Here is a 57,671-nt window from a genome sequence, read left to right on the forward strand (position 1 = left end):
TGATGTAGCTGAGGATCGCGCCCGAGGAGCCGACCAGTGCGCCTGTGATGATGAGCGCGACGTTCTCCAGCGTGAAGCCGAGAGCGGCCGCGGCCCAACCCGAATACGAATTGAGCATCGACACGACGACGGGCATGTCGGCGCCGCCGATCGGGATGATGAGCAAAACGCCAATCAGCAGGGAGAGGGCCACCAGCGCCCAATAGTGCCATTCCACCGTGCCGCCAGATTGCACCATCATGACAATGAGCGCGACGATGGCGAGCGCCAGGGCGATGTTGATGAGGTGGCGCGCGGGCAGCATGATCGGCGCACCGCTCATATTGCCGTTGAGCTTCGCGAACGCGATCACAGAGCCCGTGAAGGTGATGGCGCCGATCGCCGTGCCGAGCGAAAGCTCGATCAGCGACTGCATATGAATGTGCTCGCCTTCGGCGATGCCGAAGCTTTCCGGCGCATAGAACGCGGCCGCCGCAACCGCCACGGCCGCCAAGCCCACAAGCGAGTGGAACGCGGCCACGAGCTGCGGCATCTCCGTCATCTTGATCGAGCGGGCGATCACAGCGCCGATGCCGCCGCCAATGAGGATGGCGCCGCCGATGATCAGCATGGTCGTGGTGTCGAGATCGACCAGGAGCAGCGTCGTGACGATGGCGATGCCCATGCCGAGCATGCCGAAATTATTGCCCTGACGGCTCGTCTCCGGGCTCGAGAGCCCGCGCAGCGCGAGAATGAAGAGCACCCCGGAAACGAGATACAGAAGTGCGGCGAGATCAGCGTTCATGTCAGCCCCATGTCATCCCGGACGCCGCCAGCGCGACCAGCCGGAAAGTAGTGTCGCCGCAGGCGCGGCGAAGAAAACGACAGCGGCCAGCCACGTGGGCCAGTCGCGCAATTCCGTTGCGGCGAGGAACGCCAGCAGATTGCCGACGATCGGCACGAAGGCGAGGAAGAAGCCGACCACAGCCGACGGCCAGGCGCTCCAGCCAAAGGCGTTCTGAATCCAATCGCTCACGAAGGTGATCTGCAGGATGCAGAGCGCCACCCAGACGAGCGCGATCAAGCAGCCGATGCCGGCGCAGCCGCGCACTTGGATTTGCATGCGGCGCATTTCTTCGCGCGCACGTGTGCGGTCGAAGGTCTGCGGCGTGATGGTGGGTTCGTCGACGAGATTGTAGAGCGCACGTTGCGCGGCTTGGCGGAGTTCGTCGTCGTTGACGATTCCCTCTTCACGTACGTCGGCGACCTCAGCCTCGAAAGCTTCGACCGCTGCTTGCATGCCGGCGATGGCGCCGGGGACGCGGCCATTGGCGGCGCGCCACGCGTCGATGAAGCGACGCATGAAGGCCTCGGCGGACAGGCGTCCGTCGAGATAAGCTTCAAGGAGGGCGCGCCAATCCCCCGTGGTCACGTCACTTCTTTTCCTTCTTCTTGTACATCGCCAGCATGCGCTGGGTGACAAGGAAGCCGCCGAAGATGTTCACGGCGGCCAAGGCAGCAGCCAAGCCGCCCGCGCCCTTGGCGATCCAGCCGCCGTCGGCTTGCGCGCTTGCGGCCGCTGCGATCAGCGCGCCGACGATGATCACCGACGAAATCGCGTTGGTGACGGCCATCAGCGGCGTGTGCAGCGCCGGCGTCACCGACCACACGACGTAATAGCCGACGAAAATCGCCAGCACGAAAATGGCCAGATAGAAAACGAATGGATCGACCATGCTTACCCTCTCCCCAGAGGCGCGGCCAGCGTGCGCGAGCCTCTGCTTATGCTGTCTCGTAGGTGGCGTCGGCGCGGATGACCAAGCCAGCCAAATCCATTTCATGGGTTTCGGCCGCGCGTTCTCCGCGGTGATTGCGATAAATGAGCGTGTGCCCGCGCGCGCCGATCATAAGCCCTTCAGGCGTGAACGTCAGCGCCGGCGCGCGATCGAGCGCGCGTTCGAAATAGGCGCGCAGCATCGGCTTGCCGTGCACCACGCCGTCCGGCGAGAAGCCAAGGGCGGCGATGTACGGCGAGGAAAACTCGATGTCCTCGGCGTAGAGCGCGAGGATGGCTTCGAGATCGCGCGCGTTCCAGGCGGCGTAATAGCGCTGCGCGAACTCGGCGTCGTTCATGCCGCACTCGCGGGGGCAAAGTGCGGATGGATCAAGGCGCCGCCCTTCGACAGCATGGCGCCCTTGATGATCTCGTCGTCCCAAGCCGGGGCGAACGCCTTGCTCTCCTTGTCTGCGAGCAGCGGCAGCAGCGCGAGGAAGTTCTTGGCGTAAAGCGCCGAGGAATCCGCGGGCAAACGAGCGGGCAGATTGGTGAAGCCCATGATCTTCACGCCGTTCACTTCGACGAGTTCATCCGGCCTCGAGAGCGGGCAATTGCCGCCCTGCGCCACCGCGAGATCGATGATGACCGAGCCCGGACGCATCGATTTCGCCATCGCTTCGGTGACCAGCACCGGCGCGGGGCGGCCAGGGATCAACGCCGTGGTGATGACGATGTCCTGCTTGGCGATGTGTTCGGCAACGAGCGCTGCTTGCTTGGCCTGGTATTCCGCGCTCATCGGCTTCGCGTATCCGGCGGCGGTTTCGGCCTGCTTGAATTCTTCGTCCTCAACCGCGACGAATTTCGCGCCAAGCGACGCGACTTGTTCTTTCGTGGCCGGACGCACGTCCGTGGCGCTGACGACGCCGCCGAGGCGACGCGCGGTCGCGATCGCCTGGAGGCCGGCGACGCCGACGCCCATGATGAACGTCTTCGCGGCAGCCACCGTGCCGGCGGCCGTCATCATCATCGGCATGGCGCGGCCGTAGAGCGCAGCGCCCTCGATCACGGCGCGATAGCCGGCGAGGTTTGCTTGCGAGCTTAGCGCATCCATCGATTGCGCCCGGCTGATGCGTGGGATGAATTCCATCGCCAGCGCATCGATCTTGGCTTTCGCCAAAGCTTCAACCACACCGCGATCGCCGTAGGGCTCAAGCAGCGAGACGAAGCCCGCGCCCGCCTTCATGGCGCCGATTTCGGAATCGGTGGGGCGTCGCACTTTCACGACAAGGTCGGCGGCGCCGATGCCGCCATCGGCGACGATCTCCGCGCCGGCGGCTTTGAACTGATCGTCCGGCACGCTGGCGGCGACACCGGCGCCGGTCTGCACCGTCACACTGTGGCCAAGGCCGATGATCTTCTTCACCGTTTCCGGCGTGGCGGCGACGCGCGTTTCTCCGGCCGCGCTTTCCTTGAGAAAGGCGATCTTCAACGGATCAGCCCATCAAGCCGGCAAGCGCCGGAACCACAATGCCGCCAATGCCGAGGATCACCCAGAGCGCGATCTGGACGGCCCAATAGACGCCCGACATACGGAAGAACAGGCCGACCGCCGCGCCGATCGCGACGAAGGCGAACAGCCCCGGCCACCAGCCGAAACCAATTGCGAACGCCAGCGTCAGCAACGCCACCGCCTGCGCAATGAGCCCCCCGCCCCAGATCGAGGCGATCAAAAAGCCATGAAACGTGTCGCGCTGGTCCTGAATGTCCATCTCACCGCGCGCGTGGCCGCCTGCCGCCATTTCCAATGTCTCCTCGCAGAACTCTCTCGACCGGCGGGTGTAAACCGCGCCGCTGGCGGTCACAATAGGTCCAGGACCTGCGCAAATCAGCGCGACCGATCGGTCACGGAAACGAATGTCACCTCGGGTCCCTCGAACCGCGCGGCGGTAAGAACGCCGGTGGCGTAGGCGCCGGTGTCGACGCCCACGCGGCGTTTGTCGGCGAAGGGCTGGTCGGCGGGGGTATGACCATGGACAACCCGGTGGGAGAAGCGCCGGCGGCTCTTCAAAAACCGCTCGCGGATCCAGTACAGGTCGCTCTCGTGCTGCCTCTCCAACCGCCGTCCCGGGGCCACGCCGGCGTGGACGAAGGCATAGCCGCCATATTCCGCGTAACGTTCAAGCCCTTGAAGGAAAGTCAGATGCTCCCCGGGCAGTGCGGCGCGCAAGCTGGCGGCCGCGGCAACGCACTCGGCCTCGGTCGCGTGCATCGGCGATGGGGGCGCGACGCCGTAGGATTTTAGGGTCTCAACCCCGCCATGCAGCAGCCATGCCCTGTGTCTTTGCGGCTCGTCCATGAAGGCCAGCATGGCCTGCTCATGATTGCCGCGCAGATAGCGGCGCTCGAACGGATGCGGCCGACCGCTGATCAGCAGATCGAGCACCCGGGCGCTGTCCGGCCCACGATCGACATAATCTCCTAGAAAAACAATGATCGGCGCGCCGCCTTCGCGCATCTCCGCTGCAGCGCGCTCCTCCATAAGGTGAAGCATTTGCGCCAGCAGATCGGCGCGGCCGTGGATGTCGCCGACAGCGAAACCGACACGCGAGGCAGTGAAGAGCGGCGGCTCTATGCGCTGGAACAGCCCGAAGAAACTCATGAACCTTGATTATGCCCGCGCCAACGGGCCGATAAAGCCCAAGGTCAGATCGCGCCAGGGTCCTTGCGCACGACCAGCAGCGCCGTGCGCCACAGAATTTCGATGTCACCCCAGAACGACCAAGCCTTGGCGTAGTCGACATCATGGCCGGTTCGCGCGATCACCTTGTCGGCCGTTTCGGTTGGACCACGGCAACCGGACACTTGCGCCAGACCTGTAATCCCGGGGCGCGCGGCGAAGCGCTGCGGATAGCGCGGATCAATTTCGGCGAACTCGCGATCGTGCGCGAGCGCGTGCGGGCGCGGGCCGATCAGCGACATATCGCCCTTCAGCACATTGAACAGCTGCGGCAGCTCATCCCAGCTCATGCGACGTAGGAAGCGACCAAGCGGCGTAATGCGCTCGTCACCCGCCTGCACCTGTTTCACCGACTTGCCGCTCTCGGCGCAGACCATCGTACGGAACTTGTAAATCTCAAACGGCTTGCCGTCGAAGCCGCCCCGCTCCTGCTTGAAGATCGCGTCGCCGCCATTGCGTTCGATGCGCACCAGCAGCCACAGCAGACTCAACAATGGGGCGAGTAGAATGATCCCTACACTTGCGGCGGAAAGGTCGAACGCCCGCTTCAACGCACCGCCAACGGGAGCAGCGCGCACTTCGCGCGACTTGCGACGCCACAATTGCGGATCCGTCTCGATGATCGTGGCCGACGGCTGGACGCCGACAACGGCTTCAGCAGCGACCGCACGCATGCGGTCTGCGCTGCGTTGGCGGCTTTGCGCCTCCGCATCAGTCGTGCTCAGGTGATCGAGCATTTCAAATCCCCACCGCAACCGGCCGTCAGCGCTTCTGTCGACATGCCTTACGGATTGCTTACCAAAACGAAATCTCGCGCGAGAATGCAAGCGGACAATTGTGTTTGGACGCCGATTTTCCGTGATTTTCGTGCGGTTCGCTAAATTCGCCACAGCGTAAGCGCGCGCCGCCCGTCAACCTCCATTTGATAGCAGAGGCTAACGCGCGGCGCGCGATCTTAAGCTTCGAAAACTGTGGATCGAGCGCGAATTTCTCGCGTCACGCCTCGTAGTACGAACCCATATGATAAGAATATCCGGGCACGCGCGTATCGACGTTGTTCAAAATCAATCCGAGCACATTGTCGCGTGTCGACGTCAATTGCTGCAACGTCGCGCGCACCGCGTGCACTGGGGTTTTCTCCCAGCGCGCCACGATCACCGTGGAATCCGCGAGCGAAGCGATCACGCGCGTTTCCGCGACAGCCAACACGGGCGCGCAATCTAGCAAGATCAGATCGTAATGGTTGCGCAGTTCCGCGATCAGGTTCGCCATCTCGCCGGAACCGAACACGTCGTCCGGGATGAAGCGCGACTCCCGCAGGGGCAGAACGTGCATGCCGCTCGGCTCGTCCAGCACAACCACATTGCGCCAATCGGCCTCACCGCTCAGAACCTGTAGCAGCCCGTCTTGCGGCTCGATGTTGAGCACCTCTTTCAGCGAGCGGCGGCGGAGGTCGCAATCGATGATCAGCACTTTCTGCTGCGACAAGGCCGAGGCGCGCGCCAAGCACAACGACACCGTCGTCTTACCCTCGTTCGGCAGCGCCGATGTCACCGCGACGACCTGGTTCTTCGTATTGGTGTTGCCGTACACGATCGAGGTTCGCGCCACGCGCAGGGATTCCGTGAACGCCGACATTTGACGTTCGACCAAATAGCCAGCTGGATGCTGCGCGTGCTCCGGCAAGGTCTGCATTTCCTTGCGCCGGAGCCTCGGCACCGAAGACAACACCGCGACGCCGAGCTTCTCTTCGACTTCATCGGCGCTGCGGAACCCTTCGTCCAGCGCCTCCGCTAGCACGCCAACGCCAAGCCCCAGGGCGAGACCGACGGCGATCGAGAGCAACAGCGCCATGCGCAATTGCGGCGAACTCTTGCGCGTGGGCAACGTCGCCGAGGACACCAATTGCGTCGTGGTCGTGCGCAAATTGCCTTGGTCGCTGATCTCGTGGAACCGCTCCAAGAAAGATTCATAGACGCTGCGTGCAGCTGCGGCTTCGCGCTCCAGCTCCCGCAAACGCACCAGCGCGTCCGAATTGCCGGCGAGCTGACCGCGCACGTCGCCCAGATTGCCCTGCAACGTGGCCAAACGCGCGCGGGCGATTTCGACTTCATTGCGCAGGCTCGCGGCCACGCGGGTCACTTCGGCGTTGATCTGATTTTGGATGTCTTGGCGTTCGGCCCGCACGTTCTGGACGGTGGGGTGCAACTCGCCATAGCGCGATTCAGCATCGGCTTGTCGGCGCGCGATATCGGATTCACGCGCGCGCAATTGCGCGATCACCGGCGAGCTCAGCACGCCTGCGATCGTGTCGGCGCTGCCGCCGCTCTGGATCACTTGCTGCAGCTGGCGGTATTGCGCTTCCTTCTCGGCAAGGTCGGCGCGCGCTTGCAGCACGCTGCCTTGGATTTCCGTGGTCTGCTGCTCGGTGAACAGCACGCCTTGCGTGGACAGCAAACCGGACTCGGCGCGGAAGCGTTCGGCCGCCTCTTCCTTGCGTTGCACGTCATCGCGCAATTCCGCGAGCCGCTGCGAAAGCCATGAATTGGCCCGCTCCGCCGTCTCGAAACGCGACTCCAATTGATAGGCCAGGTAGAGTTCCGCCAAGCTGTTCGCCATGTCGGTGGAGAGCTGCGGGCTTTCGGTCTCCGCGCGCACCTCGACCGCGAAGCTGGACGCCCGACGGCGCACGCTGATCGCGCCCGACACCGCGTTAATCACGGACTGGCGGCGCTGCGCGATTTCCAACGGGTCGGTGCTGGTCTCACCCGCGGGCGGGTTCGCAAGCCCAAGTGAATCCACCAAGCGCCCCATGAGCATGGGCGACGTCAAAACTTCAATATGGGACTCAACGATTGCCGACGCCGGGATCAGATCGTTCCCGGTAACCATCTGTTCTTGGGACAGAACACGCTCTTGTCCCGGATTGATCAGCAGAATGGCGGAGGCCGCGTATTTGGGCGGCTGCATCATCTGCGCGACAAACAGGATCGAAGCGATCACGCCGGCGACCGCGCCAATCAGCATCCAGCGGCGCACCAAGAACGCGAGCACCCATTTGATAATGGACATGCTGCGACCGCCGCCTTTCGGCTCGGGCGCCGAAACGGTGTCCAGTTCATCGACCGGCTGACGGATGGTTATCAAATTCATCTACTGCACCCAGAAGCCGCGAGATCGTCCCTCACAGCGATTGCTTTGGCTGACGGCTCATCCTCCAAAGCAATTTCCTAGCCACGAATTCTCGCGCCAGGGGATCGAGCCCGAGTCCCTTGTTCGACTCTGAGACGCCCATCACCGTCTCCGTCGATTTCGCCTCGGACGCGAAAACCAGCCTCTCGCGTCTGCGCCTGGGCTGGCTTTGGGGCAATTTCCTCCAACGGCGCACCCGCCTGCCACGCCCCCGCGGCAGGCCCGCGCGCGAACCACTCAGGTTTGCGGATAACCAGGCCCGCCGCCGCCCCCGACGGGCTGGCCGTCGCCAAAGAAAGGCGGCGTATCCGCGACGGTCGGCTCCTCAGGCGCCAAGCTCGTTTGTTCGAACGCGCCGCGCGAACGCCCGAGCGCCACATCGATGGCGCCGCAGGGATGCTCTTGCGCAGAGACTTCGCGGACGGCGGCGAAAGCTGTGTAGTGGTCGGCGCCGGCCGTTACATCCATAATGCGCGTCATGGCTTCGGACTCGCTCAGACAACCGCCTGAAAGGAGCGACGCCTGAAGAGTTGAGGACAATTCGCTGATGCGCTCCGGCAGTGGCGCGATAACTGGCGCGGCGGTCGGCTCGGCTGCGGCCGACGCGGCGACGGGCAGGAGCGATTGCGCGCTGCTGGCGCGCTGCGCGCCAGCGTACGGATCAGCCAGCGGCTGCACTGAAAACCAGGCCGAGGCCAGCACACCTGCGGCCAGCACTCCTACGAATGCACTTCTGCGCATGACGCCCACCTCAATTGGCTGGTTACCAATTTCTTAAGACCCGCCTATGACGGAAGTCCAGCCAATTCGCCCAAAAATCAGAACAATCGCTCGCCGATACGAACAGTGTCACCCGGCTGCACCGGTGTCGTCGTCGTTAACGGATAGACGCGTTCCTGGTCCTCCCAGGCATGCTTGATGAACACACGGCGCCGATCAGCGCGATAGGTGAAGCCTTGCGCAGTCGCCACCGCGTTCAGCACGGTCAGATTCGCCGAATAGGGGTAAGTGCCAGGGGTCCGTACCTCTCCCAGGATAAAAAATGGTCGGTACGTGAGAACTTCCACAGCGACGTTAGGCTGTCGAACAAATCCCTGTTCCAGAGCGGCGCGTAGAGCCGCCGTGAGTTCGCTGATCGTCTTCCCCCCGGCAGCGACATTGCCCACCAGCGGGAAAGCGATGTCCCCCTGAGGGTTAATCAGATATGGCCCGGTGAGTTCGGCCTCGCCGAAGACGGTGATGCGCAATTGGTCCCCTGGGCCGAGACGATACTCGGTGACCTCGACCCCGGAATCACCGGTGGGGATTGTGGATGCGCACGCGCTGGCGGCGCCGGCCAACAGGCCGCCCAGGAAGACGCGCCGCGTACCTTTGAAAGCCATTCACCAACTCCTCAGCGGCCCCAGCCGCGACGTGTGGCTAATACACAAGCAAGACCAGCGCCACACGGTAGAGATGCGCCGCCCCATAAAGACGTGGCCAGCGGCTTGCATGTGACCGCTCCAAATGGGCTAGGAGCAAGTGATGAACGCGCGGGCGTCCGCCGTGGGTCTTGGACAACCGGGGGCTGTGGCCGCCCTCGGCCTGACCCTGGTCGCGCTCTGTCTGGGCGGCGCGCAATCCGCCGCGGCGGCGGCCTCGCTGGCGATGCTCCTGTCTCTGGTGTTGGTTTTTGTCGCCGCCCGCTCCTCGGGCGAGGCGCTCGTGCGGTTCGTGAATCAATACTGGCTTTCGATCATCGCCGCCGTCCTCTTCATCACCTACGCCACCGCCACCGCCTGGATCGCCCCCTCCGGAGTCTCGCCATTCCAAGGTCTGTGGCATCCGTTATGGCGTGAGATGGGACTTGACCACGGCGCGATTTCGATCGCGCCTTATCGCACGATCGAGGGTGTCGTCTCCCTATTCGCTCCACTCGCCGCGTTCGCACTTGGAGCACTCAGCGTTCGGACGCGCGAAGACAGACGCGCACTGTCGATGCTGCTTGTGGCCGCCGCCGCCATTCTGGGGGCGCTTTCGATGTATTGGCTGCTGACCGGGGCCGACACACGTTTGATGGCGCAATTCGGCAGCGCCAATGCAGCCGCGACGACCTTTGGCGTACTCGCGTTGCTTCTAACCGCGCGCTTATTGCGCGCCTCTCGTCGTCCCAGCGCGCGCGTTGTCGCCCAAGTGCCGCCGCAATGGCGCGCGATCGCGGCGCCCCTCTCGGCGCCGCTGACGTTCTGCGTGCTGGCGCTCACGCTTGCGTGCCTGTTGCTGACCGGCTCGCGCGCTGGAATCCTCGCCACGATCGTCGCCTTCGCCATTTTCGCTGTGTTGATTTGGGCCCCTTGGCGACGCGCGCCCGATAGCGCGCCTTTTTCGCGCGGCACACTCCTGATCATCGCCGCCCTCGCCCTCGTATTGCTCGTCTCAGGCGGCCAGATCCTATTTTCACGCATGTTGCACGTCGACGCTGACGCCAGCGTCCGCACGACGTTGCTCGACATGCATTGGCGCATCTTCCTCGATCGCCCGTGGATCGGTCATGGGCTCAACACATTTCACGAACTGAACGCACACTATTTGACGCCCGACACGTGGCGCGACGCGGGTTACGTGGGCTCTACCCACAACATTTATGTTCAAGCGCTGGAGGAAGTCGGCATCGTTGGCTTCATTCTGCTGACGCTCATGATGGCGCCGGTGCTGCTCAAGACAGGCGCCAACGCCGTGTTCAGGCGTTCTGGTTCGGAATGGGCGGCGGCGGCGTTCGCCGGGGCGGCTTTGGCGCTCATCCACGGCGTGGTCGATTTTGGATTTCAGACGCCTGCGATCGCGGCGCTTGTCATGTTCTCTGTTGGCGCGTTTTCGAACGGTGCGGCCGTCAAAAGATCAATAGAGCCAAACCAATGATCCCCGCCCAAAGCAGCAAGCTGACGGCAATCGCCGCCAATACCGAGAGATACACCGGCAGCCCGCGACCCGCGGCCTTCGTTACGACCGGCGCGTCAGCCCGCTCCGCGCGACGGGGCGGCTCAGCGGGAAGCGGATGAACTCGCGTCATCAACATGATTGGAGCCCCACAATTCGGGCAAAAGCTTAACACTATGGATCGAAATGCAGTTCCTAACTCGTAAACAGGCCAGTCGGTTCCGAGACACTTAATGAACGGGCAACGAAACCCCGGCGCCAGATCGTCGCCTGACGGCGATGGCATCTTGCATGCTCGTCCGGCGGGTAGGCGTCGGCGCGACTCGCGTAAGCATGATAAGCGCGAAGCGGCCAATCCGTCTGTAGCGCCTCCGGCCTATGTCATGGCGCTGCGCTGGGTGTTCTGTGTCAGCGCGCTGGCGATGGCGCTCGGATCGGCGATGGTGTTCGAATCATCGCGTGCGGCGACGAGCGCTCTAGCCTCGGCCCAGGCCGCCCTGCTGGAAGGCGATCAGAATGCGCGCGTCGGCGACCTGCTCTCGGCGGCGCACATGGTTGAAAACAGCTGGGCCCGGCCCGGCGCATGGCACGCAGGCGCCCAGGAAGCGCTGTCATGGACCTACGCCGCGCTCGACGCGCAGGCGCCAGACAGCGACTTCCGCGCGCGCTCCATCCTCAACGCCGAACGCACCATTTTTCGCGCACCGATACAGCCCGCGCCCTGGGCGCGTTTGGCGGCGTTCGACGTCGAGGGCGACGCCAACGCCATATGCGCCGCCGACGCGTGCCTCGCGCGCAGCTGGCTCGCCGTCGAGATGGCGCCGCTCGCAACCTATTGCACGCGCCTGCGTCTCGGGCATGAACTTGGACTGGTCGGCGGCGCCGACGATCCGCGCATCCAGGCGCTGGCCCGCGTGAACGTCCGCCCGGAAGCGCTCGCGCAATGCCTCAATTATCTGCGGCGCGAGGAATTGCTGGACGCGCTGTTGCAGCAGCAGCTCCAATCGGCGGAGCGCATGCGCATCGCGCGCGAAACCGGCGTCTCGCCTCACACCCGACCATACGAGTGAGCGCATGCTTGGGCTGATCAAAAAGATATCGCCAATCCAACAATTGGCCCGCCGCGCGCCGCCCTTCTACCCGGCCGCGCGCGACTTCTTGCGCCGCCATGACGGCATGAGCGCAAGCGCCCGCGCCGACGAACACCGCAGACTCGAAAGCGCGCTCGTGACCGCAGCCCGCAACGCGCGCGCATACGCGGACCTTTCAGACCTCGCCTCCGCGCCGCTGCTGACGAAGGGCGAAGTCCGCGCAAATCCTTCGCACTATCGCGCCAAGACTTTGCTTCCCGTCTCCGCCGGCCGTACGTCGGGCACATCGGGCGCTTCGCTCGAGGTCGCGCGCTCTTTTGCGCAAGTCATGTTCGAGCAGGCGGTGATCGATTGGCTTGTGGCCAAAGCCGGCCTCAACTTCGCGACCGCCAAGGTCGCCGTGCTGCGCGCTGATACAATCAAACCGCCCGAAGATCGCGCCCCACCGTACTGGAAAATCAGCGCCGATCGCCGCATCGCCACGCTCTCCGCACACCATTTGGACGACGAGACGTTTCCGGCCTACGCCGACATGCTCGACGCGTTCGCGCCGGACGTGCTCTACGCTTATCCTTCGATGGCGATCGCGCTCGCGACGCTTTCGACGCGCGCCAAGCGGCCGCTACGCTTCAAGCTGGCGCTGACCTCCTCCGAGGAATTGCCGCCGCCCTCACGTGCGAAGCTGGCGGATGTGTTTGGCGCCAAGGTGATCGATTATTACGGTCAGGCGGAGCGCGTCGCCTTCGCCTATTCCACCGAACCCGGCCAATATGTCTTCCATGCCGGCTATGGCAAAGTTGAGCTGTTGCGCGACGCTGGCGGGGCCGTCGAGATCGTCGGCTCGAACTATCACAATCGCGCGCAATTCCTGCTGCGCTATCGCACCGGCGACCAGATCGTGCTCGGCGCCAGCAGCGACCTCGACGCCATTGCCCGCGGCGAGGTCTCGTTCGCAGGCGTTAGCGGCCGCGCGAGCGACGTCGTCTACGGGCCTGCCGGCGAAGTCTTCCTCGGTTTGAACCACATCCCCAGACCTTTCGACCAGATCGAGGGCTTGCAGATCGTGCAAACCGGCCCCGGCAAAGTGCGCATCCTTGTGCGCTCCGAACAAGATCGCTCGGACGCCCTCGCCGCGCAGATCCTGGCCACGGCTCGCACCAAGATCGGCCCGGTCGTGGATATCGAGCTCGCGTTCGTTGACGCATTCCATAAAAGCGCTGCAGGAAAGCAGCCGTTTGTCATTCACGAGTGGAAGCCGGCGGCGTGAGCACATCATCCAAGGGCGGGCGCTTCGCATGGTACGTGCGCCGCCTCGCCAGCATGTCGCCGCCGGAGGTCGCGCACCGCATCATCGAACGCGGCAAGCAATTCGCCGACAGCCGGACGAATTGGAGCTGGGACAGCTTCAAGTTCGAAGGCGCCATCGCCCCGTTGCCGGGGCTGCGCGTTGAAGAGTGCGCGAAGAACCTTACAGAGCTCATCGAACGCGATGCGCGCGCGACTCTGAGCGGCGACATCGCGTTTCTCTCCGCTGAGTGGCCAAGGCCGGCGCAACGCGATTGGTGGCGCACCAATCTGTGGTCGCTCGATCCGGCGTCAGGCAAGCATTGGCCGGGGCGCGGCCAACGCGCTTCGAAAAGCGCCTATCGTCATGCTGAAGGTTTCGGCGACGTCAAATTTGTCTGGGAGATCAACCGGCTCCAGTTCCTGATGCCCCTCGCCGTCGCGGCGCATCGCGACCAGGACCAAGCGCTCGCCGCCGATATTGCGGACGTGATCGAGGGCTGGATGGACTCCAATCCGCCCTATGACGGCGTAAATTGGACCAACGGCATCGAATTCGCGACGCGCGTGATCGTCGCGATCTTTGTGAACACTTTGATTGCTGATCTCGCGCCGCTGCGCTTCGCGCCGCGTCTGCGCCAATTTCTCGCCGCGCATGTATGGATGTTGGGGCGCTATCCCTCACTCTTCTCTTCGGCGAACAATCACCGCGTCGCCGAACTCGCCGCGCTCTATATCGCTTACACCTGTGCGCCAACCTTGCCAGGCGCGTCGCGACGCGCGCACGAGGCGGACGCGCTCGAACGCGAAGTGCTCAGACAATTCCACGCGGACGGCGTCGGCGCCGAACAATCGCCGACCTACGCCGCCTATTCGCTTGAATGGTTCGCGCTCGCCGCGCTGTGTGGTGAAGCAAGCGGCGATCGGCGCTCGGCGTCATACAGGACGCGCCTCCGCGACGCCGCTCGCCACCTGCGCTGGATGATGGACGATGCGGGGCGCACGCCGGCGATCTGCGATGACGACGAAGGCCGCGTCGTCGCGTTGGGGCCAAAGCACGATTACCTCTACCCGGCCGCCATCTGCGCCACGATCGCGCGCTGGCTGAACGATGGCGAGAGTGCGCCGCCGCCGCAGGCGCCGACCTTGTTTGATGCGTTCAGCTCAGCACGTGCGCCGACAACCATCGCGCCAAAGGGTCAACGTACGTTCGCCGAAGGCGGCTACAGTGTCTGGCGCATTCCGACCGCGCATGGCGACGCCATGCTCGCCATCGACCACGCGCCGCTCGGATTTCTCTCGATCGCGGCGCATGGCCATGCCGATGCGCTCGCGGTGTGGCTGCACATTGGCGGCGAGCCGGTTATCATCGACGCCGGCACCTACCTCTATCACACCCACAACGACGCTCGTGATCGCTTCCGCGGCACACGCGCGCACAATACGCTGTGCCTCGACGGCCAGAACCAGAGCCGCATTGCGGGGCCGTTCAACTGGTCGCAGCATGCCAAAGCGCGGCTCCGCTCAGGCGCGCCCGACTTCCACGCTGACCATGATGGTTATCTTGCCTCACACGGCGTAAAGCACGTGCGAAGTGTGCACGTCGACGGCGCGCGCATCACCATCGCCGACGGCATAGAGGGCGCCCTCACCGCCCCGGCCAAATGGTCGGCCGGCTTTACGTTCCACCAAACCGCGACGGTCGAAACACGCGAGGACGGCGCGATTGTCACAATGCCGACTGGCGCACGCCTGCAGATTGAAATGCACCTTGCCAATGCCGGCAAGATCGCGCTTGAGCGCGTTGATGTCTCCCCCGGGTTCGGCAAACTCGCCAAGGCGCCAAGGCTTGTCGCCAGCGGCGAGATCGTAAGCGCCGGCGCCGTGCTCACCACCATCTTCGATATAATCTAGTCGGCGTTTAGCCCCAACGCGCGCAGTGACGGCAGATCGAACGCGAGCACGTCCTCTTCGTCGACCAGCGCCATGCCGCCATCACCGCGATAGGTCCAAACCGACCAGCCAAAGCCGTTCGCCTCCGCCGCCTCACGTATGGTGCGCAGCCAAAGCGTGCGGTGTTCATCGAGCGCGCCGCGATACTGCCGATGAAACCGCACCACGCCAAACTCGCCCAGCAGGATGGCGCCGCGCGGCACGCCGTGCGTATCCGCCCAACGGGCTACGGCCTCAAAATCCGCTTGGATACGCGTTTGACCGTTGTCCTCACTGAAATACTCACGCAGCGCACGCTCCGCGCGTTCCGTGGCGCGGACGCGTTCGCTCGCCGCCAAGGCGCGGTCACTGCGCACGCGCTCGCGCGCGGCCGCCAATTCAGCATCGAGCGAGCCGGCGCTCGGCGGCCAGGGCAGCTTGCTCATGTGGCGAGCCGGCTCGATCACAGTCTGGTGGGTGAACAAGGACGGCCCGTAATAGTGGAATGTATAGATCAGTCGCTCATCATCGAATGGCGCCGATTCAAGCAGGCCGGCCTGCCCACCCGACATGTGGCCTGACACAATCAGCGGCAATCGCGGCGCCGCCGAGCGCGCCGCGGCGATCATGCGTGTATTCATCGCGCGCCAGCGCTGCGCCGCGCCCATGCCCCATGCCTGCGGCTCGTTCATCAGCTCGAACGCTACGCCCGCATCGAAGTGCGCCAACGTCGCGGCCACCTCGCCCACCACCTCCACGTAACGGCGAAACACCAGCGATCCTGCGCCATTCCAGAGGCGCTCACCCGTATAGGCCGGATTGCGCGACGTGGGGTGAAGATCGACAACAACGTTCAAATCGTGCGCGCGAAACCGATCGACGCGATCGGTGAGGATCGCCGCAAGCTCACGGGAACGGCGGCCGTCGCTGGCCATGAAGATGTCTGGCGCAACGGTGAGCCGAACGAAATCGAACCCGACCCGGCGCAGGTTCGCCATTTCCTCGTTGGAGCTTTGGTAATCGTGACGTGTGAACGGCGGCCAGCGATAATCCTCGCCGTCGAACTCGGCCCAGTTCAGCATGTGGTGCACGCCAATCCCGCGCCGCAAAGGGAGCGGGTTGAGGCGAACGATTTGCGCTGCTGCGGGCTGAGAGCACGCCGCAACGCTCGCCAGCCCGAGCGCCGCGCCACGCCGCGTCATCGTCGAAACAGAGTCAAACGGGTCGTCGGTCATCACCACGCCCGTTTAGCAAACTTACCAGCAGATGCCGAAATAATCTTTGCGGTCGCGCCATTCGGGCGGCAGGCCAGCAAGATCGATGATGGTCTTGCCTTCAAGTTTCGCGGGATCCACGCCCTTCAGCAGCTTCGCGTGGCCAACAATAATGGTGTCAGAGAAGGCAAGCACCTGGTCCAAGTCTTCGCGCAGCATACGCGAGATGTGCGGCAAGAGATCGAGGATGTAGGCCAGGTTCGCGCCCGTCAGACGCGACATGCGCACATTGGCGTCATAGATCGCAATGTCGTAGCCCTTGCCGAGCAAGCGCTCAGCCAGAACGACGTGGGGGCTTTCGCGCAGATCGTCCGTATCCGGTTTGAAGCTGACCCCGAGGAAACTGACGCGACGGTTCACGTTCTTCAAGCGCGTGACCAGTTGGAACGCCTGGTCGATCTGCACGTCGTTGGCCGCGCCCGTGCCGTCAAGCACTGGCGTTGGCACGTTGAGCTGACGGGCCGCGAAGCGAAGCGCGCGCAGATCCTTTGGCAAGCACGAGCCGCCATAAGCGAAGCCCGGGCGCATATAGGCCTTCGAGATGTTCAGGCGCGCGTCGGAAACCAGCGCCTCCATCACTTCGACGCCATTGACGCCGTGCGCCTTGCAGATGTTGCCGACCTCGTTGGCGAAGCTGATCTTCAGCGCATGCCAGGCGTTGCAGAAATATTTGATGCCTTCGGCCGTACGCATATCGACGCGTTGGACGCGGTCGCGCGTGCTTTCCTGCAGCGAGCTCAGGCGCTCGAATGTCGCGTCGTCGCGCGCGCCGAATACGATGAGGCCTGGATCGTCGTAATCCTTGATCGCGCTGCCCTCGCGCAGAAACTCTGGATAATAGCCGATGCCGAAGCCCTTCCCGGCCTTCATGCCGGACGCCGCTTCGAGCGCCGGGATGACAACGCCATCCATCGTTCCGGGCAGGATCGTTGAGCGCACGACCACAGAATAATTGCCCTTACGCTTCTTCAGCGCCGCGCCGATCTGCTCCGCGACGCGCAGCACATAATTCAACTCAAGGCTGCCGGCTTGGGTCGATGGCGTGCCCACGCAGATGAGGCACATCTCCGTCTCGGCGACGGCGGCCGCGACATCCTCGGTCGCGCGTAGACGACCGGCGGCGACGGCCTCTTGGGTTACTTCCGGCAGGCCCGGCTCAATGATCGGCGCCTGGCCCGCGAGGATCGCCTTCACCTTGGTTGGATTCACATCGACGGCGACCACCTCGTGCCCGTCGCGCGCCAAGCAGGCGGCCGAAACCGCCCCAACGTAACCAATCCCGATGATTGCGACCTTCATAGAAACTCCACGCATCCCCGCGCCTCGCAAACTCGGTGCGCGGCGGCAAGGCAAGATTTTTTGTCGCCGCGCCTGAGACAGCGGCCTTTCTGCTCTGGGCGAATGCAAGAACGCCGCCAGCGCCCATGGTTAATCCGCGCTAAGCTTTATCACTAACAAACGTGCTGAACCGGCACACAGCGCGCCGGCGCCACCGCTCGCAATCGGGGGGCCCCATGAGCCCAGTTGTTGCATAGAGACAAGAACACCCCCTCCGGGCTTCGCCCAACGTCCCATTTTGTCCCTTCCGGCGCGAGTTTTGTTGCAATGCACACGCCTATCCGGATACGTACCGGTCGGGAAACGAACCAAAATTCGGACCTGGAAGCTGGCGCGCGTGGGGCAATCCTCCGGCGCCATCCCGCGTCGGCCGCTAAGAATGAGCGCACGTCATGAGCCTTGCCGAAAACCCCGCGCTCGACGCTTTGGCTCCAAGCTCCTACCCGCGCGACAAGACGATCGTCGAGCTGTTCCAATCGAACGTCCGCACCGCGCCAGATGCGATCGCGCTGGAGCAAGAAGGCCGGACGCTGAGCTATGCCGCGCTCGACGCCTTCTCCGATGTGCTCGCGCTTAAGCTTAAGGACGTCGGCGTCGGCCCTGGCGATATCGTGGCGCTGCTCACGCAGCGTTCGATCGAAGCGGTCGCGGCAATGTTGGCGACGCTCAAGGTGGGCGCCGCGTTCACGCCGCTCGACCCGGCTTACCCACGCGAACGCCTGGCCTTCATGCTGAGCGATGCGGCGCCCAAGGCGCTGTTCGCGCAGGCTGATGCGCTCAACGCGTTGCAACTCGGCTTCCCGGCCGCGAGCACGCTGTTGCTGAATTACGAAGCTGGCGACGCGGGGTTCGATACGCACCAAAGCGGCCCGGAGGACGTCGCCTACCTTATTTATACGTCGGGCTCGACGGGACAGCCTAAGGGCGTGCTGGTGCCACATCGCGGCCTCATCCGCAGTGTGTGGCGCAACGATTATGCGGGCTTCACCGGGGGCGATGATGTGGTGCTGCACATCACGGCGCTCTCGTTCGACCCGAGCCAACTCGAAATCTGGGGTGCGCTGCTGAATGGCGGAAAACTGGCTATTTTGCCGGACGCGACACCGTCTCTCGACCGCATCGCCGACACCATCAAGCGCACCGGCGCGACCTGGACCTCGCTCACCACCGGCATTTTTCATTTCATGGTTGAGCACCGGCTTAGCGATCTCGCCGGAATGCGCGCCATCAATGCCGGCGGCGATGTGCTCTCGGCCCCGCATGCGGATAAAGCCGCGCGTGCACTACCGAACACCACGCTGATCAACGCCTACGGGCCGACGGAAAACAGCATCGTCACGACGTGCTTCCGCGTCCCGCACAGCGGGTGGAGCGACGGCCCGATCCCCATTGGGGAAGCGGTCGCGCATTGCACCCTCTATGTGATGGATGAAAATCTGCGCGAAGTGCCGAATGGTGAAACCGGCGAGCTTTGCACAGGCGGCGATGGCTTGGCGCTCGGTTATCACAATCAACCCGAACTCACCGCGCAGAAATTTGTCCGCCACCCGCAAACGGGCGAACGCCTCTATCGCACGGGCGATCTCGTGCGTCGCCGCGCCGACGGTTTGATCGAGTTTGTGGGCCGCAACGACCGCCAGGTGAAACTTAACGGCAAGCGTGTTGAGCTTGATGAGATTGAAGCGCTGCTGCGCGAAGACGAAGACGTCGCCGACGCCGCTGCGATCCTGCGCGAAGACACCCCGGGCATTAAACGCCTTGCCGCCTATTTGAAGCCCGCGCATCAGCCCGCGCCGCCGGCTTTCGGCGCGGCGGTGATCGAACGGCTCAAAGCGCGCGCGCCGGCGCACATGATCCCGGCCGATATTGTGGTTTTGGAAACCTTCCCGCTGACGCCAGCGGGCAAAGTCGATCGCAAAGCGCTGCCAGCGCCGCGCGTCGATTTTAAGCCGTTGGAAACCAACGACGACACCGAACGCACACTCGCGGAAATTTGGCGTGAAGTTTTGGGCGTCGGCGCCGTGGGGCTCGACGATAATTTCTTCGACCTTGGCGGCACCTCACTTCTTTTGATCCGCGTGCACGCGAAAATTCAGGAAAAACTCAGTCCCGATCTCCCATTAGTTACGCTGTTCGAGACGCCCAAGATCCGCGACCTCGCCGAACGGTTACGCAAACCTAAAGGCGAGCCGAACGGCGCGGCTCTTGCAGTTAAGGACCGTGCGAAGCGCCAGGCTGAGGCGCTCGCGCGCATGCGGGACGCCAAGAAAGGCAGGGGCTAGTGTCTGGGAACGACACAATAGCGCAAGATGATGCATCCGACGCACTCGCGCCGGACGCGATCGCTATTGTCGGTATCTCCGGCCGATTCCCGGGCGCAGCGAACCTTGATCAATTCTGGGACAATATCCGCAACGGCGTGTGCTCGGTCACCCGCTTCCGCGATGATGAGCTCGAAGACGCGCATCCGCCGGAAGTGCGCAACGATCCGAAATTCGTAAAGGCGCGTCCGATCATCGAAGGCGTCGATCAATTCGACGCCGGCTTCTTCGGCATGCTCGCGCGCGAAGCGGCCTCGACCGATCCTCAACACCGCCTCTTTCTGGAATGCGCTTGGGAAGCGCTCGAAGACGGCGGCGTTGACCCCTCGCGCTATGAGGGCGCGATCGGCGTGTTCGCGGGCGCCGCCTTCTCCACCTACATGACCACGCACGTCGTGCAGGACCGCGCGACGATGGAGCGCGCCGCTAGCACCTACCAGCTTGGCGATTTCTCGATCTGGTCGAGCGGCTTGCAGGACTTCTTGGCCACGCGCACCGCCTACAAGCTCAACCTGCGCGGCCCGGCGATGACGGTGCAGAGCGCCTGCTCCACGTCGCTGCTTGCGGTGGCGCAAGCGTGCCAAAGCTTGCAACTCTATCAATCCGACATGGCGCTCGCGGGCGGCGTGTCGATCTCGTTCCCGATCAAACGCGGTTACCTCTTCCAAGAAGAGGGCATCGTCGCGCCCGACGGCATTTGCCGTCCGTTTGACGCGAATGGCGCGGGCACCGTGTTTGGAGCCGGCGCCGGCGTCGTGTTGCTGAAGCGGCTCGAAGATGCGCTGCGCGACGGCAATCAGATTTACGCTGTGATCCGCGCCGCCGCGATCAACAATGACGGCGGCGATAAAGTCGGTTTCACCGCGCCGAGCGTCGACGGCCAGGCCGCGGTCATCGCCACCGCACAAGCTGTCGCGGGAGTCGATCCCGAGAGCATTTCTTACGTTGAGTGCCACGGCACCGCGACGCCGCTCGGCGATCCCATCGAGTTCGAAGGTTTGCGTAAAGCCTTCGGCACCGAGGCGCGCCAGTTCTGCGGTCTCGGCTCCGTCAAAGCCAATGTCGGCCACCTTGACACGGCCGCCGGCGTCGCTGGCCTGATCAAAGCCGCCCTCGGCTTGCATCATGGCGAAATGCCGCCGATGGCGAATTACTCGTCGCCGAACCCGCGCATTGATTTCGCCAACAGCCCGTTCTACGTCGTCGATAAGTTGAAGCCCTGGCCACGCGGCGCGACGCCGCGTCGTGCAGGCGTCAGCTCCTTCGGCATGGGCGGCACCAACGTGCACCTGGTGTTGGAAGAAGCGCCGCGCGTGGTCGCCGCTGAAGCCGCGCAGGACGATTCACCGATCATCCTGCCGCTCTCCGCACGCAGCGATGATGCGCTTGCGCAAGCCAAAGAACGCCTCGCCGCGCATCTGGAAGCCACGCCCACACTCGCGCTCAACGACGTCGCCTTCACGCTGATCGAAGGGCGGCGCGCTTTCCCAAAGCGCACAGTGGTTGCCGCGCGCACCCGCGAAGACGCTATCGCGAAATTGCGAGGGACGACTGCGATCAGCACGGCCGTCGACAGCGCGCCGATCATCTTCATGTTCCCCGGCCAGGGCGCGCAATATCCCGGCATGGGCCGCGACCTGTATGAGCGCGAGCCGCTCTTCCGCGACATCATGCAAAAGGGCGCAGCTTTGCTGCAGCGCCTCTCCGGCCTCGACCTGCTCAAAATCCTTTACGACGACGCGCCGCCTTCCGAAGACGCGCCGCATCCGATCCGCTCCACGCTGCTTGCGCAGCCCGCGCTCTTCCTGATCGAATACGCGACCGCGCGTTTGTGGATGAGCTGGGGCGTGCAACCGGCCGCCATGATCGGCCACAGCGTCGGCGAGTTCGTCGCCGCGTGCCTTTCGGGCGTGATGCAATTCGAAGACGCGCTCACGCTGATCGCCGCGCGCGGCCGCTTGATGCAGGATATGCCGGGCGGCGCGATGCTCTCGGTGCGTCTAAGCGAAGCCGAAGTGCGCCCCTATCTCGGCGACAAGCTCGATCTCGCCGCGATCAATTCGCCAAATCTCTGCGTTGTGTCCGGCACGTTTGAAGATGTCGACGCGCTGGAGAAGACGCTCGACGCCGCGGGAATCGTGCATCGCCGCCTGCACACCTCGCACGCTTTCCACTCGCGCATGATGGCGCCGGTTGTCGAAGCGCTGGCGCATGAAGCCGCGAAGATTCACTTCAGCACGCCAAGCATTCCGTATGTCTCCAGCCTCACTGGCGATTGGATCAAGCCGGACGAAGCGCGCGAACCGCATTATTGGGCGCGCCATTGCCGCGAAGCCGTACGCTTCGCCGATGGGCTCGCCGCTGTCAGCAACGACGCGAAGCCTATTCTCATTGAAGTCGGCCCCGGCCGCACGCTGGCGACGCTCGCTTCGCAAATTCTCGGCAAGGGCGGCGCTGGTGCGCTGGTCAATTCCATGCCGGAAGCGACGCGCACGAGCGCCGACGACATCATGATGGCCGAGGCTTTCGGTCGCGTGTGGGCCGCCGGCGCGGCGATCGATTGGAACGCGCGCCGCCCCCTCCAAGGCCGCCGTGTCTCGCTGCCGACCTATCCATTCCAACGCCAAAGCCATTTCATTGAAGCGCCCAAGCACGCCCATCAGGCGCCGCAGGCGCAGGTGATTTCCTTCCCGACGCCAACACTCGTGGCGCCGCCCGCCTACATCCCCCCTCAAGCTTCCAACCCGGAACCTGTACTCATGTCTAAGCCGTCCTCCGAAGCGCGCCTGTCCAACTTCCGCGCCGCGATCACGGAAATCCTCGAAGACCTCTCGGGTGAGTCACTTGAGGGCGCGGACACGAATGCGAGCTTCCTCGAGCTTGGCTTCGACAGCCTGCTGCTCGGACAAGTCGTGCAACAACTGGCATCGAAGTTCGGCGTGAAGATCACATTCCGCCAACTCGTGAACGACATCCCGACCATTGAAGCATTGGTCGCCTTTCTCGATGCGACCATGCCGGCTGACGCATCGCCGGCTGCTGCGCCGATCGCCGCCGCCGCGCCTGTCGCGCAAGCGCCGATGCAGATGGCGGCCGCGCCCGTGATGCAGCCGATGCAGATGGCCGGCGGCATGGAAGGCCTGTTCGCCGCGCAAATGGCGGCGATGCAGAACCTGTTCGCGCAACAACTCGCTGCGATGCAAGGCGGCGCTGTCGCCATGCCGATGGCGCCTGTGGCCGCGCCAGCGCCTGCCGCCGCCCCCGCAGCGGCGCCTGCCGCGAAAGCAACGCCCGCACCTACCGCAAAGGCGCCAGCCGCTGACGCTTCGGCGGACGACGAAGACACGACGCCGCAACGCTTCAAGCAATATCTGCGCGGCGCGCGACCGCAAGCGCAGCAAGTGACGAACGCACAGCGCGATTTCATCGAAACCTTCGTGCAGCAGTACAACGCGCGCACGGGCGGCTCGAAGACCTACACCGCCGCCAACCGCGAGACCCTCGCCGACCCGCGCGCCGCCAACGGCTTCCGGGCGGAATGGAAAGAGGCGGTCTATCCGATCGTCGCGCCGCGCTCGAAGGGGTCCAAGATTTGGGACGTCGACGGCAATGAATACGTCGACCTCGTCAACGGCTTCGGCCAGACCATGTTCGGCCACGCGCCAGACTTCGTGCAGGAAGCCGTGATCGAGCAGACCAAGGCCGGCTTTGCCATCGGCCCGCAAGCGCCGCTGGCAGGCGTCGTCGCCAAGCAGATCGCCAACATGGTTGGCATGGAGCGCGTGACGTTCTGCAACACCGGCTCTGAAGCGGTGATGGCGGCCATGCGCGTCGCCCGCACGGTGACGGGCCGCAATAGGATCGTGGTCTTCAACAACGATTATCACGGCCAGTTCGACGAAGTGCTGGTGAAGCCGGGCGGTAAGCGCCAAGGCCCCAAGGCGTTGCCGGTGACCATCGGCGTGCCGCCGGAATCGGTCGCCAACATGGTTGTGCTGAATTACGGCGCGCCGGAATCCCTCGATTGGATTCGCGCCAACGCGAACGATCTGGCGGCGGTCATTGTTGAGCCTGTGCAAAGCCGTCACCCCGAGATTCGCCCGGTCGAATTCCTGAAGGAATTACGCGCCATCACTGAGCAATCAGGCGCCGCGTTCGTGTTCGACGAAGTCGTCACCGGCTTCCGCACGCATCAAGGCGGCATGCAGGCGCTCTATGGCATTCGCGCCGACATGGCGACCTATGGCAAGGTGCTCGGCGGGGGCATGCCGGTCGGCATTCTCGCTGGCGCGCCGCGCTTCATGGATGCGCTCGACGGCGGCCAATGGCGTTATGGCGATGACTCGGTGCCGGAAGTGGCGCCCACCTTCTTCGCCGGCACCTTCGTGCGCCACCCGCTCGTGCTCGCCGCCTGCCACGCGGTGATGACCTACATGGAAGAGCAAGGTCCGAGCCTGCAAACCAAGCTCGCGGAACGCTGCGCCGCGCTCGTGGAACGCATCAATGCGGACCTGGCCCGCCGCGGCATCGCCACGCGCGCGGAGACGTTCTCTTCCTGGTTCAACATCAATTTCGCCGGCGAAGATCGCCTGGGCAGCTTGTTCTACCTGTATGTGCGCCACCTCGGCGTCCACATTCAGGAAGGATTCCCCTGCTTCCTGACGACCACGCACACGGACGAAGATCTCGAGAAAGTCTATCGCGCCTTCACTCAAGCGCTGGATGCGCTGCAATCGGTCGGCATCCTGGCGCCGAAAGAAGGCGCTGCGGCCGCCTCGGCCGCCGTCGCCAGCGCCGTAGCGCCGGCCGCACCGAGCGAATCTCCGCTGACCGAGCCGCAAATCGAAGTCTGGCTCGCCTCGCAAATGAGCGATGAAGCTTCGTGCGCGTTCAACGAAAGTCTAAGCGTTCGCTTCGAGGGCCCGCTGAGCACTGACGCGCTCGCCAACGCGATGAAGGACGTGTCTGCACGTCACGACGCCATGCGTGCGCGCTTCTCGCGCGCCGGCGATCGCATGATCATTTCGCCGGATGCGGCGATTGATTTGCCGGTGATCGACGTCAGTGGCGAAGCTGACCCGGAAGCGGCGCTGAAAGCCTTCATGGCGCAGGACGCCGCCACGCCGTTCGATCTAATCAACGGCCCGGTAATGCGTGGCCATGTCTTGAAGCTTGGCCCGCAGCTCCATGTGCTGGTCTTCACCGGCCATCACATCGTCGCCGACGGCTGGTCGCTGAACATCATCGTCGACGAGCTGGCCAAATCCTATCGTGCCCGCCTCGCCGGCGCGAAAGCCGATCTGCCGAAGCCGCTCTCGTATGCGCAATACGCGACCGACCAAGCTGCGCGCGGCGCCGCGAAAGCCGAGATCGAGACCTATTGGCTCAACCAATACAAGACTATCCCGGCGCTGCCCGAGCTGCCTTACGATCATCCGCGCCCGGCGGTGAAAACCTTCGCCGGCGCCACCCACACCGATTTCATCGACGCGACGCTCTATCGCGCCGTGAAAAAGGCCGGCGCGAAGCAGGGTTGCACATTGTTCGCGACACTGCTCGCGACACTGCAAGTGATGATGGGCCGACTGGCCAACGCCAATGACGTCGTTGTCGCCGTGCCGACCGCCGGCCAAACATTGCTCGACGGCGAGATCATGGTCGGACATGCTGTCAACTTCTTGCCGATCCGCGCCGCCTTCGATCCGCAAGCGCCGTTCGCGACGCACCTGCAGAACGCCAAGAAGCAAGTGCTCGATGCGTACGAGCATCAGGACTTCACCTTTGGCACTTTGGTGCGCAAGCTCGGCGTCAAACGCGACCCGAACCGCCTGCCGCTGACCGAAATCCAGTTCAACCTCGAGCGTATCGCCGACGGCGTCGAATTTGGCGGCGTCAAGGCCGCGATCACGCCGAACCCGAAAGCGTTCTCGAACTTCGACATCTTCTGGAACGTCGTCGAGTCCGACGACGGCCTGCGTATCGATTGCGACTTCAACACCGATGTGTTCGACGCGGCCACGATCCAGCGCTGGGTCGGCCATTATCGCGCGATCCTATCGGCGCTCGCCGCCGACATGAGTCTCAAGATCGCCGAGCTGCCGATGCACGGCCCGGATGAACTCAATTGGCTGATCGACACGCTAAATGATACGCGCGCCGGCTTCCCGAGAGACGCGTTCGTGCACGACCTCATCGCCGCGCAGGCCGCGAAGACGCCGGACGCGATCGCCGCTGTCTGCGGCGCCGAGAGCATCAGCTATTCAGCACTCGACAAGCGCGCGAACCAACTCGCCCGTCACTTCCGCAAAACCGCGCCGGGCCTTGGCCAACGCATCGCCGTCGCCACCGATCGCTCGATCGACATGCTGGCGGCCTTGATCGCCGTCATGAAAGCCGGCCACACTTATGTGCCGCTCGACGCCACGCATCCGGCCGCGCGCCTGCGCCAAACCGTGGAAGCCGCCGACGTCGCCGCCATCGTCTGCAACAATGACGCAGCAGCAGCCTTCGCGCCGGCTGGCGTCAAGATCATCCGCATCGATCACGATGCGGCCGCGATCGCGCAAGAATCTGAAAATGTCATCGAGCCCGCGCTCGGCGACCCGGAGCGCGCCGCCTACGTGATCTTCACCTCGGGCTCGACCGGCGTGCCGAAAGGCGTGGCCGTACCCCACCGCGCGGTCGTGAACTTCTTGCTCTCGATGGCAAAGAAGCCGGGCTTTGAAGCGAGCGACGTCCTCGTTGCGGTGACAACGATCTCGTTCGACATCGCCGGCCTCGAACTCTATCTGCCGCTGATCAAGGGCGGCCGTGTCGTCATCGCTGATCGGGACGTCGTCCGCGGCGGCTTCGGTTTGGTCGATCTCATCAACAATGTCGGCGCAACCGTGGTGCAAGCCACCCCGTCGCTCTGGCGCATGCTGATGGAAGCCGGCTTCAAGCCGCGCGCTGGACTCAAGATGCTCTGCGGCGGCGAACCGCTGCCGCGCGATTTGGCCGATGCGCTGACCGCAACGGGCGCCGAGCTTTGGAATATGTACGGCCCGACCGAAACGACCATCTGGTCCTCGTGCGGCCGCGTCGAAAACGGCAAGGCCATCACGATCGGCGAACCGATCGACAACACCCAGCTCTTCATTCTCGACGGCAACGACCAACTCGCGCCGATCGGGGTTACCGGTCAGCTCTATATTGGCGGCGACGGCCTGGCGCTCGGCTATTACAAGCGCGACGACCTCACCGCTGGCGCGTTCCGCACTGTGACTCTGCCAGGCCGCGCGCCGCAGCGTCTTTACAATACGGGCGACGTCGGTCGCCGTCTCGCGAACGGCGATATTCAATTGCTCGGTCGCAGCGATCACCAGGTGAAGTTGCGCGGCTTCCGCATTGAACTCGAAGATATCGAGACCGCACTGCGCAAGGCGCCCCATGTCAGTGCAGCGGCGGTGGCGCTGCGCGGCGGCGATACGCCTCGTCTCGTCGGCTATGTCGTGCTGAACCCGGGTGCGTCGCTCGACGCCAAGCAGCTCACCGACACGCTGGCCGCGCAATTGCCGGACTACATGGTTCCCACCACGTGGATGGCGCTTGAGGCGCTGCCGCTGACCGCCAATGGCAAGCTCGACCGCAAGGCGCTGCCGGAGCCGGATGCCGGCGCCGCCATCGCCGACCGCGAGATCGTGGCGCCGCGCACGCCGCTCGAAACCCAAATCGCCGACGTGTGGCGCACCGTGCTGGGCGCCGGCGAGATCGGCGTCAACGACAATCTGTTCTTCCTTGGCGCCGATTCGCTGCACGTCTTCCGCATCACCGCGCGCCTGATCGAACAGGGCCTGCATGTCGAGGCAAAGGATTTGCTACGCCATCCGACCGTCGCCGAGATCGCCGCGCTCGCCGCTACCCGCACTGAGGCGCCGACAACAGCCGAGCGTGCGGGCGCGCCTTCGCTGCGCGCCTTCCGCGGCGGCGCCCGTCGCGGAAGCACATCGTCATGACCACGCGCGATCATATCGGCGCGCCCGCGCCCGCGACCGTGATCGACACGCTGCCCTGTTCGGTCACGCAGTCGCGTTTCTGGTTTCTCGAGAAGATGGAACCAGGCAACGCAGCGTTGAACGTGGCGCTGCGCTGGGACATCCGAGGCAGGTTTCGCGCCGAAACCATCGAGCAAGCGTTCCGGACTGTGATCGCCCGGCACGAAGTCTTGCGCACGCGCTTCATCGAAATCGACGGCGAGCCGCACCAGCAAATCCTCGCCGACGCGCCGTTCAAGCTCTCGGTCATCGATCTGACGCGGCTGCCAACCTCCACGCGCATGGAGGAAGCTCGCGCCCACAGCGTTCGCGAAGCACAGGCGCCGTTTGATGTAAGCCAGGCGCCGCTCATCCGCGCCACGTTACTGCAGCTGGAGGACGACCACGCCCACCTGCTGATCACCATCCATCACATCGCCTTCGATGGTTGGTCGATCCGCGTGCTCGGCCGCGAGATCGGCGAGATCGCGGCCGCGCTTGATGCAGGCCGCGCGCCTAATCTTCCCGATTTGCCGCTTCAATATGGCGATTTCAGCCTATGGCAGCGCGAATTTATGCAGAGCCAGAGCTTTTCCGACGACACGGATTACTGGCTGAAGCGCCTCAGTGACGCACCCTATTTCGAGATCGTCACCGATCGCCCGCGCGCATCCCGGCAAACCTTCAATGGGGCGATCGTGTCCGAGATGGTGCCGCACGACGTAAGCGACAAGCTCACCGAGTTCGCACGCACCGAAGGCGTTTCGCTGTTCAGCGTCGGCGTCGCCACCATCACCGCCGCGTTGCATCGCTTCACGGGCGAGACGGACATCGTCATCGGCACGCAGGTTGCCAATCGCGACGACACCGACCTGGAGAACCTGATCGGCGTCTTTATCAACAACATCGTACTGCGGCTCGATGCGCAAGGCGACCCACGCTTCGACGATCTGCTCAAGCGCTGCGCAGACACGATCGGCGACGGCTTGGCGCGCGCGCAGGTGCCCTTCGACGGCCTCGTACGCCAGCTGCGCCAAGCTCCCGACCTGTCGCGTACACCGCTCTATTCGGTGAACTTCATCTTCCAGCGCGCCTTCATGGAAAACGCGCGTTACGGCGAGTTCGAACTCGCCGGCATTCCGTCGGAATCGCCCGGCACGCTGCTCGATTTCAACGTCATGCTGGTGCAGCGCCCCGATGGCTGGCGCGCCTCGCTCGAGTTCAACACCGATCTCTATGATCGCCACACCGCCGAGCGCATGCTGGAATTATGGCAGCAGACCATGCGCGCCGCGGCGAACGCCCCGCTGTCACCCATTTCGAAACTTGAGGTCGTTTCCGACGCCAACAAGGCGCTGCTCAGTCGACCGCGCCCGCTGCCGCCCTATCCGCGGGACAAGACCGCACATGCGCTGTTCGCCGAAATCGCCGCCGCTCGCCCGGGTTCGATCGCCTTGATTGAAGGCGCGCGCCGCATGACCTACGGCGAGCTTGAACGCCGTTCGAACCAGCTCGCGCGCCGTCTGCAAAGCCTTGGCGCCCGACGCGGACGCCGCGTCGCCATCGTCGCGCCGCGCTCGATCGAGACCATCGTGTCGTTCCTCGGCGTGATCAAAGCCGGCGCCTCGTACATGCCGCTCGACGGGGACTACCCGATGGAGCGGCTAAGCTACATGCTCGATGATTGCGCGCCGGCTGTGGTCATCGTGCACAAGGACGCGCGGGACAAGATTGGCGCATTCAACGGCCCTGTTGTTGACCTCGACATCGCCGGCATGGAAATGGCCGAAAGCGACGCGCCGATTGAGAGCGACGCGACCGCGCTCGATCCGATCTATCTCATGTATACGTCGGGCTCGACCGGAAAGCCCAAAGGCGCGATCATCCCGCATCGCGGCATTGTCCGCTTCGCGCGCGCCCAGGAAGGCTTCCTCACGCTCGGTCCGCAGCACACGATGCTGCATGTGTGCGCGCTTGCCTTCGATGCGAGCGCCCAAGAAATCTGGTGCGCCCTGCTCAACGGCTCGCCAATCGCAATCATCAAAAGCCATCCACCGACATTGGCGCAGATTGCAGACACGATCGCCGAGCACAATTGCACGATCGGCATTCTGCCGACCGCGCTGTTCCATTTGCTGGCCGAACACCGCCCCGAGGCGCTGCGCGGCATGAAGCAGCTCGTCATCGGCGGCGATGTGCTTTCACCTGCCGCGGTGCTGCGGGTTTATCAGGCTGATCCGGATATCGAGATCGTCAACGGCTACGGGCCAACCGAGTGCACGATCATCTCGACGCTTTACAGCGTGCCGCGGGACATCACGCCGACGACAGTGCTGCCGATCGGTCCGCTCATCGGCGCCACTGACGGCTATGTCGTTGATCGCTACGGCAATCTGGCCCCACCCGGCGCGTTGGGCGAACTCTATATCGGCGGCGACGGCGTGGGACTCGGCTATCACAACAGGCCCGAACTGAGCGCCGAGAAATTTCTGCCGGACATGATCTCGAATACGCCCGGCGGGCGACTCTATCGCACCGGCGACATCGTACGTCTGCGTCCAGACAGCCTGCTCGAATATATCGGCCGCTCGGATTCGCAGGTGAAGATCCGCGGCATGCGTGTGGAGCCCGGCGAAATCGAAGCCGCGCTCGCCGCGCACGAAAGCGTTGGCGAAGCCATCGTCGTGGCGCGTGATGTGCCGCCCGCCGGTAAGAAGCTCTTTGCTTATGTCAGCCCCGCCGTGGATCGCATCGAACCGCTTGAGGCGCTGCCGCACATCCTGCATGAGCACCTTTCGCGCACGCTACCGCCGCACATGGTGCCGTCCGGCATCAGCGTTCTGCGCGTTCTGCCGCAGACTCCGAACGGTAAAGTCGATCGGCGCGCGCTGCCGGACATCCCGGTGCTTGGCGCCCCAGTCATGGAGCGCACAGCGGCCGCAAGCGCCGAAGCCGCACCGCAAAATGAGACCCTGAGCGAAACGCAAATCAGACTGCGCGACATCTGGCGTGATGTCCTGAAGCAAGATCAGATCGGCCTCAGCGACAGCTTCTTCGATCTTGGCGGCCATTCCCTGCTCGCTTTCCGTATGTTCGCGCGAGTCGAGGACGAATTCGGCCGCAAGCTCGAAATCCTGCAATTGTTCAAAGCGCCGACGCTACGCCAGTTCAGCGCGCTGCTGAACGCCGCGCCCGCGCCGCGTGCTGTCGAACCGATTGAGGATTGGCAGGTCATCCGCCTTCAGCCCAACGGCTCGAAGACGCCGATCATCGCCATCGACAATCCGATCCTCTATTACCACCTCTCCAAGCAACTCGGTCCGGATCAGCCGTTCACGTGCTTGCAGCTGTTCAATCCCGATCGCCCGCAAAGTGTCGCATCGGAGACTTTCCCAGAAATCGCCGCGCAATATGTGCGCCTCCTGAAGGCCGCGCATCCGACGGGTCCGTACATCCTGATGGGATTGTGCATCGCCGGCGCGCTCGCAGCGGAGGTCGCACGCCAACTGCAAGCGGGCGGCGATGATGTGCGCCTCGTTGTCACCTACGACACCTGGCGGCCCGGCTTCACCAAATCGCAAAGTCTGCTCGATCGTATCGCACTTGATGTCGTGGACCGTATCGACGTGCATGTGCGCCGCTGGAAAAATTTCCGCAAAGGCGAAATGACCGCGAGCGAGTGGCTGATGAGCTTTAAGTTCGCCTATGCGATCGCCGAATTTGCAGTGAAGCTCGGCCTTCTCAAAGAGCCGCCCAAGCGCGCCACCGGTTGGACCCCGCCCTGGTTCCAGCGTCATCTGCTCAATGCGCGGAAGAATTACGAGAACCCGGGCTTTGCCGGCGATCTGATCGTTTTCAAGAGCGAGCAGACACCACGCGGACCGCTGTTCGACCCACAAATGGGCTGGCGCGACACCAGCGGCGGCCACGTCATCGTGCATGACGCGCGCGGCGGCCATCTGACCATGCTCTCCGAGCCCAACGCCCCCGCTATCGCGGCAAGCATCAAGGCGGCGCTCGAGACAGCCTCTTGATCGACACGATCGGATACGCTTGCCGCCTGATCGCGCGCTATTGGGCGATCCCAGCCCTGGCGTTGCTGCTTCTCGCGCTGCTGGCGCTGTGGCTCACGCAAGCGCGCTGGTCCGCACGCATGGCGCCGGCGATCCCGTTCGCAATGCTCGCCTTGACCTTCGCGGCCATCGCGCTTCCAGCACTTCGCGCAGTGGGCCACTTCGCAGCTTCGTTCCAGGGCGCGCCGGCGACGCCCGTTTTGACAGGCTTGCACCCAGCCGCGGTGTTCGATGTCAATTTGCCGGCAGCCGGCGAGCAGCCTGCGCTCACGGTGCGTCTGTGGCGCCCGGCGAACAGCGCCGGCGCGCTTACGAGGGGCGCGTGTGATGTTGCGTTCACGCAAGCGCCGCCCGACGGGCTCGGCGACGCGCCGCTTGTACTCTACGCGCCGGGCTGGGGCGGCGATCGCTCTGAGAACACCCGCACGGCGGCGATGCTGGCAAGTCACGGCTACATCGTGGTCGCGCTCGATGATTCCGCACCGCAGATTCAATTCGATTTTTCATCTGAGGCCGCCACCGCCGAGACGACACGCCGCGCGGGCGAACGTCTCCAGCTTGCCCTACGCGACGCCCTGTACGCGCTCAATCGCATCCAGACCTGCCTCGGCGCTCACCCCGCCTGGCGGGACAAGACCGACCTCAACAGCGTGGGTTTCATGGGATTCTCGTTCGGCGGCGCCGTCGCCGCCGAGGCGAGCCTGCGTGATGCGCGCATTGCCGCGGTCGCCAATCTAGACGGCGGGCTCTATGCGCAAGCCGCAGCGCAGGGCGCGCGTCGCCCCTATCTCGTCCTGGCGAGCGATTTCGATCCGCCTTCCGCTAGACGGCTCGCCTCGCCGCGCCGCTATGAATGGCAAGTTCTTTATGACGGCGTGCTCAACGAAGCGGCTCACACGCGCCGCCTCGGCGGCGACATATATCTCATCCGCGGCGCGCCGCACGACGCTTTCCTCGATTCATACGGTGTTGGCGATCAATTCAAAAAGTGGCTCCTGCTGCCGCCGGCGCGCGCGGAAGAAATCAAGCACGCTGTGCTGCTGGACTTCTTCGAGACTCATCTCCGCGGCGACACCAGCGTCGCAGCGCACGCACGCTATGCCGAAGTGATGACCTTCAGCGAAATGTCGTCGCGTCTGGAGCGCATCGCCAACGCACCCTGATAGCCATCGGCCGGTTTGAACGAGACTAGACGCCAGGCGCCTGCGTCATCGCCGTCAATTCGCAGAATGCGCGGCGCCTCTTCGTCGATGGTGACGTCAAACGCCTGCAACGAGATCCCCAGGCCTTCACCCTGCGCTTTCACATAGGCTTCCTTGCGCGTCCAACACCGATAGAACGCCGCCTCATAGGCCGCGCCGCTATAGGCGCTCAGCGCCGCACACTCACGCGCAGAGAAAAAGCGCCGCGCGATCTCCGGTCCCTCGATCCCGCGTACGTGCTCAATGTCGAGGCCGAGATCGAATGTATCAGTGATCGCGAGCGCCGCGAGATTGTGCGAATGACTCAGATTAAAGAACGGCCCGCCCACGATGAACGGCTTGCCGTGCTCGGTTTCGTCGAACGTCACATCTGCGGCGGCCAGACCAAGGTGGGCGCCGAGCAGCGCGCGCATGCGTACATGCGATTGCCCAAAGCGGAAACGGTCCTTGTCGAAGACGAAGCGCGCCATGCGCGCCCGCTCCCGCTCCGACAATGTCGCCAACGCTGTCGCCGACACAGACGCGGTCGGATCAAGCGACCAGACATGCACCTCAATTTGCGGCGCCACCGACACCCTCCTCGGTGAGCGGCTTGGCGGCCGAGAACAGCGCCCGCAATTGGCCGACATGCGCCTTCAATTTGCGGCGGCAGACGAACACCAGCACCGCCAGGGCGACCGCCATTTCCGCCAGAGCCAGTGCGACTTCGGCCAAGGGCGGCAGATGGAATTGCCACATCAGCAGCACATGCGCCAAGGCCGCCAGCGCGGAGACAATCAGCGGCGCCGCCAGCGCACGCGTCATGTCGAGGACATTCAGCTGCACGGGCGACAAGAAGGCGTTGTAGGAGCGCAGCAGCGAAAACGCCATGTAGCTCACAACATAGGCCACCACGACCGCCACCACGCCATGCATCGCCGCGAACGGCAGGATCGCCAGCCACAGCACCGTCATCTCAATGCCGATACGCAGACGAAGAGTCGTATTCTCCGTCGCCAGCAACATCGGCGTCCAGATGGTCGAAACCACTTGAATGCCGGCAACGGGCGCCAGGATCGCAAACAAGAGCGATGCATCCGCCCATTTCGCTGAGAGGAACACGACGAAGAACGCATGGCTTGACGCCGCCGCGATCGCCATGGGCGGAAACACAAGAATGGCCACAGCCAAAGACGAGATAAGAACGAGATCGCGCAGCGCCGCGATGTCGTGGCGCAGCGCAACCATCTTCACATACATCGTGCTCTGCGCGGGCGCGGCCAGCAATTGCGAAGGCAGAATCGCCAGCCGATTTGCCATTGAATAGAGCCCGAGCGGCGTGGCGCCCAGCATCTTGCCGATGACCAGCGGATCGATCTGGCGATTGAAGAAGGTGACCAGATTGCCGATGGCGGAATCGCGGCTGAACGTGAAATGACCTTCAAGCGCCGTCAGGGCGAACTGAAATTTCGGGCGAAACCGCGAGGCGATTAAAATGATCGCCGCCTTCACCACCCAATAGAGCGTGGCCTGTGAGACCAACGCCCATACGCCGGCGCCCGCCCCGGCCAACACCAGGGCCGACATCAAGGCAATGAAGGAAGACACAACCTCGGTCGCAGCCAGAAGCTGAAAGCGCTCACGCTGTTGCAGGTCCGCGATCGGCAACGCCGTCAACCCTTGCAGAAAGGGCGACACGGCCATTACGGCGACGATCGGCGCAACTTCGGGGTGTTCGAACAAGATGGCGTAGGGCCACGCGAGCGCCACCACGAAAAGCGCGAGCCCCACGCTTAGCGCCATGATCAGCCAGAACGCGCTCGACCAAACCAACGTCTCGCTCTGCTTCACGCGCACCAGGGATTGCCCCAGGCCCGCGTCGCCGATCGCCATGCAGAACAAAATGAACGGCATCGACAGCGCGATCAGGCCGAACTCGTTCGGCTCCAGGAAACGCGCCAGAATCGGGATCGCGACGATGCTCGCCACCGTCTGCAGCGCGCGCGCGAGGCTCAGCGACGCAACGTTGAATGCGAATTTGCGAAGCGCCACGTTCGAGTTCCGTTAACCTTGCGGGTCGCGTAGATGTCCGCCCGCGCGGGTGGTGTCAATTATGCAGCAATGGCGCCGCGATGAGGTAAAAATCCTTACCTCGATCTGCTGAGGCTTGGGGCGCGCTGGCGGTCTCTGATATAGCCTGGCGCGGTCGCGTCGGTGCAAAACTTGCACCGCGCGATCTCCACGACGAGGTTTGGGTCAGCAGCATCATGGCCGATAACGGCGCAAGACTTCGCGGCACGATTAACCGTGTCGTTCACGCGATGCGCCGCCGCGTCGGCGCGGCGCCGGCAGCCCCCCAGTTTCGCGGCGCTTTCGCCAGCTACGCCGAGGCGCTTGCGGCCGTGCGACCGGGCGCGCTTGCGGGCTACAATCACGCCGAAGTCGCCGATATTTCGTTCGAGAAAATGTGCCAACGCACGCTTTGGGATTACCCCGTCCTGTTTTGGCTCAATCGCCTTCTGCCCAACTCGACTCGCTTGATCGACGCCGGCGGGCACATGGGCACGAAATTCCGCGCCTTCCGCGATGTCTTGACGTTGCCCAGCGGTTTTGATTGGGCGGTTTACGACGTGCCGGAGATCGTCAAGGCCGGCCGCAGCCGCGCCGAACGGGATGGCCTCACCGGCATCTCCTTTTACGACGAGCTCGCAGCCACGCCGCCCGCGGACATTCTGCTTGCGTCCGGTCTGCTGCAATACATCGACATCCCGTTTGCCGATTTTGTCGCGCGCTTGCCGCGCAAGCCCCAGCACATCATCCTGAACAAGGTCGCTACGCGCGATGGCCCCACGGTCGTCACGCTGGAGGATTTCGGCGCCGCCGAGGTGCCCTACCAGGTCCGCGACCACGCCGCCTTCATCGCCACGCTGGCGGACATGGGCTATGCGATCGAGGATTCCTGGGACATCCCAACGCTCAGCCGGACGCACCCCGCCTTCGGCGCGTCCGTCAGCCGCGGCTTCTATGCGAGACTGAAGTGAACAACGACACCCAGCATAAGCCGCTCGGCCGCGTCCTCATCTTGGTCGAGAATCTACCCGTGCCGTTTGACCGCCGGGTATGGATGGAAGCCAACTCGCTTCATGCCGCCGGCTACGAAGTCAACGTCATTTGCCCGAAAGGCAAAGGCTACGACAAAAGCTTCGAGCGCATCGACGGCATCTATGTCTATCGCTACAGCTTGCCGATCGAGGCGTCGGGCTTCGCCGGCTATTTGTTCGAATATCCGGTCGCGCTGATCTGCAGTTTCGTGCTCGCTCTGCGTGTCGCCTTTGCGCGTGGAATCGACGTGATCCACGCTTGTAACCCGCCGGATCTGCTGTTCCTGGTCGCTGCGCCCTTCAAATTGTTCGGCTGCCGCTTCATCTTCGACCATCACGACCTCTGCCCGGAATTGCTGGATTCCAAATACGACAAGCCGCGCCCGTTCCTACGTGCCTTGATGGTGCTGTTCGAACGGTTGACCTTCGCGATGTCGAACGTGTCGATCGCGACCAATGAAAGCTACAAGCGTGTCGCTGTTTCGCGCGGCAAGATGAAACCCGAGAACGTCTATGTCGTGCGCAGCGGCCCACGCCGCGCCTGGATCGATCGCGCCGCAACCTCTGACAGCGCCGAAAAGCTCGTCGGCTATGTCGGCGTGATGGGCGCGCAGGAGGGCCTGGACCTGCTGTTGGAGGCCGCGCACCACCTCGTTTACGTCATGAAGCGCGATGATGTTCGCTTCGTTCTCGTCGGCGACGGCAGCGCCCGGCGCGATCTGGAGGCGCAAGCAGCCGCGCTCAGCCTCTCCGGCCACGTCCGCTTCACCGGCCGCGTGTCGGACGCCGAACTCAAGGATTGGCTTGGTCGCTCAGCGGTGTTGGTGAACCCCGACCGGCCCAGCGAGCTCAACGACAAATCGACGATGAACAAGATCGTCGAATACATGGCGATGGCCAAACCGATCGTGCAATTCGAATGCACCGAAGGTCGGTTTTCGGCGCAGGATGCTTCGCTCTACGCCAAGCCCAACGATGTGCAGGATTTCGCCGCGAAGATCGCGCAATTGCTCGACGATCCCGCCTTGGCGCGGCAGCTCGGCGAGTATGGGCGCGCACGATTTGAATCGGACTTGTGCTGGGAGCACCAGGAGCCGAAACTACTCGCCGCCTACGCCGCAGCGCTCGGCCGTGCGCCGGCGCGCGACACCGCTTTCGCCTCCAGCACCAGCGCGTAGGCCTCCCCCAAGCACTCCAGCATACGCGCGAACGTGAAGCGCTCCAGATAGCGCGTGCGGGCCGCCTTCTGCATGGCGCTGAGCTTGCCGCGATCGGCGGCCAATTCGTTGAACGCTTCCGCGAACGCATCCGCCTCGATGGGCAATACATAACCGGTCACGCCATGCTCGTTGATCTCCGCCGAAGCGCCCACACCAGTGCACACCATCGCCGCGCCGGCAGCCGCCCCCTCGATCAATGAGATTGGCAAGGCTTCGCTGCGTGAGGGCAGCGCCACGATGTCGGAATCCAGCATGCCGGCGTGGATCTCGTCCATGCCGATCCAGCCGGGGAAGCGCACACGCTCGGCGACGCCGGCGTCCGCCAAGGTCCGTGCAAACGGCGCTACATCGCCGTTGCCTGCAATCGTGCAGCGCCAGTTCCGCGAGACGCCGAGCTTCGCCAGCGCGCCAACGAGCACATCGACGCCCTTACGCTCGCCGATTTCACCGGCAAAGAAAATGGTCAGCGGCCGATCTTGCGGCCGCGCCAGATCGCGTCCCGCGGCAAAATCTGGCACCGCGTTGTAGATCACGATCGTCCGCGCCGCCGGCACGCCGACCTCATCCACAAACACCTGCCGCCAACGCTCGCCCAAGGCGATCACGCCGTCCGCACGTCTTAAAATATACTTGGTGACGTCGATCCACAGCTTCTTCTCATGCACGCGGCGGTCGAAGCCGCCGCCGTGATAGTGGAAGATCACCGGCAGACCGAACAATTTGGCGATGGCCCACAACAGCGCCTTTCGATAGGCGCTGGCGCGCAGCGACAGGTTGATGTGCGCAATGTCGGCCTGACGCGTGGCGGCAATCCAGCTGAATCGCGCCACGGCATTGGCGAAGATCAGCAACGAGCCGACACGCGAGCCGTCCCCGCGCGTGGCCAAGAACGTGAATTCCGCCGGCGCGTCATCATGCTGGGCGATGTAGCGAAAAGCGCGCTCGATTCCGCCGCGGCCTTCCAGCCCACGCGGCACGACGCACAGAACACGCGGCTTGCGCCCATTAGTGCGCATCGGGAACCTTCAAATCACGACCGCCGACAATCCGCGGCCGAACGGCGCCGCGGCGCGGCCGATTCAATTTCAGATCGATGACCTGGATATCGTTAAGGCCGTCATAAGTGTGCAGCCCGTTGAAGTCGCCAAAGAGCGCCGGGTCCCACGCGCCGATGCGGCGCTCAATGAAAGTCTCTGGCGTCAATTCCATCACTTCGTACCAAGCCAATTTGGCGCCATAGCCTTGCTCGCAATCCTGCGCCGGCCGCAACAGCCGTCCATTCACCCGGTGGAAGCGCCCCGCCATGCGCGCGCCGCGCACGTCCGACTTCACGGGATTGAGCGCGTGCGGGGTCCACGGACCGAACGGGCTCAGCCCGTGGAAGATGGAAATTTCATCCCAAGTTGAACCTACCGACGGCGCGATAGTGCAGAAAAGCCAGAAACGGCCCGCATGCTCGACGATTGCGGGATCAAACGCGCGCGTGTGCTCCATCACATCGCGGAATTTCTCCCAGCGCGTGGGGAATTCGGCCGCCCTGTACACGCTCAAGCTTCCGCTGGTGCCGCCTTCGGGCATCATGAACATGTCGCCCTCATGTTCGAACACGAACGGGAACGACAAATGATGAGCTTCGGTCAAAACCGGCTCAAGGTGGACGGATTGGGTCACGTCGGGCAGACGCCCGGCGACAATGCGGCCTTTCGGGCCGCCATCGATCAAATCCTCCGCGAACAGATAATCGGCGCCGCGATACGCCACCACGAACGGATCGGCGAGGAAGCGTCCGTCAGCTGAGATCGGCGTGAACGCGTCGTCTCCGCGCCGCCATACGGTGATCCAGTGGCCACGCTTGTGGAAAGCGCTGGCGACCGCCGCCGCGCAACGCAACCACACAAAGCGCACCAGCGCCGCGTGGGAGAAATACACCGCATGGGCATGCGCGTGTTCTGGCAGCGGCGCCACGCGCCGCTGTCCCTGCACGATCTCGATCGCACGTTCAATCAGCAGGGCCGCACGCGCCGAGGCATAGCGAATGCCCCGTGAGAGCACGACCTTATCCTCGATCGCCGCGTAAGAAGCGGCCAAGGTCTCTATGCCTCCATCCGCATTATAGCGAGCGATCGAAATCAGCGGCGATTGCTGACGCAGCAGGCGACCCCACAGCGCCTCCTCGGCGCACTGTCCGTCATAGAGCAACGTCAGGGCGCCGGGGATTTTCTCACCTGCTCCCGAGAGATCGATCACAACGTCGAACGCGCCCGCATCGACGTCCGTGGGCGCGTGCGCATCCTCCGTCACCACCACGCGCGGTCCTTTGAAGATCCAGTGCTCAAGCTTCAACAGCGCTTGAACTGCAAGCGGTACGCGCGCCGCTCCGCGCGGCGCTACGATCACCTCATGTTTCAGATGCTGCAAATGCTCCACGAGCGCGCGTTGCCAGCGCCAGAACCTCTTCGGCGCCACCAGCACGGCGATTTTCATGACCGCCCCCTCGCGCCGCTCCCTACGGCGCCCCGATTAAGCTGATGCATTGGGGGAAATTCACGCGCTTGGCTAGTCGCGCGGGCGGACGCGGGGTACGGCGCAAATTTCACAAAAATTGTGTTGTATTTCATGGTTAACGGGCGGTTACTCACAACCGCGATTACTGCTTTCGCCAAGCACAAGAAAATCGATCAACGATTTCTCTTTTGTGGATATTTGCCGGAGCAGATCCAATGATCAGCGCCTTAAGAAATTGGACGCGCGCGCGTCGCCACGCTCAATTCAACGCTTTCTTGCCAGCGCGCCGCCCGCTTCGGATCGTTGATCTCGGCGGCACGGTGCCGTTTTGGCGCGGCTGGGGCCTCACCCCCGAGGACCGCCTCCACGTTACCCTGATTAACAATCATCATATCGACACGACTGCCGCCGGTCGCAGCGACCACGGTCCCGAAATCCAGAACCGGGTGGCCGACGCCAACGAGGTCACGACCGAATATCTGGGGTCATTCGATTTGGTTTTTTCCAATAGCTTCCTCGAGCATTTGGACTCCCGCGCGGCTCAGCAGCGCCTGGCGCGCAAAATATGCGCCTCGGGTCGCCCGTTCTTCATCCAGGTGCCGAACAAAAATTCCCCGGTGGACCCGCATTTCCCGAGCCCCTTCGCACCCTTCTTCGCCCTTTATCCAAGACGGGTGCAGGCGGCGCTGCTCTCGAAATTCCGGCTAGGTTCCGGCGGCAAGTCCGCAACCGTCGAGGCCGCGATGGAGCGCATGCGCTTTTACAACCCGATCGGCCTTAACGATATGAAAGCCATGTTCCCCGACGCGAATTACGCCATCGAACGGCCGCTGGGCGTGCCGATGTCGGTGCTGGCGTGGCGCGCCAATTGGCGCGATGCGCCGGTGCAACGCGCTCCCCGCGAGGCCGCCACCGCAGCCTGAAAATCCCTGTTAAGCGAGGCCCGCTTGTTGCATTAGCCTCTCCGTTGTGGCCAGGGTGCGCGCATGCCCGGCGGAGGCTTTCGTTGAGGGTTAATTCTCGCCCCTATGAGCTTGAGCTCGCGCTGTTCTTCTGCGCGGCGCTGGCGGTGCGCGTGTTCCTGCCGCCGCCGTTCCTGGATCTGTTCATCCCCTACACCGCCTCAAGCGGCTTCATCGCCTTCAAGATTCACCCCGGCACCTATCTGATCGTCGTCGCCGCCTTGTTTGAGATCGCGCGCTCGGACATGCGCGCGCTGATCGATATGCGAAAGCATGCGCCGCTTCTGATCTTATGCGCCGCCACCGCCTTCGCCGCACTCACCAGCCTCGCGCAGGGGCGCACCCAGGCCGTCGGCTACCTGATCGACTCGATTATTTGCGGAGCCCTTGCCGGCTGGATCGTTACCCGTCTCGCGCCGCAAATGCGCCAATACGTCCTCGTCACGATGGTCGCGCTGATGGGCTTGAACACGCTCGTCTCGTTGTTCGAGTACATCACGCACAATCGCATCATGCCGTTCCGCTACAACGAGGCGACATTCCGGCCGACAGCATTCTTGGGCCACCCGTTGGACAACGGGCTCATCACCCTCACCATCATGATGTTCACGCCCGCGCTGCGCTGGCCGTTCGCCGTGCGCCTGGGGCTCATGACGTTCTTCCTGCTCGGCGTTTTCATCAGCGGCGCGCGCGCGTCCACCCTGATTGCCTGCCTCTTTTACCTGTTGGCCTTCATCGCCATGATGCGTTCGGAATCGCAGCGCAATCCGCGCACCGCCGGCATGGTGCTCGTCGGCGTCCTTGCTGCGGTCGTAATCGCGCCCATCCTGCTCATGTCCGGCTTGGCTGATGCGCTGCTCTACCGGTTCGAAGGCGGCGTCGTCGACAAGAGCACGATGACGCGCATCGATATCTTCGGCGTGCTGCGCTACATCTCGTTCCAGGAACTGATGCTCGGCAGCAATATCGACAAGCTGCATATGTTGAGCCGGGTCTATTTGAACAACGGCGCGGTCGAGAGCCCGATCGTGATGATGATCTTCCAGTTCGGCCTGGTCGTCATGGTCGTCCTGTTCGGCGCGATCATGTATTCGGTGCTGCGCATGGGCATGGCGCGGCACATGGGTTTACTCGCCGCCTTGGCATTCCTGCTGTCGGCGAACACCAACAATGTGTTGAATGTGAAGTCGCCCGCATTGAGTTTCGTGTTCGCGCTGCTCTGCGTGCTTCCACTCAAGGAGATTGTCGCCGCACCGCTCGCGCCCGCGCGCGCGCCACGGCGCTTGCGTCGCCCCACGGACATCGGCCCGCGGCCAGACACAACCCAACCTGATGCGCCTCGGCCCCAAACATGACCATGCGCATCGCGTTCTATCTCCCCTATCTCGCCGTCGGCGGTGCGGAAAAATCGACGCTTTGGATGGTCCGCGAGATTCGCGCACGTGGCTATGACGTGCGCTTGATCGTCGATCGTCGCGGCGGGCCCCTCGATGCATCCTTCGCCGAAGCGGCGCCGGTCCGCTATCTCGACGCGCCCAGGACAGCATTCGCAGGCCCGGCGCTCGCCAAGGCGGTCAAGGACGAAGCGCCGGATGTGCTGGTCGCGACCATGACCCACAACATCCTCACAGCGGCGCTCATGAAACGCCTCGGCATGATCCGTACGCCCCTGATCGGCTGGGAGCATGCGGTGCTTTCACCGATGCGCGCGGCGCGCGGTCTCCGCGGCAAGGTAGAAGCGCGGATGATCCGCGCCCTCTATCCGGTCTGCGACAAGATCGTGTGCGTCTCGAAGGGCGCGGCCGATGACGCCGTGGCCTTGTGCGCGCCCGCCCACATCAACGTGACGTTCGCCTACAACCCAGTGCCCAAACCGCAAATCGGCGCACTCAGCGCAACCGAGCAAGCTCTGGTCGCGCGCTTGAAGCCGCCGCGCATCGTGTCGCTCGGTCGTCTCAACGCCGCCAAGGATTACAGGACGCTGATGAGGGCGTTTCAATATTTCGCGCGCACGCAGAACGCCGGCTCGCTGCTGCTGATCGGCGATGGCGAGCAGCGCAACGCGCTCGAATCCGCGGCCACGGGCTTTGGCCTGGGCGACAGAATCGTCTTCGCCGGGGCAGTCGACAATCCGGCGTCGCTGCTCGCGCAATGCGACCTCTTCGTCTCGAGTTCGCTCACCGAATCCTTCGGCATCGCCATCGTTGAAGCCATGTCCGTTGGCCTGCCGGTCATCGCCACCGATTGCCCAACCGCCCCGCGCGAAATCCTCGACGATGGCAAATATGGCGCGCTGACGCCTGTGGGCGACGCCCAAGCGCTCGCACGTGCGATGCGCGAAGCGCTGCAGACCGATCACGATAAGGACGCACTACGCGCCCGCGCCGCGGAATTCTCCGTCGAGCGCGCCGCCGATGCATTCCTCGCCGCACTCGGCGCCGACGCCCCGCCGCGCCAAGCCGCGGCCTAAGCCAGCACCACCGTCTTCACACCATTGATGAAGACGCGCCGCTCGGCGTGCGCCTTCACCGCGCGCACCAGCGCCGACGACTCCAAGTGTCGACCCAGCGTCACGAGATCCTTGACGCTGAAATTATGGTCCACGGGCTCGGTGACCTGCGCGATGATCGGGCCTTCGTCGAGATCGCCCGTCACATAGTGCGCGGTCGCGCCAATCGTCTTCACGCCGCGTGCATGGGCTTGGTGATAGGGCTTGGCGCCCTTGAAGCTCGGCAGGAACGAGTGGTGTATGTTGATGCAGGCGCCGAACAGCCGCTTGCTCGCTTCTTCGCTCAGCACCTGCATGTAGCGGGCGAGCACAACCAGTTCCGCGCCAGTACTCTCCATCAGCGCAAACATCGTGGCCTCGGCTTCCGCTTTCGTTTCGGGCGTCACCGGCGCGAGATGAAATGGCACGTTCCAGTGCGCGAGCGGCGCGGCGAGGTCGTGGTGGTTTGAAACGATGCCAACCGGCTCGATCGGCAATTCGCCCACCCGCGCAGCGTAGAGCAGCGCATTGGCGCAATGATCGAATTTGGAGACCATCATGAGCGTCTTCAACTTCCGGTCGCGCGGCAAGCAGCGCCAGTCCATGTCGAAGCGCTCGGCAACCTCACCGAAACGCTGCTCGAATTCCTCATGGGAAAACGCCGCTGTTGGGTGAAACTCGATGCGAAGGAAGAAGCGGCCTGTGTCTGGATCGCCAAAAGAGCGGGTTCGTACGATGAAGCACGCCTGGGCCGCGAGCAGCGTGGTGACTGCCGCCACGATTCCCATTCTGTCTCGGCATGACGCGGTCAAAACGTATTGCATCGGTACGTCCATACTCCCTGCGCGCGAAGCGCATTTCGCCTTGCGTGCGCGAATCACTAAGATGGCGCGCGCCCTGCAAGCTTCGCCACTTGCTCTACAGCACAGGAAGCCTTTGGGAACCAAAATGCCCATTGCGGGGTTCGGCGGCTGCTGCGATTGTGGACAAGCGTCGCGATCGTGCTGGCGCCGCTGAAGAACTACGACGCTTGAAGAACACTCGCGGACCACGATCGCACCATGCCCGATACCGCGTCAGACAGGGCTTTCGGCTACGCCCCCAGCGCGGCGCGACCAATCCGGCGCGCGACGCGTAGCATGGCGCAGGCCCCCAACATGGCTTGGCGGCGCTTCCTCCGCGCCGCGCGTCGGCAGGCGTTGGTCTTCGCCGCGGTAGTGGCGTCAGCGGTTCTCGGCGGTTTTATCCAGCGCTGGCTCGCGCCTAGCGTGCATGATCTCGAAATCATGCTCAGCTGGATTGGCGCGGGATTTGTCCTGGCCTTCATCGCCGCCGCAGCGCGCGAGAGCTGGCGCGACGCCATTGGCGTCAGCGATTTCGGGGCCAAGCGCCGCTATCAGATGCTGGGCGCCGCGCCGGAACTCACGCCCACCGATCTGCGTCAATTGCCGCCGGACCGGCGCTCGCCCGTGGGGCTCCTCGCCTTCCAGCCGGCGTCTTCGTTCGCCACCGCCTTCCGCGACTTGCAGCACGTGCTGCCGGCGCGCGGCGTCGTCGCCTTCATCGCGCCCGCGATTGGCGAGGGGGCTACGACCACGGCCATGTGCGCCGCAATTAGCGCCACCCAGCAAGACAAGCGGGTCTTGATTATCGATTGCGACTTGCGCCAGCGCGCTTTGACCAAAACGCTCGGCATTGATCCTCCGGAAGGTGTGCTGGAAGCCTGCATCGCCCCCGAGGATTGGCGCGCCTTCATCGCCGAAGAAGAAGAAACAGGGCTGCACTTCATCCCCGCGGCGCGCGCCCGCTCGGCATGGCGTGGCATCTCGACTGAACGCGCGGGCTTTGAAGCCCTGCTGCGCCAAGCGCGCGCCGAATACGATCTGGTCATTCTTGATTGTCCTCCAGTGGGCACGGCCGACGGTCCGATCGTGGCGCGCTTGGCCGACAAGGACGTCGTCGTCGCCGCTTGGGATCAAACCCCGCGCGCGGCCATTCGCGAAACCATGCGCGCGCTGCGCGTGCGCAAGGGCGGCGCGGGGGTTTACGTCAATCGCGTGCCGTCCGGATACCGGTTCGGCCGGTTGCGGGCGGATTAAAACCGCCGCTGGCCGCGAGCATTTCGGCCGGCGCCAACGCCCCGCCAATCGCGATCGCCAATTGCGGAAACACCGGCGCCAGATTCCCCGCGAACTCGCGCGCATGCGCCCAATCCGGAGTCGCCGGACGCGGGCGCACATTGATGCGCGTCTTCGGCTTCTTGCGGATCAAATCCTTGATGAACGGCGCCGCCGCACCGCCGCCAACGGCCACCGCCTGCACCTCACCAGCGCCACGCGCGGCAGCGTGCTCGCGCACGGCCGACAGGCCTTGCTCATACGCATCGTTCACGGACTTTACGAACATCTTGAACTCGCGCTGGCGTTCCAGATCCTTCATGCCAATGCGGATCACCCGACCTTCATGGCGCAGCGAGGCGGCGCCTTCGGCAAAGATCGTTTCCTTGATATCGCGCATATTGCGCATCAGCGCGTTCCAGAGGTCGGTCTTTTGTTGGGGGGTCTTCGCCCAGCGGCTGGCGTCGATCACCGTATTGGCAATGGTGCGGTCGATGAAATCGCCCGCCTGTTTCAGCGTCACCCGCGCGCTCGGCAATTCCTCGACTCCGCGGCGCGTGCGCGCCAGCGCCGCGATATCCGTCGTGCCGGCGCCCATATCGACCACGATCATGTGCGAGCCGCTGTCCTGCAAGCCGATCGAGCTATAGGCGGCGGCGGCGGTCGCTTCGAAAATGAGCCCCATCTCGAAGGCTTCGGGATTGGTCTGCGCACGCGGCAAGAAATCGTTTACGGCTTGGAAGGACACCCCCTCGGGATGGAGCATGTCCTCGCCCACGGCGAGGCGAAACGACTCGGCTTCACCGAACAGGCGCACGACGGACGGGTGCAAACCGGCGCTGTCGCCGCTGCGCCAAGCCGGCGCCGCATAACGGAATTCGACGCCGGTGGCCTTGGAGACCATCTGATCGTAAGCGGCCGCCGCATCCACCGCCGCCAGCAAATAGGCCAGGTAGAGCACCACTAGGTCGCGCATCTGGAACGCGCGATGGGGATCAATTGAAAGCGGCGCGTTCGTGTTCAGCGCACGGTCAAGATCGCTGACGCTGAGTAGGGTCTTAAACGAACGTAGAGCCATACGCTTCTTGTGGGTGAGCGCGTCGGCCCGCGCCATCGCCGCGCGTCCAAACAGCACGGCGTCGTCGTCGACGAACACGGCGCTCTCAAGCAGGAAGGCGTTACCTGTCTCTTGTACGCCGCCCAGCATCAGCGGACGCACATGACGCGGATCGAAGCGCGTCCAAGAATCGTACGGCGCCGCGGCGGCCTTCGAGAAGGCCGTGCCAAAATCAATGCAGAGCGTCCAATCGCTCATAACCCCTTCGTCCGCCGCAGCGGTCCCACGCGCGCCCTCGCCAGGGTTTCGCCGGCCCGCGCCACCCCACGCGCGACGATGCGGATGGTTTTTGGCGTTTTCTTGGGCGGGTTAATGAATTCGTGTCGCTTTGGATCGAAAGCCTCGCGCCCGCCGAGCTCGCCGAGCCGGGTGAAGCCGCGCTTACGCGCGACCGTGTTTAGCGCCTGCGCCAGCAATTCGAGCGCCGCCTCGCGCTGCTCACTTGCCCCTTGCCGCGCCTCGTCGCAGAGCGCGAGCGATTCCGCCAACGCCTTGTCCGCCTCCGCCCAGGCCGCGCCCGCCAACGCGTCGGCAAGTTCAACGCCGGACGCCGCGCGTTTCCGCGCGGCGCTCTTGGTCTTGCGTTTGGGGGCGGCGGCCTTCTTGGCCTTGGCCTTGACGGCGGACACTCTCAATTTCCCAGGACAACGGCCAGACCGCCGGCGCCGCCTCTGCGCTTAGAGACGGAAACTCAGGCCCAGCGTGAACGCATTGGCTTCAAAGTCGCGATAACGATCAATACCGGACGATTGCACGTCATCGAACACATAGCGCGCGCGCAGCGCCACCCGCCGATTGATCAGATAATCCGCGCCGACATCCGCGCTCAACACCTCGTCTTCGCGGTCGATCGATTCATAATCGCGGCGGCCGATTTGCGCGCCGGCCGTCAGGATCAAGTTGCGCAGCAATTCGTGGTCCACGCGCGCGCCGAATTCGGTTTCCGTAAACGGTTGCGACTCGGTCGCGCCGATCACGTCTTCAGTGTTGCGCCGCCCGGTTACGGTCACCGTGGTCAGGCCAGTCGGGTACCATTCGAGGTTCGCAGCCACCGCGAGGCCTTCGACGCTATTACCTGCGTCGTATTCGCGCTCAAACTGACCCACGTTGATCTCGCCGCGCATCAAATCGGTGAAATTGACGCTCACACCGGCCAGAAGCGTGCGGCCCTCCGAATTCACGATCGCCGGCGTCGGGTGATTATCGTAATCGCGCTCGTCGGCGACGGCCTGCAGGACAAGGCCGATCCGCGGCGTCAATTCAGCGTCGACCCGGGCGCGAATGCTGGTTTCCTCGTTGTCGCGGATGTTCTGCGTCCCGTCGAACTCGAACGTGCGCTGCGCGACGCCGCCGGTCAGCTTGAACCGGTTGAAAGTGTGCACCGCCGTCAACGCAACGTCCTGACGATCGTATTCGACAGGATCGCCGCCAGTCGGCGCGTCCGGTTCGGTGCGCGACTCTACCTCATGCGCAGTGCTCGCAGACAGCGCCACGGTCGAACGGGCGCCGACATCAAGACGGCCATAGAAGCGCGCGAAATTGGTGTCCGCGTCTTCGCTCGAGAAATCTTCGTGGCTCTCAAACCGACCGCCCGCCTCGACTTGGATGGCGTGGCGCGACCAATTCGAGCGCACGCGCGCGCTGGGCGCGACGGCGTAAATGACATCTTCATCAGCGCCGGTTTCTTCCGCGAACACGTTGTCCGTGCTCGCGGCGCTGAGATCCAGCGTTGCGTTGAGGGTGAAGCCGCCGAAACGCAAACCCAGCGGATCGTATTCTTCGCGCGGCCGGTCGCGAACGGAGACGCTGGCCTGCTGATCCTGAGCCAACGCGTGCACCGGCGCGAACGCAATCAGCGAAGCGGCGAACAACGACAAGGCCGGATTGACGCGCACGAGATATCCCCCAACGGTGGCCAAGCTCCCGCGCAAGAGACCTGCGCGAAAACGGCCCTTCTTCCCCATTGAGCGATCAACCATCTCGCATCGCGGCGCAACGTGTTGCGCGCACAGCGGGAATTGGCGCTCCAGGCGCGGCGTATCTGAACCTGTCATCGACGGCTCCCCCTACGCATTAACCATACGCGCGCTGGGAACCCGCCGCCACGTTCGCGACGGCCCAACCGCAAGATTGCCCGCAAGGCTGGCGCGAATGCATCACCTCGCAAAGCCCGAGTCGACGCCCAGTGTGCCGCCAAGGCCCTAAGCAAAACTTATGATAAATCGAGATGTTAGCCGTTAGTTGCGGCGTAAGCTTTCTCACCAGGACGTGGATCCCGGCGCGCGATCGGCTTGAACACGCCGGTTCCCGTCATGAGCGTCCGATCGGCGGCCCAAACGCGGCCGCGTACAACATAGAGGTCGTCCTCGCGCGACAGCAATTCCGCCCCGCCCTCGACCCAATCCCCCAGGTGCGCGCTGGATAGAAAATCGACCACCAGTCTCACGGTCACCCAGTAGGAAGAACTTTCGACCGAGACGATGTGGCCCCAGGCCATGTCGGCAAAGCTCATGAGCATGCCGCCGTGGGCGTTCTTCATGCCGTTGGTGTGGCGCTCCTCGACCCTGAAGCCCATGGTGAACAAACCATTGCGCTCCGCCCGGTAGAGCGGCCCGATCTCGCGCGCGAAGCCACGGCGCATGTCCAGCGCGACGTATCCATCGGGAGCTTCGAGGCTGGGGGGAGGCGCGAGATCGTCAGACATGTCGGCGGTCTATACACGCCGGCGCGGCAACTCTCTATTCGAACGCGAGATCCTCATCGGCCATATCGAAATCTTCGACATAGGCGTCGGACTGGGGTGGCGTGGCAGCCGCACCCTTGGCGTTACGCGCGCGCGGCAATCCATTAACCATGTCGCTGCGCACATCGTACCGCGCGGCGCGGATTGCGGGGTGAAACCCGACATTGTGCAGGGCGATCATCACGTCCTGGCCGCGCTCGCGCCAATAGGCTTCGATCTTCGCCTTGAGCGCGATCGCGCCTTCCTTCGAACAATAATCCGCAGGCTCGCCGCGCGAACCGCCGGTGGCGACCCATTCGTCGCCCGAGTCCGCATTAGTGAATTGATAAGTGCTGGCTCTCGTCAAGGTTGTGTCTCGCAATCAGGTAAAGGACTGGCTGCGATAAAGATGACAAAAACCTGCGCACGCGGATATTACACAGAAGTCGTGTTCGATGGCCTATGCCTTTACCGCGACACCGGTGGCGCCCGTGCGGTATTCCAATAGACCTATGCCCTGCGGCCTAGAACCTTTTTTTGCCTGCCCAGCAGAGCCTTGGCGTGGTTTGTTCTCACGCAAATGGTTCGCAACAAGCCGTTCGTTCTAGTCCTCGAAGATGATCCGGTGTCGGCTGAAGCGCTGATGCTGGTGCTGCAGGATTGGGGCGCGGAGGTCGCCCACGCGCCCCACGCGGCCTTGGTCGATCACGCGCTCGGCGCGCGCGCGGCTGAACTGCACTATATCATCGCCGACTACGATCTGGGCGATGGTCCGACCGGCGTCGCGGTGGCCAGCGACCTTTTATCCACAGCCCAACGCGCCCGCGTCCTCGTCCTCTCCGGGACGTTGCGCGCACGATCCGATATCGCCGCCCGCCAGGCCGGGTTTGACATGATGCGAAAACCCGCCCGCGCCGACGCGATTGTCGCGTGGTTGGAAGCGTCTTGAATCGCTTGTCTTAGGACCCCACCCGCGCGCAATTAGGAAGTCATGGCGGAATCACCCAGCGCCGTTTCCTCAAGCAGCTTTCGCGCTGAGTTCATCCTTGCGTCCGCGATCGCTGGCGTAACCGTCCTTATCATTGTGCTCGGCTCCCTGCTTTGGAGCGGCGCGCGCCTCAACGCCAACGAGTACGAAGTCGTCGCCATGGTGCGCGCGGTGCGGGCCGAAATCGCCGGCGCGGCCCGTGCGCAAGCTGACGCCGAAGCGCTGGCGGGCCGCTTCGTGGCCACACGCAACGCCGCCCTGCTCGCGGACTACGACCGCGCGAAGGTTGAAGCCCGCGCCCGCAGCGCCAACGCCTCTCGTCTCGCCGCGGGCGACGCCGAGGTCGGCGAGAGTCTCACGAGCCTCGAAAACCTGATCGAACGGCGCTTGAACATACTCGACGCCGAGATCGCCGCTGGCCCAGGCGCCGCCGCGCGCCAACGCCCCGAGCAAGACATCTATACCCAATTCCGTCACGAGAGCGACGCGCTGCAAGTACTGCTGAACGGGCGCATCGATGTCGCCCGCATCGCCGAAGACAACGCGCATCGTCGTCTCGACATGATCACGATCATGCTCGGCGTGCTATCTCTGGTCGCGTCGGCGCTCGCCATTTTCGCGCTGCGTCGCGAACGGGAACAATGGCGTTTGGCCCAAGCCGCCACCGAAGCAGCGCGCGTCAAGGCGCACGAATCCGATCTTGCCAAGACCCGTTTTCTCGCAGTCGCCAGCCACGACATGCGCCAGCCGTTGCACGCGCTGACGCTCTATCTCTCCGCGCTTGAGCGCCGCGTCGAGGGCGCGGAGGCGCGCGACATCCTTCAGAAGATGGATCGCGCCACCCAATCCATGGTCGGCATGTTCTCGATGCTGCTCGATCTCGCGCGCGTCCAGGCCGGCGTGGTCCAACCCGAGATCGACGATGTCCGCGTCCAAGATGTGATCGACCGCATCATCGCCGAACACCCGGGCGGCAAAATCAGCGCCGCGCCGACCCCCATGATCGTGCGCAGCGATCCAGCGCTACTTGAGCGCATTCTCGCCAATCTGGTGGCCAACGCGCTGAAGCACGGCGGCGGTAGGGCGCGTATCGAAACACGCGCACTCGCCACGTTCGCGGAGATTGACGTCGTCGATGACGGTCCGGGCATTCCGCTCGAGGATCAAAATCGCATCTTCGAGGAATTCGTGCGTCTCGATGGGCGCGCCGGCGCCGAAGGGCTGGGATTGGGGCTGGCCATCGTCAAGCGCATTTCGGACTTGCTCAATGTGCCGATCAGACTCGTGTCGGCGCCCGGACGCGGCGCCCGCTTTATACTGCGCCTGCCGCTGGTGGCTGCGAACGGCGGCCCAGTCGAGACCGAACCCACCGCCGCCGTCACCATGCGCGGCGCCAATGTGATCGTCATCGATGACGACGCACTCGCCCGCGAAGCCATCGCCGGCGCCTTGCGGGACATCGGCGCCACCGTGCGCGTCGGCGCCAATGAGGCGGAGTTGGACTCATTGCTCGGCCAAGGCGCCTCGCCCGAGCTCCTTGTCATGGATTTGCGCATCGATGGGCTTCTGCAGGGCGTGGATATCGCGCAGCGCGCATGCGCCCGCATGCACCGCGCCCCTCGCGTCATAATTGTAACCGGCGACACCGCTCCGGAGACGCTTGCGATGTTGCGCGCTTCTGGATTCGCGTGGTTGATCAAACCCGTTGACGCCCGAGCGCTCAGCGAGGCCGCGGCGGCCGAACTCCATGCCGCCTGATTACGTCGACACCCTCGGCGCGCGCAGGTCGCGCACCGAACTCATTCTGGTCGCCGCCATTGCCTTGGTCGCGCTGCTTGTCGTGGCTATGCTCTCCGAATTCTCGGAGCAGCGCCAATTGCACGCGCGCACGCTGAACACAGTCGCCACGGCGCGCAATGTGCGCGACGACGCTGTGGCCATTATGCAAGCGCTCACGGACGTGAAAGCGACGCGCCTGCTGATCGCTGAACGGGCGACGCCCGCGTTGCGCGCCGACGCTGAAGCGGCCATGCAGGCCACGCGCACGCAGGTGGCGACGCTGCAGCGACATAGCGCCGGCGACGCCGAACTTGCCGCGGCGAGCGCCCGCATTGGCGCCCTAATCGAGCAAGACTTCGCCCTGCCCGACCAGCTCAGCGCCGACGACCATGCGGCGCACTCCATCACATTCAGGGCCGACCTGCGTGCGGCCATGTCGGACCTGCACGCCCGGGTCAACGCGATCAACGATGTCGCGCGCGAAGCCGAGCGCGGCGCACGCGAGCAAATCGACGTTACGGCGATCGCGCTTGCCGTGATGGCGCTGTTCGCGGCGGGCCTTGCCGCGCTTGCAGTGCGCGGCGAACGCCAACGTTGGCGCGAAGCCCGAGACGCCGCGGAATTCGCGCGCGCCAGCGCCGCCGAAGCGGATGCCGCAAAGAGCCGGTTTCTCGCCGTCGCAAGTCACGACATGCGTCAGCCCCTGCATGCGCTGACGCTTTATCTCGCCGCGCTGGAGCGGCGCGTGGAGACCCAAGAAGCCCGCGACATTTTACAGAAGATGGAGCGCGCCACCCAGAGCATGACCGGCATGTTCTCCACCCTCCTTGATCTCGCGCGCGTGCAGGCAGGCGCGGTCGCGCCTGAGATTGACGACGTGCGCGTCCAAGACATGTTCGATCGCATCGCGGCCGAACACCCCGGGGGCCAAGTCGACGTGCGCTCGACCGCGCTGAACATCTCCACCGATCCGATGTTGTTCGAGCGCGCTTTGAGCAATCTGGTCGCCAACGCCATGAAGCATGGCGGCGGTGCGTGCCGCATTGAGGCCAGTGCGAGCGGCGAGTTCGTCGACATTAGCGTCGTTGATAACGGGCCTGGGATTCCATTGGACGATCAAGACCGCATCTTCGACGAGTTCGTTCGCCTTGAAACCCGCGGCGGCGACGGGCTCGGGCTGGGACTCGCGATCGTCAAGCGCATCGCCCGCTTGCTCGACACGCCGCTCTCCCTGTCCTCGACACCCGGTGAAGGCGCGCGCTTCACGTTACGCGCCAGGGGCGCGCACGTCGCCAACGGCGCCACGCCGTCAAGCGCCGCTGCGCACAGCATCGCCGGCGTCAAGGTCTTGCTGCTGGATGACGACGCGCTCGCGCGCGAAGCCGTGGCCGGCGTACTGCGCGACCTGGGCGGCGCGGTCCACTCCTGCGCCAGCGAAGCCGATGTCGTCGCGGCTCTCGACGCTGGTCTGACGCCAGACTTGCTGGTCATGGATCTGCGCATCGATGGGGCGTTGAAGGGTCTCGATGTCGCACGCCGCGCCCGCGCGCGCTTCCCATCGCCACCGCCCACCATCATCATCACCGGCGACACCGGACCGGAAACGCTGGCGATGCTGCGCGCATCCGGATTCGCCTGGTTGATCAAGCCGGTCGATCCAGACCGACTGATGCAAGCCGTCGCCGCGCAGCTCGGCGTCGCCGCTTAATGTGATTTGAGCTTGGCGATCGCTTCAGCGCGGGTGCGCACGCCGAGCGCGCGATAAATCGCCGCCAGGTGAATTTTCACCGTGCCCTCGGCGATATCGAGCGTGCGCGCGATTTCCTTCGAGGCCTGCCCTTTGAGCAGCTCGTTCAGCACTTCCTTTTGGCGCAGCGTCAGCTTGTCCTGCCCCAAGCCGTTGCCGATCGCCGTCGTCGATGCGCCTTCCGGTTTCGCGCCCGCATCACGCCGGCCGATTGATTGCGGCACGTAAATGCGGCCTTCAAGGATCGAACGGATCGCCGCCGCGATCTCGGCCGAGGGCAGCGATTTGGGGATATAGCCGTGCACGCCCGCGCCGAGCGCCGCAAGAATGTCGGCCCGATCTTCCCAGGCCGACACCACCGCCACCTTCGCGTCCGGAAAGCCGTCCCGCAACGCCGACAATGCTTCGGTCCCGGACATGCCGGGCATGCGCAGGTCGAGCAATACGAGGTCGCCCGCCCCGTCGTTGGTCAGCATTTCGAGCGCCTGGTCCAGCGTTTCCGCCTCACGCACATCGTCGGCGTCGAGCGAATCCACGAGCAGCTGTTTCAGGCCGCTCCGGAACAGCTCGTGATCGTCAGCAATAAGAGCCCGAATCCCCATGCGCTCCACTCTTGGCGTGTGCGGCCCCGCCGCGACCAAAATAGGCCTGGGGTATTTTTGCGCCGGATTCCCCGCGCGCTCAACAAAGAAGTTGCCTGATTCTCGCGCGCCGGTTGCTCAATCGTCGATTAAGGCGCGGCGGCCGACATTCCCGACGCAGCAGCCGTGGCGGAAATCTCCGTCACTTCACTGTCGCGGACATGACGGAGCGTGTCGATCCGCTCGCGCTCGATCATGAACAATTCGAGCGCGCGGCCTTCCAGGTTGCGGCCATTGGCGACGCGCAAGGTCATCGGGTTCACCTGGCGCCCACGCTGCATCACCTCGTAATGCAAATGGGGACCGGTCGAGCGGCCTGTATTGCCGACATAGCCGATCACCTGCCCCTGCTGCACGCGCGCGCCCGCACGCATGCCGCGTGCAAATCGCGACATGTGCGCATAGGCCGTCTCATAGCCGTTGGCATGGCGGATGCGGATGTAATTGCCGTAGGAGCTGAACGGGCCCGCACGCACGATCGTGCCGTCGCCCGCCGCTAAGATCGGCGTGCCAATCGGCGCAGCAAAGTCAGTGCCGCGATGCAAACGCGAATAACCAAGGATGGGGTGGCGACGCATGCCAAAGCCCGACGACAGCCGCGCGCCGTTGATCGGCGTCTTCATCAAGAAGCGCCGTGCGCTGCGGCCTTCCGGGTCATACCAATCGGGACGCGTGTCGCCTGGCGCGAGGAATTGATAGAAATCACGGCGACCGCGCCGCGTCTCCAAGCCAACGAACAAGAGTTCGCCGGTGCGCACCGTGTTGCCTTCGTCGTCGTAGAAGCGCTCGAATACGAGTTCGAAATTGTCGCCCGGCTGCACGTCGCGCTGGAAGTCGACGTCATACGCGAACGCGTCCGCGAGCGCCGCGACTTCTCGGTCGGTCGCGCCCAATTGCATCGCCGTGCCGTAGAGCGTTGTCTCGACCGGCGCAGAGATCCGCGCGATTTCGAAGGTCAGCGGCATCAACACTTCGCGCGCTTCGAAATCGCCGCGTGTGGTCCGATTGGCCGTCACCGAAGCACCGGGTTCGGAACGGAACGCAATGCCCGTAAGACGCGCATCGCCGCCATCGCGCTGGAAGAACACGCTGATCTCTTGGCCTGGCCGCAAACGGCGCGGATTGTACACGTCCGCGATCGACGCGAGCGCCGCACTCGCTTCAGCTTGTGTCGCGCCCGCGCGCGTCAGCACGCTGGCCAGTGTCTCACCGCTACCCACACGCACGTCGCGGGATTCATGCGCCAGGTAAACTTCAGTAAACGCCAAATGCTCGGCGCGGCGGGCCGCTTGTTCGCGGATCGCGGCATTTTCTGCCGCCCGCGCTTCGGACGCGCCAGAAAAGAGCCCCGCGTTCCACGCGAGCCCCAAGCCCAGGACCGCGGCGCCCGCCATCACGGCGTAGCCGGCCAATCCTTTACGAGCCTTCATTAGGCGTTGAGCGATTTCTGCTCTCAAAACCTCTGCTCCACCCCCGGCTTTGGCAAAAAACGCTCTCCTGACAAGCGTTTTCCGCATTTTGGTTATCTCGCCGGAAACCCAATTGACGTCATTCCATTGCCCCAGGAATGCGCCAGTACGAGTAGTCAGACCCCAGCAAGGACCGAGCCAAGCAAGGAATATGGCACATAGGTCTAACCAGGCCGTTGCGAGTCAAGACCAGGCGCTGCCACAGCCCCCGGAAGATTCGCCGCCCCCCCGCCGATTGTTGATCGGTTGGGCCACAGCGCTACTGGCGCTGGGGGTGAGCACCGCTTTGGTCGCGGCCGGCGTGTGGTTAGTGCGTATGCCGCTGGCCGAATTCATGATCGGCCAAGCGCTGTCCGAGCGCGGCACAGAAGCAGACTTACGGGTTGTTAATCTCAATTTCGAACGCATCACGATCAGCGAATTTCGCATCGGCGCGCCGGATGCGCCGGACGTGGATGTCGCCCGGATCGAAGCGCATTGGGAATGGCGCGGACTGACGCCCCGGCTTCAGGCGGTGCGCGTGATCGAACCGAAATTGCGCTTGCGTGTCGATCGCGAGGGCCACGTTTCCGCAGGCGCGCTCGATCGCTTCGAAGCTGACGCCGGCCCCGCGCGCCGCCCCTCCATCCCCCGGCTAGAACTAGAAATCGTCGATGGCTCCGCCGAGATCGCGGCGCCTTTCGGTGCGCTCATTGCCACATTCGAATCCCAGGGCACGATCGGCGAAGATTTCACCGCCGCCGCGCGCATCACCAACACGACGCAATCGGACGCCAATTATGCGCTTGCCAATGGCGCGGCGGATCTCGTCATCGTCTCGCGCGACGCGAGCATCGCCTTCCGCCTCAACGCGGCCTTGGCCGATCTTGCCTGGGAAGACGCGCGCGTTCGGGACGCTTCGCTGCGCGCGCTCGGCCGCGCCCCGCTCGACTTGTCGCGCGTGGATGTGGAGGGCGCATGGCGGGTCGGCGCATTGAGCGCTGCGGCCTTCGCCAGCGAAACGCTCACTGGCGCGCTCAGCCTTCACAGTGCGATGCGCGCGGATGCGCTCGAACTCGCGCAATGGAACATGCAAGCCGGCGTCGCGGCCGACACGCTGCGTGTTGATGACAACGCGCTCACGCAAACCCGCCTCGACCTTGCCGCCAACGGCGAAGGCCAGAGCGGCGCGGCGCGCTGGAGCATCGTTGCGGACAGCCTCGATGCATTCGGCGTCATCTCGCGTGAGCCGGATGTCAGCGGCGCGCTCCGATTCGACGCGACCGAAGCGACCACCTATGCCGGCGAGGCGCGCCTGCGCTTGCGGCAGGCCCGCCTCACCAACGACGCGCAACAGAAGATCCGCGAAGCGTTCCCCAATCTCGGCGGGTCGCCGCTTGGGCCGACCTTCGCCTCCGCCGAGGCCGCCCTTGATCGCGCCGCTGACGCCTTTGATCTCAGCGCGCCGCTGACGATCACGTCGGAGGCGGGCAATCCCCGCTTCGTCGTCGCAGCGCCGATCGAGGCGCGCGCGGCAAGCGGTCTGAACGCGCGCCTCGCGCCGCTGCGCCAAGACGCGCCCGCTTTGTTGCTGCAATGGCCCGGCCCTACACTTGCCGGCGCAGTCGAACTGCAACTCAGCGGCGGCGGCGCACCGAGCGCCACGCTTCTACTCGACACGGTCACTTGGTCCGGCGAAGCGCCGCTCGAAGCTGACGGCACGCTGACG

General features: G+C 64.1%; 43 protein-coding genes (1 of these 43 running past the window's edge). 18 read left to right on the plus strand and 25 right to left on the minus strand.

The features are described from left to right. The 11 genes from VF769_RS09745 to VF769_RS09795 all read right to left on the minus strand — a co-directional run. Nucleotides 1-784: NAD(P)(+) transhydrogenase (Re/Si-specific) subunit beta (locus VF769_RS09745; RefSeq protein WP_331008207.1), on the minus strand; the 784-nt coding region annotated here is incomplete at its 3' end. Between the two features lie 12 nt (nucleotides 785-796). Then, nucleotides 797-1,411 (minus strand): hypothetical protein, encoded by a 615-nt coding sequence (locus tag VF769_RS09750; RefSeq protein ID WP_331008208.1) that lies wholly within the window; start codon nucleotides 1,409-1,411, stop codon nucleotides 797-799. Nucleotide 1,412: 1 nt separating this feature from the next. Then, entirely contained in the window at nucleotides 1,413-1,715 is a 303-nt protein-coding gene (locus VF769_RS09755) for a proton-translocating transhydrogenase family protein (protein WP_135211395.1), read from the minus strand. 46 nt (nucleotides 1,716-1,761) lie between these two features. Beyond that, a complete protein-coding gene (locus tag VF769_RS09760) occupies nucleotides 1,762-2,112 on the minus strand; it encodes a nuclear transport factor 2 family protein (RefSeq protein WP_331008209.1) in 351 nt (116 codons plus the stop codon). Continuing rightward, nucleotides 2,109-3,245, minus strand: coding sequence for a Re/Si-specific NAD(P)(+) transhydrogenase subunit alpha (locus tag VF769_RS09765; protein WP_331008210.1), 1,137 nt, complete (start codon nucleotides 3,243-3,245; stop codon nucleotides 2,109-2,111). The genes VF769_RS09760 and VF769_RS09765 overlap by 4 nt, the downstream gene beginning before the upstream one ends. Before the next feature lie 4 nt (nucleotides 3,246-3,249). Further along, nucleotides 3,250-3,555, minus strand: a complete 306-nt coding sequence (locus VF769_RS09770; protein ID WP_331008211.1) for an aa3-type cytochrome c oxidase subunit IV — start codon at nucleotides 3,553-3,555, stop codon at nucleotides 3,250-3,252. A gap of 86 nt (nucleotides 3,556-3,641) precedes the next feature. Continuing rightward, nucleotides 3,642-4,415: a metallophosphoesterase gene (locus VF769_RS09775; protein ID WP_331008212.1), complete on the minus strand. Its 774-nt coding sequence runs from the start codon at nucleotides 4,413-4,415 to the stop codon at nucleotides 3,642-3,644. A 44-nt stretch (nucleotides 4,416-4,459) separates the two neighbouring features. Beyond that, nucleotides 4,460-5,230 carry a sugar transferase gene (locus VF769_RS09780; RefSeq protein ID WP_331008213.1) on the minus strand — a complete coding sequence of 257 codons (771 nt, stop codon included), beginning with the start codon at nucleotides 5,228-5,230 and terminating at the stop codon, nucleotides 4,460-4,462. A gap of 259 nt (nucleotides 5,231-5,489) precedes the next feature. After that, the gene (locus tag VF769_RS09785; protein ID WP_331008214.1) at nucleotides 5,490-7,646 is read right to left on the minus strand and encodes a GumC family protein; all 2,157 of its coding nucleotides are present in this window, start codon (nucleotides 7,644-7,646) and stop codon (nucleotides 5,490-5,492) included. A 276-nt stretch (nucleotides 7,647-7,922) separates the two neighbouring features. After that, nucleotides 7,923-8,426, minus strand: a complete 504-nt coding sequence (locus VF769_RS09790; RefSeq protein ID WP_331008215.1) for a hypothetical protein — start codon at nucleotides 8,424-8,426, stop codon at nucleotides 7,923-7,925. A 77-nt stretch (nucleotides 8,427-8,503) separates the two neighbouring features. Further along, a complete protein-coding gene (locus VF769_RS09795) occupies nucleotides 8,504-9,067 on the minus strand; it encodes a polysaccharide biosynthesis/export family protein (RefSeq protein ID WP_331008216.1) in 564 nt (187 codons plus the stop codon). Between the two features lie 142 nt (nucleotides 9,068-9,209). On the opposite strand from VF769_RS09795, the gene VF769_RS09800 reads away from it, so the two are divergent. From VF769_RS09800 to VF769_RS09815, 4 genes are all read left to right on the plus strand, one after another. Then, nucleotides 9,210-10,583, plus strand: coding sequence for an O-antigen ligase family protein (locus VF769_RS09800; protein ID WP_331008217.1), 1,374 nt, complete (start codon nucleotides 9,210-9,212; stop codon nucleotides 10,581-10,583). 401 nt (nucleotides 10,584-10,984) lie between these two features. Continuing rightward, nucleotides 10,985-11,671 carry a hypothetical protein gene (locus tag VF769_RS09805; protein WP_331008218.1) on the plus strand — a complete coding sequence of 229 codons (687 nt, stop codon included), beginning with the start codon at nucleotides 10,985-10,987 and terminating at the stop codon, nucleotides 11,669-11,671. A gap of 4 nt (nucleotides 11,672-11,675) precedes the next feature. After that, a complete protein-coding gene (locus tag VF769_RS09810; protein ID WP_331008219.1) occupies nucleotides 11,676-12,959 on the plus strand; it encodes a hypothetical protein in 1,284 nt (427 codons plus the stop codon). Next, nucleotides 12,956-14,890: an alginate lyase family protein gene (locus VF769_RS09815; protein WP_331008220.1), complete on the plus strand. Its 1,935-nt coding sequence runs from the start codon at nucleotides 12,956-12,958 to the stop codon at nucleotides 14,888-14,890. Before VF769_RS09810 ends, VF769_RS09815 begins: the two co-directional genes overlap by 4 nt. Here the strand turns inward: VF769_RS09815 and VF769_RS09820 are convergent. Both VF769_RS09820 and VF769_RS09825 read right to left on the minus strand, forming a co-directional pair. Next, the gene (locus tag VF769_RS09820; protein WP_331008221.1) at nucleotides 14,887-16,143 is read right to left on the minus strand and encodes a glycoside hydrolase family 5 protein; all 1,257 of its coding nucleotides are present in this window, start codon (nucleotides 16,141-16,143) and stop codon (nucleotides 14,887-14,889) included. The genes VF769_RS09815 and VF769_RS09820 overlap by 4 nt on opposite strands. A gap of 21 nt (nucleotides 16,144-16,164) precedes the next feature. After that, entirely contained in the window at nucleotides 16,165-17,481 is a 1,317-nt protein-coding gene (locus VF769_RS09825; protein WP_331008222.1) for a nucleotide sugar dehydrogenase, read from the minus strand. A 431-nt stretch (nucleotides 17,482-17,912) separates the two neighbouring features. Here VF769_RS09825 and VF769_RS09830 point away from each other — a divergent pair, with 431 nt between their 5' ends. From VF769_RS09830 to VF769_RS09845, 4 genes are read left to right on the plus strand one after another with little or no spacing between them, the layout of a single operon-like run. Then, nucleotides 17,913-19,802: a non-ribosomal peptide synthetase gene (locus VF769_RS09830; RefSeq protein ID WP_331008223.1), complete on the plus strand. Its 1,890-nt coding sequence runs from the start codon at nucleotides 17,913-17,915 to the stop codon at nucleotides 19,800-19,802. After that, a complete protein-coding gene (locus VF769_RS09835) occupies nucleotides 19,802-27,835 on the plus strand; it encodes a non-ribosomal peptide synthetase/type I polyketide synthase (RefSeq protein ID WP_331008224.1) in 8,034 nt (2,677 codons plus the stop codon). Before VF769_RS09830 ends, VF769_RS09835 begins: the two co-directional genes overlap by 1 nt. Beyond that, nucleotides 27,832-31,887 (plus strand): amino acid adenylation domain-containing protein, encoded by a 4,056-nt coding sequence (locus VF769_RS09840; protein ID WP_331008225.1) that lies wholly within the window; start codon nucleotides 27,832-27,834, stop codon nucleotides 31,885-31,887. The genes VF769_RS09835 and VF769_RS09840 overlap by 4 nt, the downstream gene beginning before the upstream one ends. Further along, entirely contained in the window at nucleotides 31,884-33,089 is a 1,206-nt protein-coding gene (locus VF769_RS09845; protein ID WP_331008226.1) for an alpha/beta hydrolase family protein, read from the plus strand. Before VF769_RS09840 ends, VF769_RS09845 begins: the two co-directional genes overlap by 4 nt. Here the strand turns inward: VF769_RS09845 and VF769_RS09850 are convergent. Both VF769_RS09850 and VF769_RS09855 read right to left on the minus strand, forming a co-directional pair. Beyond that, nucleotides 33,023-33,697 carry a 4'-phosphopantetheinyl transferase family protein gene (locus VF769_RS09850; protein ID WP_331008227.1) on the minus strand — a complete coding sequence of 225 codons (675 nt, stop codon included), beginning with the start codon at nucleotides 33,695-33,697 and terminating at the stop codon, nucleotides 33,023-33,025. The two genes, VF769_RS09845 and VF769_RS09850, sit on opposite strands and share 67 nt — an antisense overlap. Beyond that, complete coding sequence (locus tag VF769_RS09855; RefSeq protein ID WP_331008228.1) at nucleotides 33,681-35,159, minus strand: oligosaccharide flippase family protein; 1,479 nt, start codon at nucleotides 35,157-35,159, stop codon at nucleotides 33,681-33,683. Before VF769_RS09855 ends, VF769_RS09850 begins: the two co-directional genes overlap by 17 nt. Nucleotides 35,160-35,374: 215 nt before the next feature. On the opposite strand from VF769_RS09855, the gene VF769_RS09860 reads away from it, so the two are divergent. Further along, nucleotides 35,375-36,148 carry a methyltransferase, TIGR04325 family gene (locus VF769_RS09860; protein WP_331008229.1) on the plus strand — a complete coding sequence of 258 codons (774 nt, stop codon included), beginning with the start codon at nucleotides 35,375-35,377 and terminating at the stop codon, nucleotides 36,146-36,148. Further along, nucleotides 36,145-37,386 carry a glycosyltransferase family 4 protein gene (locus VF769_RS09865; protein ID WP_331008230.1) on the plus strand — a complete coding sequence of 414 codons (1,242 nt, stop codon included), beginning with the start codon at nucleotides 36,145-36,147 and terminating at the stop codon, nucleotides 37,384-37,386. Before VF769_RS09860 ends, VF769_RS09865 begins: the two co-directional genes overlap by 4 nt. On the opposite strand, the gene VF769_RS09870 is transcribed toward VF769_RS09865, so the two are convergent. Both VF769_RS09870 and VF769_RS09875 read right to left on the minus strand, forming a co-directional pair. Continuing rightward, nucleotides 37,320-38,444, minus strand: coding sequence for a glycosyltransferase family 4 protein (locus VF769_RS09870; RefSeq protein ID WP_331008231.1), 1,125 nt, complete (start codon nucleotides 38,442-38,444; stop codon nucleotides 37,320-37,322). The genes VF769_RS09865 and VF769_RS09870 overlap by 67 nt on opposite strands. Further along, entirely contained in the window at nucleotides 38,434-39,912 is a 1,479-nt protein-coding gene (locus tag VF769_RS09875) for a glucosamine inositolphosphorylceramide transferase family protein (protein ID WP_331008232.1), read from the minus strand. Before VF769_RS09875 ends, VF769_RS09870 begins: the two co-directional genes overlap by 11 nt. A gap of 341 nt (nucleotides 39,913-40,253) precedes the next feature. Here VF769_RS09875 and VF769_RS09880 point away from each other — a divergent pair, with 341 nt between their 5' ends. The 3 genes from VF769_RS09880 to VF769_RS09890 all read left to right on the plus strand — a co-directional run bounded on the left by VF769_RS09880 (nucleotide 40,254) and on the right by VF769_RS09890 (nucleotide 43,365). Further along, nucleotides 40,254-40,856 carry a class I SAM-dependent methyltransferase gene (locus VF769_RS09880; RefSeq protein ID WP_331008233.1) on the plus strand — a complete coding sequence of 201 codons (603 nt, stop codon included), beginning with the start codon at nucleotides 40,254-40,256 and terminating at the stop codon, nucleotides 40,854-40,856. Nucleotides 40,857-40,939: 83 nt separating this feature from the next. Then, nucleotides 40,940-42,250, plus strand: coding sequence for a VpsF family polysaccharide biosynthesis protein (locus VF769_RS09885; RefSeq protein WP_331008234.1), 1,311 nt, complete (start codon nucleotides 40,940-40,942; stop codon nucleotides 42,248-42,250). Beyond that, nucleotides 42,247-43,365, plus strand: coding sequence for a glycosyltransferase (locus VF769_RS09890; RefSeq protein ID WP_331008235.1), 1,119 nt, complete (start codon nucleotides 42,247-42,249; stop codon nucleotides 43,363-43,365). The genes VF769_RS09885 and VF769_RS09890 overlap by 4 nt, the downstream gene beginning before the upstream one ends. Here VF769_RS09890 and purU read toward each other — a convergent pair. After that, nucleotides 43,362-44,219, minus strand: coding sequence for a formyltetrahydrofolate deformylase (gene purU / locus VF769_RS09895; RefSeq protein ID WP_331008236.1), 858 nt, complete (start codon nucleotides 44,217-44,219; stop codon nucleotides 43,362-43,364). The genes VF769_RS09890 and purU overlap by 4 nt on opposite strands. A gap of 303 nt (nucleotides 44,220-44,522) precedes the next feature. Between purU and VF769_RS09900 the strand changes: the two genes are divergently transcribed. Then, the gene (locus tag VF769_RS09900; RefSeq protein ID WP_331008237.1) at nucleotides 44,523-45,482 is read left to right on the plus strand and encodes a CpsD/CapB family tyrosine-protein kinase; all 960 of its coding nucleotides are present in this window, start codon (nucleotides 44,523-44,525) and stop codon (nucleotides 45,480-45,482) included. Here the strand turns inward: VF769_RS09900 and VF769_RS09905 are convergent. The 5 genes from VF769_RS09905 to VF769_RS09925 form a co-directional block, all read right to left on the minus strand. Next, nucleotides 45,433-46,815, minus strand: a complete 1,383-nt coding sequence (locus tag VF769_RS09905) for an Hsp70 family protein (protein WP_331008238.1) — start codon at nucleotides 46,813-46,815, stop codon at nucleotides 45,433-45,435. The two genes, VF769_RS09900 and VF769_RS09905, sit on opposite strands and share 50 nt — an antisense overlap. Continuing rightward, nucleotides 46,812-47,246, minus strand: coding sequence for a hypothetical protein (locus VF769_RS09910; protein WP_331008239.1), 435 nt, complete (start codon nucleotides 47,244-47,246; stop codon nucleotides 46,812-46,814). The genes VF769_RS09905 and VF769_RS09910 overlap by 4 nt, the downstream gene beginning before the upstream one ends. Before the next feature lie 48 nt (nucleotides 47,247-47,294). Further along, the gene (locus tag VF769_RS09915; RefSeq protein WP_331008240.1) at nucleotides 47,295-48,671 is read right to left on the minus strand and encodes an outer membrane beta-barrel protein; all 1,377 of its coding nucleotides are present in this window, start codon (nucleotides 48,669-48,671) and stop codon (nucleotides 47,295-47,297) included. A gap of 176 nt (nucleotides 48,672-48,847) precedes the next feature. Beyond that, nucleotides 48,848-49,321 (minus strand): PaaI family thioesterase, encoded by a 474-nt coding sequence (locus tag VF769_RS09920; RefSeq protein WP_331008241.1) that lies wholly within the window; start codon nucleotides 49,319-49,321, stop codon nucleotides 48,848-48,850. Nucleotides 49,322-49,355: 34 nt separating this feature from the next. Then, a complete protein-coding gene (locus tag VF769_RS09925) occupies nucleotides 49,356-49,706 on the minus strand; it encodes a hypothetical protein (RefSeq protein WP_331008242.1) in 351 nt (116 codons plus the stop codon). A gap of 189 nt (nucleotides 49,707-49,895) precedes the next feature. On the opposite strand from VF769_RS09925, the gene VF769_RS09930 reads away from it, so the two are divergent. From VF769_RS09930 to VF769_RS09940, 3 genes are read left to right on the plus strand one after another with little or no spacing between them, the layout of a single operon-like run. Next, complete coding sequence (locus tag VF769_RS09930; RefSeq protein WP_331008243.1) at nucleotides 49,896-50,288, plus strand: response regulator; 393 nt, start codon at nucleotides 49,896-49,898, stop codon at nucleotides 50,286-50,288. Nucleotides 50,289-50,330: 42 nt separating this feature from the next. Next, a complete protein-coding gene (locus VF769_RS09935) occupies nucleotides 50,331-52,085 on the plus strand; it encodes an ATP-binding response regulator (RefSeq protein ID WP_331008244.1) in 1,755 nt (584 codons plus the stop codon). Continuing rightward, nucleotides 52,075-53,814, plus strand: a complete 1,740-nt coding sequence (locus VF769_RS09940) for a hybrid sensor histidine kinase/response regulator (RefSeq protein ID WP_331008245.1) — start codon at nucleotides 52,075-52,077, stop codon at nucleotides 53,812-53,814. The genes VF769_RS09935 and VF769_RS09940 overlap by 11 nt, the downstream gene beginning before the upstream one ends. On the opposite strand, the gene VF769_RS09945 is transcribed toward VF769_RS09940, so the two are convergent. Beyond that, nucleotides 53,811-54,455 carry a response regulator transcription factor gene (locus VF769_RS09945; RefSeq protein WP_331008246.1) on the minus strand — a complete coding sequence of 215 codons (645 nt, stop codon included), beginning with the start codon at nucleotides 54,453-54,455 and terminating at the stop codon, nucleotides 53,811-53,813. The genes VF769_RS09940 and VF769_RS09945 overlap by 4 nt on opposite strands. 128 nt (nucleotides 54,456-54,583) lie before the next feature. Then, nucleotides 54,584-55,924 carry a M23 family metallopeptidase gene (locus tag VF769_RS09950; protein ID WP_331008247.1) on the minus strand — a complete coding sequence of 447 codons (1,341 nt, stop codon included), beginning with the start codon at nucleotides 55,922-55,924 and terminating at the stop codon, nucleotides 54,584-54,586. Nucleotides 55,925-56,237: 313 nt separating this feature from the next. Between VF769_RS09950 and VF769_RS09955 the strand changes: the two genes are divergently transcribed. After that, nucleotides 56,238-57,671 carry the beginning of an intermembrane phospholipid transport protein YdbH family protein gene (locus VF769_RS09955; RefSeq protein ID WP_331008248.1) on the plus strand. The gene runs 1,887 nt beyond the window's last position, so only the first 1,434 of its 3,321 coding nucleotides appear in the window; it begins with the start codon at nucleotides 56,238-56,240; its stop codon lies off the right edge, out of view.

It is taken from the genome of Vitreimonas sp., from assembly GCF_036392335.1.
Taxonomy (GTDB): Bacteria; Pseudomonadota; Alphaproteobacteria; order Caulobacterales; family Aquidulcibacteraceae; genus Vitreimonas.

What these genes read in the sequence shown, in the direction of transcription:
- VF769_RS09755 (WP_135211395.1), bottom strand. Translation starts at nt 1,715, where the DNA reads ATGGTCGATCCATTCGTTTTCTATCTGGCCATTTTCGTGCTGGCGATT.
- VF769_RS09760 (WP_331008209.1), bottom strand. Translation starts at nt 2,112, where the DNA reads ATGAACGACGCCGAGTTCGCGCAGCGCTATTACGCCGCCTGGAACGCG.
- VF769_RS09770 (WP_331008211.1), bottom strand. Translation starts at nt 3,555, where the DNA reads ATGGCGGCAGGCGGCCACGCGCGCGGTGAGATGGACATTCAGGACCAG.
- VF769_RS09775 (WP_331008212.1), bottom strand. Translation starts at nt 4,415, where the DNA reads ATGAGTTTCTTCGGGCTGTTCCAGCGCATAGAGCCGCCGCTCTTCACT.
- VF769_RS09780 (WP_331008213.1), bottom strand. Translation starts at nt 5,230, where the DNA reads ATGCTCGATCACCTGAGCACGACTGATGCGGAGGCGCAAAGCCGCCAA.
- VF769_RS09785 (WP_331008214.1), bottom strand. Translation starts at nt 7,646, where the DNA reads ATGAATTTGATAACCATCCGTCAGCCGGTCGATGAACTGGACACCGTT.
- VF769_RS09790 (WP_331008215.1), bottom strand. Translation starts at nt 8,426, where the DNA reads ATGCGCAGAAGTGCATTCGTAGGAGTGCTGGCCGCAGGTGTGCTGGCC.
- VF769_RS09795 (WP_331008216.1), bottom strand. Translation starts at nt 9,067, where the DNA reads ATGGCTTTCAAAGGTACGCGGCGCGTCTTCCTGGGCGGCCTGTTGGCC.
- VF769_RS09800 (WP_331008217.1), top strand. Translation starts at nt 9,210, where the DNA reads ATGAACGCGCGGGCGTCCGCCGTGGGTCTTGGACAACCGGGGGCTGTG.
- VF769_RS09805 (WP_331008218.1), top strand. Translation starts at nt 10,985, where the DNA reads ATGGCGCTGCGCTGGGTGTTCTGTGTCAGCGCGCTGGCGATGGCGCTC.
- VF769_RS09810 (WP_331008219.1), top strand. Translation starts at nt 11,676, where the DNA reads ATGCTTGGGCTGATCAAAAAGATATCGCCAATCCAACAATTGGCCCGC.
- VF769_RS09820 (WP_331008221.1), bottom strand. Translation starts at nt 16,143, where the DNA reads ATGACCGACGACCCGTTTGACTCTGTTTCGACGATGACGCGGCGTGGC.
- VF769_RS09825 (WP_331008222.1), bottom strand. Translation starts at nt 17,481, where the DNA reads ATGAAGGTCGCAATCATCGGGATTGGTTACGTTGGGGCGGTTTCGGCC.
- VF769_RS09830 (WP_331008223.1), top strand. Translation starts at nt 17,913, where the DNA reads ATGAGCCTTGCCGAAAACCCCGCGCTCGACGCTTTGGCTCCAAGCTCC.
- VF769_RS09840 (WP_331008225.1), top strand. Translation starts at nt 27,832, where the DNA reads ATGACCACGCGCGATCATATCGGCGCGCCCGCGCCCGCGACCGTGATC.
- VF769_RS09860 (WP_331008229.1), top strand. Translation starts at nt 35,375, where the DNA reads ATGGCCGATAACGGCGCAAGACTTCGCGGCACGATTAACCGTGTCGTT.
- VF769_RS09870 (WP_331008231.1), bottom strand. Translation starts at nt 38,444, where the DNA reads ATGCGCACTAATGGGCGCAAGCCGCGTGTTCTGTGCGTCGTGCCGCGT.
- VF769_RS09875 (WP_331008232.1), bottom strand. Translation starts at nt 39,912, where the DNA reads ATGAAAATCGCCGTGCTGGTGGCGCCGAAGAGGTTCTGGCGCTGGCAA.
- VF769_RS09890 (WP_331008235.1), top strand. Translation starts at nt 42,247, where the DNA reads ATGACCATGCGCATCGCGTTCTATCTCCCCTATCTCGCCGTCGGCGGT.
- purU (WP_331008236.1), bottom strand. Translation starts at nt 44,219, where the DNA reads ATGGACGTACCGATGCAATACGTTTTGACCGCGTCATGCCGAGACAGA.
- VF769_RS09900 (WP_331008237.1), top strand. Translation starts at nt 44,523, where the DNA reads ATGGCGCAGGCCCCCAACATGGCTTGGCGGCGCTTCCTCCGCGCCGCG.
- VF769_RS09905 (WP_331008238.1), bottom strand. Translation starts at nt 46,815, where the DNA reads ATGAGCGATTGGACGCTCTGCATTGATTTTGGCACGGCCTTCTCGAAG.
- VF769_RS09915 (WP_331008240.1), bottom strand. Translation starts at nt 48,671, where the DNA reads ATGACAGGTTCAGATACGCCGCGCCTGGAGCGCCAATTCCCGCTGTGC.
- VF769_RS09920 (WP_331008241.1), bottom strand. Translation starts at nt 49,321, where the DNA reads ATGTCTGACGATCTCGCGCCTCCCCCCAGCCTCGAAGCTCCCGATGGA.
- VF769_RS09935 (WP_331008244.1), top strand. Translation starts at nt 50,331, where the DNA reads ATGGCGGAATCACCCAGCGCCGTTTCCTCAAGCAGCTTTCGCGCTGAG.
- VF769_RS09940 (WP_331008245.1), top strand. Translation starts at nt 52,075, where the DNA reads ATGCCGCCTGATTACGTCGACACCCTCGGCGCGCGCAGGTCGCGCACC.
- VF769_RS09945 (WP_331008246.1), bottom strand. Translation starts at nt 54,455, where the DNA reads ATGGGGATTCGGGCTCTTATTGCTGACGATCACGAGCTGTTCCGGAGC.
- VF769_RS09950 (WP_331008247.1), bottom strand. Translation starts at nt 55,924, where the DNA reads ATGAAGGCTCGTAAAGGATTGGCCGGCTACGCCGTGATGGCGGGCGCC.